The sequence below is a fragment of the Brenneria alni genome (assembly GCF_003666245.1).
In the GTDB taxonomy this organism is placed as follows: Bacteria; Pseudomonadota; Gammaproteobacteria; order Enterobacterales; family Enterobacteriaceae; genus Brenneria; species Brenneria alni.
In genome coordinates, this window is record NZ_MJLZ01000026.1 from 1 (window position 1) to 57,671 (window position 57,671).

At 51.6% G+C, this 57,671-nt stretch carries 58 protein-coding genes and 3 pseudogenes (1 of these 61 running past the window's edge); 8 read left to right on the top strand and 53 right to left on the bottom strand.

The genetic code is table 11. The features are described from left to right. The 3 genes and pseudogenes from tnpA to BIY29_RS12270 all read right to left on the bottom strand — a co-directional run. The coding region (tnpA, locus tag BIY29_RS21000; RefSeq protein ID WP_420808419.1) for an IS66 family insertion sequence element accessory protein TnpA at window positions 1-134 on the bottom strand (134 nt) is incomplete at its 3' end. Window positions 135-217: 83 nt separating this feature from the next. Next, a pseudogene (locus BIY29_RS12265) lies at window positions 218-316 on the bottom strand (helix-turn-helix transcriptional regulator); the annotation flags it as partial. A gap of 90 nt (window positions 317-406) precedes the next feature. Then, window positions 407-910 (bottom strand): annotated as a pseudogene (locus BIY29_RS12270) (DUF6387 family protein); the annotation flags it as partial. Between BIY29_RS12270 and BIY29_RS12275 the strand changes: the two are divergent. The 3 genes and pseudogenes from BIY29_RS12275 to BIY29_RS12285 form a co-directional block, all read left to right on the top strand. Beyond that, a pseudogene (locus tag BIY29_RS12275) lies at window positions 904-1,554 on the top strand (ATP-binding cassette domain-containing protein); the annotation flags it as partial. The pseudogenes BIY29_RS12270 and BIY29_RS12275 sit on opposite strands and share 7 nt — an antisense overlap. Before the next feature lie 125 nt (window positions 1,555-1,679). Beyond that, window positions 1,680-1,865, top strand: a complete 186-nt coding sequence (locus BIY29_RS12280) for a hypothetical protein (RefSeq protein ID WP_147437155.1) — start codon at window positions 1,680-1,682, stop codon at window positions 1,863-1,865. Continuing rightward, complete coding sequence (locus BIY29_RS12285) at window positions 1,862-2,251, top strand: beta-barrel domain-containing protein (protein WP_205680336.1); 390 nt, start codon at window positions 1,862-1,864, stop codon at window positions 2,249-2,251. Before BIY29_RS12280 ends, BIY29_RS12285 begins: the two co-directional genes overlap by 4 nt. A gap of 103 nt (window positions 2,252-2,354) precedes the next feature. On the opposite strand, the gene BIY29_RS12295 is transcribed toward BIY29_RS12285, so the two are convergent. From BIY29_RS12295 to BIY29_RS12305, 3 genes are all read right to left on the bottom strand, one after another. Next, the gene (locus BIY29_RS12295; RefSeq protein WP_121575410.1) at window positions 2,355-3,083 is read right to left on the bottom strand and encodes an amino acid ABC transporter permease; all 729 of its coding nucleotides are present in this window, start codon (window positions 3,081-3,083) and stop codon (window positions 2,355-2,357) included. A gap of 2 nt (window positions 3,084-3,085) precedes the next feature. After that, window positions 3,086-3,838 (bottom strand): amino acid ABC transporter permease, encoded by a 753-nt coding sequence (locus BIY29_RS12300; RefSeq protein WP_121575411.1) that lies wholly within the window; start codon window positions 3,836-3,838, stop codon window positions 3,086-3,088. A gap of 75 nt (window positions 3,839-3,913) precedes the next feature. Beyond that, window positions 3,914-4,750, bottom strand: a complete 837-nt coding sequence (locus tag BIY29_RS12305; RefSeq protein ID WP_121575412.1) for an ABC transporter substrate-binding protein — start codon at window positions 4,748-4,750, stop codon at window positions 3,914-3,916. Between the two features lie 360 nt (window positions 4,751-5,110). Here BIY29_RS12305 and BIY29_RS12310 point away from each other — a divergent pair, with 360 nt between their 5' ends. Then, window positions 5,111-5,620: an Lrp/AsnC family transcriptional regulator gene (locus tag BIY29_RS12310; protein WP_121575413.1), complete on the top strand. Its 510-nt coding sequence runs from the start codon at window positions 5,111-5,113 to the stop codon at window positions 5,618-5,620. A 224-nt stretch (window positions 5,621-5,844) separates the two neighbouring features. Here BIY29_RS12310 and BIY29_RS12315 read toward each other — a convergent pair whose 3' ends face one another. Together BIY29_RS12315 and BIY29_RS12320 are read right to left on the bottom strand one after the other, a co-directional pair. Further along, window positions 5,845-6,861, bottom strand: coding sequence for a 1-aminocyclopropane-1-carboxylate deaminase (locus BIY29_RS12315; RefSeq protein ID WP_121575414.1), 1,017 nt, complete (start codon window positions 6,859-6,861; stop codon window positions 5,845-5,847). 223 nt (window positions 6,862-7,084) lie between these two features. Beyond that, a complete protein-coding gene (locus BIY29_RS12320; protein WP_121575415.1) occupies window positions 7,085-7,570 on the bottom strand; it encodes an Lrp/AsnC family transcriptional regulator in 486 nt (161 codons plus the stop codon). A gap of 144 nt (window positions 7,571-7,714) precedes the next feature. Between BIY29_RS12320 and BIY29_RS12325 the strand changes: the two genes are divergently transcribed. Next, window positions 7,715-8,686 (top strand): DMT family transporter, encoded by a 972-nt coding sequence (locus tag BIY29_RS12325; protein ID WP_121575416.1) that lies wholly within the window; start codon window positions 7,715-7,717, stop codon window positions 8,684-8,686. A 44-nt stretch (window positions 8,687-8,730) separates the two neighbouring features. Here the strand turns inward: BIY29_RS12325 and BIY29_RS12330 are convergent, their stop codons facing one another. The 45 genes from BIY29_RS12330 to ravA form a co-directional block, all read right to left on the bottom strand. Beyond that, window positions 8,731-9,660 (bottom strand): LysR family transcriptional regulator, encoded by a 930-nt coding sequence (locus tag BIY29_RS12330; protein ID WP_121575417.1) that lies wholly within the window; start codon window positions 9,658-9,660, stop codon window positions 8,731-8,733. Window positions 9,661-9,677: 17 nt separating this feature from the next. Continuing rightward, entirely contained in the window at window positions 9,678-11,114 is a 1,437-nt protein-coding gene (locus BIY29_RS12335; RefSeq protein WP_121575418.1) for a M20 family metallopeptidase, read from the bottom strand. 98 nt (window positions 11,115-11,212) lie between these two features. Then, a complete protein-coding gene (locus tag BIY29_RS12340) occupies window positions 11,213-12,085 on the bottom strand; it encodes an ATP-binding cassette domain-containing protein (protein WP_121575419.1) in 873 nt (290 codons plus the stop codon). Next, complete coding sequence (locus tag BIY29_RS12345; protein WP_121575420.1) at window positions 12,082-13,077, bottom strand: ABC transporter ATP-binding protein; 996 nt, start codon at window positions 13,075-13,077, stop codon at window positions 12,082-12,084. Before BIY29_RS12345 ends, BIY29_RS12340 begins: the two co-directional genes overlap by 4 nt. A 10-nt stretch (window positions 13,078-13,087) precedes the next feature. Next, entirely contained in the window at window positions 13,088-14,020 is a 933-nt protein-coding gene (locus BIY29_RS12350; RefSeq protein ID WP_121575421.1) for an ABC transporter permease, read from the bottom strand. Between the two features lie 9 nt (window positions 14,021-14,029). Then, the gene (locus BIY29_RS12355) at window positions 14,030-14,947 is read right to left on the bottom strand and encodes an ABC transporter permease (protein ID WP_121575422.1); all 918 of its coding nucleotides are present in this window, start codon (window positions 14,945-14,947) and stop codon (window positions 14,030-14,032) included. A gap of 66 nt (window positions 14,948-15,013) precedes the next feature. Next, entirely contained in the window at window positions 15,014-16,546 is a 1,533-nt protein-coding gene (locus BIY29_RS12360; RefSeq protein WP_121575423.1) for an ABC transporter substrate-binding protein, read from the bottom strand. A 523-nt stretch (window positions 16,547-17,069) separates the two neighbouring features. Next, window positions 17,070-17,801: a phosphate signaling complex protein PhoU gene (phoU, locus tag BIY29_RS12365; RefSeq protein ID WP_121575424.1), complete on the bottom strand. Its 732-nt coding sequence runs from the start codon at window positions 17,799-17,801 to the stop codon at window positions 17,070-17,072. 14 nt (window positions 17,802-17,815) lie between these two features. Beyond that, complete coding sequence (pstB, locus tag BIY29_RS12370; RefSeq protein ID WP_121575425.1) at window positions 17,816-18,592, bottom strand: phosphate ABC transporter ATP-binding protein PstB; 777 nt, start codon at window positions 18,590-18,592, stop codon at window positions 17,816-17,818. A 49-nt stretch (window positions 18,593-18,641) separates the two neighbouring features. Then, window positions 18,642-19,529 (bottom strand): phosphate ABC transporter permease PstA, encoded by an 888-nt coding sequence (pstA, locus tag BIY29_RS12375; protein ID WP_121575426.1) that lies wholly within the window; start codon window positions 19,527-19,529, stop codon window positions 18,642-18,644. Continuing rightward, a complete protein-coding gene (gene pstC / locus BIY29_RS12380; RefSeq protein ID WP_121575427.1) occupies window positions 19,529-20,488 on the bottom strand; it encodes a phosphate ABC transporter permease PstC in 960 nt (319 codons plus the stop codon). Before pstC ends, pstA begins: the two co-directional genes overlap by 1 nt. A gap of 185 nt (window positions 20,489-20,673) precedes the next feature. Next, window positions 20,674-21,714 (bottom strand): phosphate ABC transporter substrate-binding protein PstS, encoded by a 1,041-nt coding sequence (pstS, locus tag BIY29_RS12385; RefSeq protein WP_121575428.1) that lies wholly within the window; start codon window positions 21,712-21,714, stop codon window positions 20,674-20,676. 274 nt (window positions 21,715-21,988) lie between these two features. Further along, window positions 21,989-23,215, bottom strand: a complete 1,227-nt coding sequence (locus BIY29_RS12390; RefSeq protein ID WP_121575429.1) for a beta-ketoacyl-ACP synthase — start codon at window positions 23,213-23,215, stop codon at window positions 21,989-21,991. Continuing rightward, entirely contained in the window at window positions 23,215-23,946 is a 732-nt protein-coding gene (locus BIY29_RS12395; RefSeq protein WP_121575430.1) for a 3-ketoacyl-ACP reductase FabG2, read from the bottom strand. The genes BIY29_RS12390 and BIY29_RS12395 overlap by 1 nt, the downstream gene beginning before the upstream one ends. After that, a complete protein-coding gene (locus BIY29_RS12400; protein ID WP_121575431.1) occupies window positions 23,946-24,434 on the bottom strand; it encodes a hotdog family protein in 489 nt (162 codons plus the stop codon). Before BIY29_RS12400 ends, BIY29_RS12395 begins: the two co-directional genes overlap by 1 nt. After that, the gene (locus tag BIY29_RS12405; protein ID WP_121575432.1) at window positions 24,427-25,584 is read right to left on the bottom strand and encodes a beta-ketoacyl-[acyl-carrier-protein] synthase family protein; all 1,158 of its coding nucleotides are present in this window, start codon (window positions 25,582-25,584) and stop codon (window positions 24,427-24,429) included. Before BIY29_RS12405 ends, BIY29_RS12400 begins: the two co-directional genes overlap by 8 nt. A gap of 1 nt (window position 25,585) precedes the next feature. Continuing rightward, entirely contained in the window at window positions 25,586-26,158 is a 573-nt protein-coding gene (locus BIY29_RS12410) for a DUF3261 domain-containing protein (protein ID WP_121575433.1), read from the bottom strand. Next, window positions 26,155-28,476, bottom strand: a complete 2,322-nt coding sequence (locus BIY29_RS12415; RefSeq protein WP_121575434.1) for an MMPL family transporter — start codon at window positions 28,474-28,476, stop codon at window positions 26,155-26,157. The genes BIY29_RS12410 and BIY29_RS12415 overlap by 4 nt, the downstream gene beginning before the upstream one ends. After that, window positions 28,448-29,053, bottom strand: coding sequence for a LolA family protein (locus tag BIY29_RS12420; protein ID WP_121575435.1), 606 nt, complete (start codon window positions 29,051-29,053; stop codon window positions 28,448-28,450). The genes BIY29_RS12415 and BIY29_RS12420 overlap by 29 nt, the downstream gene beginning before the upstream one ends. After that, complete coding sequence (locus BIY29_RS12425; RefSeq protein ID WP_121575436.1) at window positions 29,050-29,472, bottom strand: acyl-CoA thioesterase; 423 nt, start codon at window positions 29,470-29,472, stop codon at window positions 29,050-29,052. Before BIY29_RS12425 ends, BIY29_RS12420 begins: the two co-directional genes overlap by 4 nt. A gap of 2 nt (window positions 29,473-29,474) precedes the next feature. Next, on the bottom strand, window positions 29,475-31,199 hold the full coding sequence (locus BIY29_RS12430) for a glycosyltransferase family 2 protein (RefSeq protein WP_121575437.1): 1,725 nt from the start codon (window positions 31,197-31,199) through the stop codon (window positions 29,475-29,477). Continuing rightward, the gene (locus BIY29_RS12435) at window positions 31,190-31,540 is read right to left on the bottom strand and encodes a 3-hydroxyacyl-ACP dehydratase FabZ family protein (protein ID WP_121575438.1); all 351 of its coding nucleotides are present in this window, start codon (window positions 31,538-31,540) and stop codon (window positions 31,190-31,192) included. Before BIY29_RS12435 ends, BIY29_RS12430 begins: the two co-directional genes overlap by 10 nt. Then, window positions 31,527-32,912, bottom strand: a complete 1,386-nt coding sequence (locus BIY29_RS12440; protein WP_121575439.1) for an AMP-binding protein — start codon at window positions 32,910-32,912, stop codon at window positions 31,527-31,529. Before BIY29_RS12440 ends, BIY29_RS12435 begins: the two co-directional genes overlap by 14 nt. Continuing rightward, entirely contained in the window at window positions 32,876-33,436 is a 561-nt protein-coding gene (locus tag BIY29_RS12445; protein WP_121575440.1) for a COG4648 family protein, read from the bottom strand. The genes BIY29_RS12440 and BIY29_RS12445 overlap by 37 nt, the downstream gene beginning before the upstream one ends. Before the next feature lie 15 nt (window positions 33,437-33,451). After that, window positions 33,452-33,700: an acyl carrier protein gene (locus BIY29_RS12450; RefSeq protein WP_121575441.1), complete on the bottom strand. Its 249-nt coding sequence runs from the start codon at window positions 33,698-33,700 to the stop codon at window positions 33,452-33,454. 21 nt (window positions 33,701-33,721) lie between these two features. After that, window positions 33,722-33,988: a phosphopantetheine-binding protein gene (locus BIY29_RS12455; RefSeq protein WP_121575442.1), complete on the bottom strand. Its 267-nt coding sequence runs from the start codon at window positions 33,986-33,988 to the stop codon at window positions 33,722-33,724. A gap of 15 nt (window positions 33,989-34,003) precedes the next feature. Next, window positions 34,004-34,795 carry a lysophospholipid acyltransferase family protein gene (locus BIY29_RS12460; protein WP_121575443.1) on the bottom strand — a complete coding sequence of 264 codons (792 nt, stop codon included), beginning with the start codon at window positions 34,793-34,795 and terminating at the stop codon, window positions 34,004-34,006. Then, on the bottom strand, window positions 34,788-35,516 hold the full coding sequence (locus tag BIY29_RS12465; protein ID WP_121575444.1) for a beta-ketoacyl synthase chain length factor: 729 nt from the start codon (window positions 35,514-35,516) through the stop codon (window positions 34,788-34,790). Before BIY29_RS12465 ends, BIY29_RS12460 begins: the two co-directional genes overlap by 8 nt. Before the next feature lie 510 nt (window positions 35,517-36,026). Then, window positions 36,027-37,856 carry a glutamine--fructose-6-phosphate transaminase (isomerizing) gene (gene glmS, locus BIY29_RS12470; protein WP_121575445.1) on the bottom strand — a complete coding sequence of 610 codons (1,830 nt, stop codon included), beginning with the start codon at window positions 37,854-37,856 and terminating at the stop codon, window positions 36,027-36,029. Window positions 37,857-38,048: 192 nt separating this feature from the next. Next, window positions 38,049-39,419 (bottom strand): bifunctional UDP-N-acetylglucosamine diphosphorylase/glucosamine-1-phosphate N-acetyltransferase GlmU, encoded by a 1,371-nt coding sequence (glmU, locus tag BIY29_RS12475; protein ID WP_121575446.1) that lies wholly within the window; start codon window positions 39,417-39,419, stop codon window positions 38,049-38,051. A 293-nt stretch (window positions 39,420-39,712) separates the two neighbouring features. Further along, window positions 39,713-40,126 (bottom strand): F0F1 ATP synthase subunit epsilon, encoded by a 414-nt coding sequence (locus BIY29_RS12480; protein ID WP_170158932.1) that lies wholly within the window; start codon window positions 40,124-40,126, stop codon window positions 39,713-39,715. A 27-nt stretch (window positions 40,127-40,153) separates the two neighbouring features. After that, a complete protein-coding gene (atpD, locus tag BIY29_RS12485) occupies window positions 40,154-41,536 on the bottom strand; it encodes a F0F1 ATP synthase subunit beta (protein ID WP_121575448.1) in 1,383 nt (460 codons plus the stop codon). A gap of 47 nt (window positions 41,537-41,583) precedes the next feature. Next, window positions 41,584-42,447 (bottom strand): F0F1 ATP synthase subunit gamma, encoded by an 864-nt coding sequence (gene atpG, locus BIY29_RS12490; RefSeq protein WP_121575449.1) that lies wholly within the window; start codon window positions 42,445-42,447, stop codon window positions 41,584-41,586. A 52-nt stretch (window positions 42,448-42,499) separates the two neighbouring features. Next, window positions 42,500-44,041: a F0F1 ATP synthase subunit alpha gene (atpA, locus tag BIY29_RS12495; protein WP_121575450.1), complete on the bottom strand. Its 1,542-nt coding sequence runs from the start codon at window positions 44,039-44,041 to the stop codon at window positions 42,500-42,502. Between the two features lie 12 nt (window positions 44,042-44,053). Beyond that, entirely contained in the window at window positions 44,054-44,587 is a 534-nt protein-coding gene (atpH, locus tag BIY29_RS12500) for a F0F1 ATP synthase subunit delta (RefSeq protein ID WP_121575451.1), read from the bottom strand. A 14-nt stretch (window positions 44,588-44,601) separates the two neighbouring features. Beyond that, window positions 44,602-45,072 carry a F0F1 ATP synthase subunit B gene (gene atpF / locus BIY29_RS12505; RefSeq protein WP_121575452.1) on the bottom strand — a complete coding sequence of 157 codons (471 nt, stop codon included), beginning with the start codon at window positions 45,070-45,072 and terminating at the stop codon, window positions 44,602-44,604. 64 nt (window positions 45,073-45,136) lie between these two features. Then, a complete protein-coding gene (atpE, locus tag BIY29_RS12510) occupies window positions 45,137-45,376 on the bottom strand; it encodes a F0F1 ATP synthase subunit C (protein WP_005976545.1) in 240 nt (79 codons plus the stop codon). A 49-nt stretch (window positions 45,377-45,425) separates the two neighbouring features. Beyond that, window positions 45,426-46,229 carry a F0F1 ATP synthase subunit A gene (gene atpB, locus BIY29_RS12515; RefSeq protein WP_121575453.1) on the bottom strand — a complete coding sequence of 268 codons (804 nt, stop codon included), beginning with the start codon at window positions 46,227-46,229 and terminating at the stop codon, window positions 45,426-45,428. Window positions 46,230-46,251: 22 nt separating this feature from the next. After that, window positions 46,252-46,635 carry a F0F1 ATP synthase subunit I gene (gene atpI, locus BIY29_RS12520; protein ID WP_121575454.1) on the bottom strand — a complete coding sequence of 128 codons (384 nt, stop codon included), beginning with the start codon at window positions 46,633-46,635 and terminating at the stop codon, window positions 46,252-46,254. A gap of 625 nt (window positions 46,636-47,260) precedes the next feature. Then, window positions 47,261-47,881, bottom strand: coding sequence for a 16S rRNA (guanine(527)-N(7))-methyltransferase RsmG (gene rsmG, locus BIY29_RS12525; RefSeq protein WP_121575455.1), 621 nt, complete (start codon window positions 47,879-47,881; stop codon window positions 47,261-47,263). Between the two features lie 79 nt (window positions 47,882-47,960). Beyond that, the gene (gene mnmG, locus BIY29_RS12530) at window positions 47,961-49,850 is read right to left on the bottom strand and encodes a tRNA uridine-5-carboxymethylaminomethyl(34) synthesis enzyme MnmG (protein ID WP_121575456.1); all 1,890 of its coding nucleotides are present in this window, start codon (window positions 49,848-49,850) and stop codon (window positions 47,961-47,963) included. A gap of 388 nt (window positions 49,851-50,238) precedes the next feature. Beyond that, window positions 50,239-50,682 (bottom strand): FMN-binding protein MioC, encoded by a 444-nt coding sequence (gene mioC, locus BIY29_RS12535; protein ID WP_121575457.1) that lies wholly within the window; start codon window positions 50,680-50,682, stop codon window positions 50,239-50,241. Window positions 50,683-50,771: 89 nt separating this feature from the next. After that, a complete protein-coding gene (asnC, locus tag BIY29_RS12540; protein WP_205680337.1) occupies window positions 50,772-51,251 on the bottom strand; it encodes a transcriptional regulator AsnC in 480 nt (159 codons plus the stop codon). Window positions 51,252-51,282: 31 nt separating this feature from the next. After that, window positions 51,283-52,752 (bottom strand): ATPase RavA stimulator ViaA, encoded by a 1,470-nt coding sequence (gene viaA / locus BIY29_RS12545; protein WP_121575458.1) that lies wholly within the window; start codon window positions 52,750-52,752, stop codon window positions 51,283-51,285. 6 nt (window positions 52,753-52,758) lie between these two features. Further along, a complete protein-coding gene (gene ravA, locus BIY29_RS12550) occupies window positions 52,759-54,255 on the bottom strand; it encodes an ATPase RavA (RefSeq protein WP_121575459.1) in 1,497 nt (498 codons plus the stop codon). A gap of 258 nt (window positions 54,256-54,513) precedes the next feature. On the opposite strand from ravA, the gene kup reads away from it, so the two are divergent. The 3 genes from kup to rbsA all read left to right on the top strand — a co-directional run. Further along, complete coding sequence (gene kup / locus BIY29_RS12555) at window positions 54,514-56,382, top strand: low affinity potassium transporter Kup (RefSeq protein ID WP_121575460.1); 1,869 nt, start codon at window positions 54,514-54,516, stop codon at window positions 56,380-56,382. 301 nt (window positions 56,383-56,683) lie between these two features. Then, window positions 56,684-57,103, top strand: a complete 420-nt coding sequence (gene rbsD / locus BIY29_RS12560) for a D-ribose pyranase (protein ID WP_121575461.1) — start codon at window positions 56,684-56,686, stop codon at window positions 57,101-57,103. Between the two features lie 7 nt (window positions 57,104-57,110). After that, window positions 57,111-57,671, top strand: the start of a protein-coding gene (gene rbsA, locus BIY29_RS12565; protein WP_121575462.1) for a ribose ABC transporter ATP-binding protein RbsA. Its footprint extends 945 nt past the window's final position; the window shows 561 of its 1,506 coding nt (coding positions 1-561); it begins with the start codon at window positions 57,111-57,113; its stop codon lies beyond the right edge, outside the window.

The window sequence follows — 57,671 nt, forward strand, 5'->3', positions numbered from 1 at the left end:
TGATGTTTGAGCCAGTAATAAAAGGTGGCCGGGTTCAAATCGTGTTGCCGGCAATAGTGTTGTTTAGTTAACCCGCTCTGTTGCCAGGCGTCGAGATGCTGTTGCCGTTCACGGTGAGAATGCCGTTTTGCCATATTTTACCTCAGGTTCGTTTTATTGAGTGAGGGCAGCATGTGGCAGCAGAGTTTTGTTAACAATGTGAGTTTGCCGGACGCTTACGATTTTGGCTGATAAGACGGTAAATCCAGGCTTTACCGAATCCTGTTCTTTCTAAAACTTCCGACAGGCGAATAAGACGTGTACATGGCTGATTCATGGTATTTTCCTCATCTGCATTGACGGAAATGAATATACGATTGAATCACCAGCAAAAAGAGCGACCTTCAGATCGCCAAGTGTATGGATATCAGTCTTTATCAGAATCCGCGATTTTCATCACGTCTGAAACTCTGATGTTTTTGAGATGACTGTTTTTGTTGATGAACAGATGGAACTGACGGATGAAAGGTATACTGGCTGCTTTTATCGCCAGTGGTCTGTCTGTGTCCCGAATTTGGTGATTGAGGCGGGTCTGTTCTTCATCATCATCGTCGGTGTAAAGGAGGCGTGAAAGTCGATCTTCTGATATGCGAACCTTGTGCAGAGTTGACCATACAAGGATGTCGATCATGGGTATGAGTCTGTAGTTGATGATTTTCTTGATGGTTCCATAACCAAACCTGATCGAATCAGATGTATCGGCTTCAATGCCCCGTACTTTACGCCATTGAGGTAGCGCGGCTTTCAAAGATTCAGCTATTTCCTCATCAGTTCCATTCGCAAGGTCTATTTCGACCATGACAGTATCTCTAAACAGCTTAGGGAGAGCTTCGGATACAGGGCTATCGAGAAACTCCCTGTTAACTGGATATCCGACCGGGCGAAATCATCGGCATTGTCGGACGTTCAGGCTCCGGCAAAAGCACCCTGACCCGGCTATTGCAACGCCTCTATACGCCTGAGCAGGGGCGCGTACTTATCGATGGGCTGGACATCAGCCTGATTGACGCCGCCCAGTTGCGCCGCCAGACAGGCGTTGTCCTACAGGAAAATTTGCTGTTCAACCGCAGCGTACGCGAGAACATCGCCATTGCCGACCCCGCCGCGCCGCTGGAGAGAGTCATGCGCGCCGCGCAACTGGCTGGCGCGCATGAATTCATCAGCGAACTGGCCGAAGGCTACGACACGCGGGTCGCCGAACAGGGCAGCACCCTCTCTGGCGGCCAACGCCAGCGCATAGCGATTGCCAGAACGTTGTTCACCCAGCCGCGCATCCTTATTTTCGACGAAGCCACCAGCGCGTTGGATTATGAGAGCGAAGCCATTATCCAGCGCAACATGGCCGCCATTTGTCAGGGACGCACCGTGCTTATCATTGCACACCGCCTCACCGCGGTGCGACAGGCCGATCGCATTATCGTTATGGATAAAGGCCGTATCGTGGAAGCCGATCCGCACGATGTGCTGATCCGCAAGTCCGGAGGACTGTATGCCCATCTGTGGGCCATACAAAATGACCAGAGCGGTGGTGAAATACCTGCCCGGCATCCTCGTACCGTTACCCCATCAGCCCCCCACACACCAAACAGTCATTTATCAGAGAATCTACTATGACGTCCGGCGTATCCCATAAACCCCGGATGCGGTCTCAACGTCCGGCGAGTGAACAGCTTGCCCGGTATCGCGCCATCCTGACTGCAAGCTGGGCGATACGCCATAAACTGGCTGGCCCCGAACGTCTGACCGACGAAGCCGCCTTTCTGCCCGCTGCCATGAGCTTACAGGAAACCCCGGCGCACCCTGCACCGCTGCGGCTGGCGTGGTGACCGAAGCGCAACCACTGATGGTCATCGTACCTGAATCCGCCACGCTCACCGCGGAAGTGGCGCTGGAAAACAAAGACATCGGCTTCATCTATCCCGGCCAGCAGGCGGAGGTCAAACTGGAAACGTTCCCCTATACCCGCTACGGCACACTAAACGCCACGGTGGAAAAAATCACCCAAGATGCCGTTCAGGACGAAAAGAAGGGCGCAATCTTCATGGTGACGCTCCGGCTGCACGAAACGCGGATGAATATCGACGGCAAGACCATCCATCTCAGCCCTGGCATGAACCTCAGCGCTGAAATCAAGACTGGCAAGCGCCGCATCATCGAATTCATTACCAGTCCAGTCCAGCGTTTGGCAAGGGAAGGTTTGCGGGAAAGATAAATGTCACGCCGATTCACCATCCGCTGGTCACCCCATTTGATGACATGCGGGCATTAGCGCAGATATGGCGTGAAAAAGGCTGGGATATTGTAGCGTAACGTCATCAGGCTGGTTTCTTTAGCCACCATAACCATGCGCGTTTTCGCGGTTTTTCCCGCTGACTAAAACGCTTATTAAAGCCATTCGCCAACAGCTCCAGCGACAGGCAAAAAACAAAGTAGACCAGCGCGACAAACAGAAAAACTTCCATCGGATAAACCATGCTGCGATTGTTCACCTGGGTGGCTAAAAATGTCAGTTCGCCAACCCCGACGATGTACGCCAGCGAGGTGTCTTTAATCAGCGAAATCCACTGGTTGATAAAAGACGGCGCCATCATCCTCAGCGCCTGCGGCAAAACGATATGCCACAGCACCCGCCAGCGCCCGAACCCCAGCGATAACCCGGCCTGCCACTGGCCGCGGCCAATAGCCACGATCCCCGCCTTCACGCCATGCGCCAGATAAGCGGACGCAATCAGCGCCAGCGCACAGACCACCGTGGTAATTTCAGGGATCTCAACGCCGAAAAGAATCGGTAACAGGAAGTAGGTCCAGAAAATCAACATGATGACCGGGATCGCCCGGAAAAAGCCGAGGATCATCGCCAGCAGCGCCGCGCACCCGCCCCTGGACATCGCCAGCGCAACCCCCATCAGGGTTCCCAGCACGGCGGAAGCGACGCCCGCCAGCAGGCTAATCATCAGCGTCAACGCGGCCCCGCCCAGAGGGCCATCGGGAAAAGCGCCCCACATAAGATAACTGAAGTTATCGTAAATAATGGTGAAATCCATTTTCAGCGCTCCCCGGCCTGATTACGTTGCTGACGCCACATTCCCCAGCCTTCCATCAGCGCAATGACCGTGATGTACAGAACAGTCGCGACCCCAAACGCCTGAAAGGTGCGTAAGGTTTCGGTTTCCACCTGACGGGACGCATAAGAGAGTTCGGCCACGCCAATCGCCATAGTCAATGAGGAGTTCTTAATCACATTCATGTACTGACCCAGCAGGGGCGGGAGTGCAATTTTCAATGCCTGCGGCAATACCACATAGCGCATGGATTGCCACTCCGTTAACCCCAGCGCCAGCGCCGCGTACTTTTGCCCGCGCGCCACACCGCCAATACCGGCGCGAATTTCTTCCGCAATAAAGGCGCTGGAATAGAGCGTCAGCCCGAATAGCCCGGCCAGAAACTCAAATGAGGGCCATACCGCATTCATCCCCAGCAGAGTGAAATCATGTGGCGTATTAAGCCATTGCATCATGCCGGAGGGGAATAGCTGACCGGCGCCGAAGTACCAGAAAAAAAGCTGTATCAGCAGCGGCGTATTGCGAAATAGCGAGCTGTAAGCCATGACCGGCCAACGCAACACTCGCCGTTGACTGTCTCTCGCCGCCGCCAGCAAAAACCCCAGCGAGGTCGCCAGTATTACCGTGCAGAGGGAAATCCACAATGTGACCAGAAAACCCTGCCAGAGCCAACTGAGATAGTGGGGAGCCAGCAGCCACGCGTCAACATAGTGCAGTATCGTTTCGGTCAGTTTCATAGGTGACTAATTTTCATAAACAACAATGCCCCTTGCAAAGCAAAGGGCGGAAACCACCTGATCAGATAATTTACATCAGGCCTTTGGCTGCTGATCTAACGGGGCGAAAGTAAAATTGCCTCGCGGCTGGGATGATTTTGTCTCCGGCCCGAACCAGCGGTCATAAATGGTTTTTGCCTCACCCTGTTTTTCCAGATTCAGTAATGTTTCGTTTACTTTCTCAGTCAGACGTTCTTCACCTTTTGGAATACCAATCCCCTGATACTCCCTGGTTATGCTGAAAGGCGAGATTTCGAACTCGGCTTTCTGCGCATCCGGTACGTTAGCCAGCAGACCGACCAGTTTGGCATCATCCTGGGTGATGGCTTGCACGTTGCCATTACGCAGGGCGGCAAATGCCAGCGGCGTATCGTCATACGAGATCACTTTGGCGGTGGGATAATGCTCGCGCAGGGTGATTTCCTGTACCGTGCCTTTATCCGCGCCAATACGCAACGCGTTAATATCTTCCGGGGTTTTCAGCACGCCCTTGCGGGCAATGAATTTTTGTCCGGTAGCAAAATAAGGAATACTGAAGTTTACCTGCTTGGCGCGTTCATCAGTAATGGTGAAATTGGCGGCAATCAGGTCTACTTTCTTGGCGCTTAACAACGGAATACGGTTTGCCGGATTCGTCGCCCGCAGCTCTACCTTCACGCCCAGCGCTTTACCAATCGCTTCGGCGATATCAACATCGTAACCCACCAGCTTTTTGCTTTGCGGATCAACGTAACCAAACGGCGGATTACTGTCGAATACCGCGATTTTAACCACACCCGCTTTTTGAATATCATCCAGCTTATCAGCCTGTGCAACGCCAGAAACAGAAGCTAAACCTGCCAGCAACGTCAATGCCACGATACGATTCTTCATTCCCTGCCCCTAACCAGTTAATGTGTTGGTTGCAGGCTATCAGCGCAGTGAAAAAGCGGGAAATAACATAAACAGCTATAATATAACCTTATGTTACATAAGGTTTATGGCCGCCTATAGCGCCGGATAATTCGCCTGGCCAGCACGTGCTGTCCGTATCCACGGTGTTCCCGCCCAGCGCCGCCTAAAAATCGGGCAGCAAATCCGTCAGCGCTTAAATTCTATTAATTTCTCATCAGGATAAGTTTTTATAATTTTTCACTGGAATTAAATTATTTTTTTATCATTTAGTTGCAAGAAATAACGTAATGGCAGAATTATTGTCATAATGCGAAATCAGGCGCAATGAGGAAACCATCAATGAAAGCCAAATCACCTATCGTCACACCGCCCGCCGAGGACAAGAAAGCCTATGAGCTGGATCGCTTTGATACGGCCATCCTCCGTCTTTTGCAGGCAGATTCCTCCCTATCCAACGTGGCATTGGCCGAAAAGGTTAACCTCAGCCCACCAGCCTGTTTAAGACGAGTGGAACGTCTCAGGCAGGTAGGTTTGATAAAGCACTTTGTGGCGCTGCTTAACCCGCAGGCTCTCAACGCAGGGCTGGTGGTCATCATCGGGGTGGTGTTGGATCGTTCGACGCCAGGCTCGTTTGAAGATTTTGAAGCATCGGTACAGAAAATCAGCGGCTGCATGGAATGCCATGTGGTCACCGGTGAGTTTGATTATATTTTGATGATCAGAACCCGCGACAACCAGAGCTTCAACCGGCTACATGCAGAACAACTGCTTTTCCTGCCCGGTGTGCGCCAGATCCGTTCCTTTATCGGCCTGCGGGAAGTGCTTTCCACCACGCAGTTGACGTTCTGAACAGCTTCAGGCACTCACCCTTGCCAGGGCTGGCTGGAAGTCATGTTTTTATGCAGACGTAGAGGCACTGGCTCTCGCCGCATCCTTGCGGCTCACTCGGCGGTCAAACCCACCGCTGCATAATTTTTTACGCCGGATAACGACAAAATCCGCCATAATTCCCTGCATTTTTGTAAAGAAGCCGTTGTTACATAGTGGGTCAACCCACTGAAACAGATAGCAACTCAACCGTTACGGAAAATATAGCTATAAGCACTTAGCGCCGGGGCGCCGCCCAAATGCGCATAAAGCACTTTCGAGCCTTTCGGGAATTCACCGTTGCGGATCATACCGATCATACCCTGCATGGATTTACCCTCATACACCGGATCGGTCATCACCCCTTCCATACGTGCGCACAGACGGATGGCTTCCAGCGTACCCTCACTTGGCAGACCATATTCCGGCCCGCCGTAACGGGTATCCAGCACCACGTCTTCTTCGGTGATTTCCCGACCCAACTCAACCAGATTCGCCGTGTTCTGCGCAATCCGCAGGATCTGCGCCCTGGTTTTTTCCGGTTTTGCCGACGCATCAATACCGATGACATTCCGGGAGCGGCCATCAGCAGCAAACCCAACCACCATACCGGCCTGAGTACTGCCGGTGACGGAGCACACGACAATGTAGTCAAACTTGAAGCCCAGCTCTTTTTCCTGCTGACGGACTTCCTCGGCAAAACCAACAAAACCCAGGCCGCCATAAGGATGTTCGGAACAACCGGCAGGAATAGGGAAAGGCTTGCCGCCATTCTGCGACGCTTCTTCCATCGCGTTTTTCCAGCTTTCCCGAATGCCGATATCAAAACCGGCGGCATCGAGACGAACATCAGCGCCCATAATGCGCGACAGTTCGATATTGCCCACCCGGTCATACACCGCATCGGCATAATTTACCCAGTTTTCCTGCACCAGAATACATTTCATACCCAGGTGAGCAGCCACCGCAGCGACCTGACGCGTCTGGTTCGACTGAATGCCGCCGATGGAAACCAGCGTATCGCACCCCTGTTCCAAAGCCTCAGGAATGAGATATTCCAGCTTACGGATTTTATTGCCGCCAAATGCCAGGCCACTATTACAATCTTCACGCTTGGCATATATTTCCACATCCCCACCCAAATATTCACTGAGCCTTTTCATTGGCGTGATGGGGGAAGGGCCAAACGTTAATGGATAACGTGGGAATTTCTCCAGATTCATAATAATGCTCCGGTAAATAATGAGGTAAAGTCGCCATAGGTCGTCAATATTCCATAAGGAAATACCGTCATCCCATAGCCACAATACTACCCATAAACAGATGAATTTAAATTGCTAAATTTAGTAAAATTTATCCTAAAAATTCCCCCATAAACCCATTTAACACCCTTTAGTTTCAAAATAAAACAACATATCGAAATAAAATTAAAGCACCAATGAATGCTTACGGCAGCACCATTCCCTCCGGCGGTAAAGGCAGGGTGGTCTTATAGCGCACCTGCTTAAGCGCAAAGCTGGATCGGATGTTGGCAACGCCAGGGATTCGGGTCAGATGGTGCAGGATAAAATGCTCTATCTCATTGATATTCTTAACCAGAACACGAAGAAGATAATCGGCGTCCCCGGTCATCAGATAGCACTCCATCACTTCCGGGCGCTCAGAGATAGCCTGTTCAAAACGTTGCAGTACCTCTTCCACCTGTCGGTCAAGACTGACGTGGATAAACACGTTCACGTGCAACCCAAGGCGTTCCGGCGAAAGCAGCGTGACCTGCTGACGGATAAGCCCCAGTTCCTCCAGCGCTTTCACCCGGTTAAAACAAGGCGTGGTTGAAAGATTAACCGCCTTCGCCAATTCAACATGCGTGACTTTGGCATTTTCCTGTAATTTATTGAGGATACTGATATCGGTTTTATCCAGTTTACGCATAAAAGAAAACCTTTACTGTTAATAACAAATCGGCGGGAAAAATTACCCTGCAAACCAAAATATCATCATTAATAAGGGAAAAAATTTCCGCCAGAAAAATAATAAACTGGATTTATCCAGTAATTGGCGACAAGAAAATATAAAATGATTTCTCCCTCACTAAGAAATAAGAAAATAATCTGGCTGAAAGAAAAATCCGCCAGCGCATTACCTACCGTATTGCCGCTGCGTCAGGTTGGAGGCGTCATTCTGCTCTTACTGGCGATCCTGATTTGGGGCGCTAACTGGCCGGTCATGAAACTCGGACTGGAGCACATTACCCCGCTCTGGTTCTCCGCTTTGCGTTTCGCGCTCGGCGGGCTGTGCCTGTTCTTTATCCAGATTGTCACCGGTACGCTGAAACTGCCTCAACGCCGCGATATTCCCCTGCTGTTCAGCGTCGGCTTGCTACAGATGCTGACGTTCACTGCGCTGGGCGCCATCGCCATGATGGCGATCCCCGCCGGTCGTTCCGCCATTCTGGCTTATACCACGCCATTGTGGGTTCTGCCGGGCGCCATTCTATTCTTCAGACAACGCGTGACCCGTCAGGAGCTGATCGGCACGCTGATGGGTATTGCCGGCGTCGCCATTCTGTTTAATCCGCTGACGCTGGACTGGACGGACAGCAACGCGCTGCACGCCAATACCTTGCTGCTGATCGCATCATTCTGCTGGGCCATTTGCATCCTGCACCTGCGTCATTACCGGGGAGCCTCCAGCGCCTATCATCTGGCGCCCTGGCAAATGCTGATTGCCACCCTCCCGCTGATTATCATCGCCTGGTATAAAGAAGGGCCTTATACCGGCGATAATTCGCTGCGTTTCTGGGAGATCTCCCTGTTTGTCGGGCCGCTCGCCACCGCTTTCTGTTTCTGTGCCGTGAACACAGCCAGCCAATGGATCTCCAGTACCAGTATGGCGTCCTCCATGCTGGGCGTCCCGGTTATCGGGTTGATTATCTCTATTCTGTTTCTGAATGAGTCTTTAACGCTGGGGCTGATTATTGGCGTCGTCGCCATTATTGCCGGTATGCTGGTCGTCACCCTGAACAGGCCTTGTCCTTCGCAACACTGAACCATGCCATTATTTCCGCACCGCATGGCGGTGCGTTTTCACCATCAGCCCAAAACCGCATACTGCTGGCGAAAAAGCGCATCCTGTACCGCCAGCTCATCACGTAAAAAATCAACAAAGCCTTTCAGCGCCGCCGTTGTCGGCTTGCTGACTTCGGCCTGGATCTGGAGTGTCCGCTGGCTCAATTGCTCCATATTGATAGACTTCACCTGTAAACCATCACGCCGGGCGCTATACAACACAGAAAAATGGCTGCATATGGCGATAGCATCCGGCGTATTGAGCAAAAAGGCATACAGGGTTGAGAAATGATTGCAGGTGAAGACGGGATCGATGAAAACACCGTTCATCCGGCATGAAAGATCAAACAATTGACGGATGGTCGCCGCCTGATCGGGGAGCACCACCGGAAAAGCATTCAGGTCGGCTATCTGGAAATCTCTTGTTGCCAGTGGGTGATCCTCTTTCATCACCGCCATAAAAGGGGCCGCGAAAGAGGCAATAACCTGAACACCGTGTTCCGGCGCCAGGCTGAACTTCAGCGCCACATCACATTCCCCGTTGCGCACCAGATCGGGCACCTGTCTGGCGCTGCCCACCGTCAGCACAAAGTTGACCGCCGCATGTTGCTGGCGGAATTTCGCCAGCAAGGTCGGCAGAAGGTTAAAGCCGATACCGTCTGTACAAACCACCCGGATGGTAGTCTGACGCGCTGATTTCAGTCCCTCGATTTCGGCAATCGCCAGCTCCATATCCGTGATACTGCGCCGCACATGATTCTCCAGAATATGTCCGGCATCATTCAGTATCATCCCTCTGGCATGTCGCTCGAATAAAGGGACGCCCAGGCGGGTTTCCAGCAGTTGGATCTGCCTGCTGATGGCTGAAACCGCAACAAATAACTGCTTGCTGGCCGCACTCAGCGAACCGGTATTCGCCACAGCCATGAAGTAACGCATTTCGTTGCTATGCATCAGCTCTCCCGCCTATTTTATGCCGTTTCCACTGATTGAGGTTTCCTTATCTGTGAACGCATCCGCACAATGTCGGCCCCTTGTTCAGCCAGATCCCAGAACAGACCGGTCATGATTTTTAGTCCTTCCAGCGTCATATCAGCCAGAATATGCTCGTTCGGCGCATGTTGTGAACAAGCCGGATAGGAATGCGGCACCCACAGCGTCGGCAATCCCAGTGTTTCAGAGAAGCAGGCATTGGGCAATCCACCGCCAAAATTCGGCAATACCGCCGCTTTGGCGCCTGTCGAGCGCACAATCGACGTCGTCCCCCATTCGACCCACGGATCATCGGGATCGAGCCGGGTTGCCTTGTAGCAACTGGCATCGTTAACAATCTCTACGTCGTCAAAACCATTGGCATCCAGATGGCGGCGGATATGTTGGGTAAAATGCGCGACATCACAGCCCACCACATAGCGCATATGGCAATTGGCTTTGGCCTGCGGCGGAATAGCATGTGCGGGTTTGTCCGGATCGCCGGTCACAAATGCCAGCACATCCAGCGTGTTCCAGCCATAGACTTTCTCGGCGGCGGTCAGGCCGACCTCTCCCCAGCGGGGATCGATAACCGGATCGGTAGGCCCGCCCCCCAGCTCAATATCGGCCAGGATACGGCGCATGGTATCCGAAATAGCCGGAGGCCGCAGTCCCGGCACCAGAATACGGCCATGAGCATCCACCATGCTGGAAATAGCGTGCGCCAGACGGATGCCCGGATTGCTCAACAGGCCGCCCCAGTTGCCGGAATGGTGAGCGCCTTCACGCAAATTCAGCCTCAGCTCAAAATTGAATACCCCGCGTGAACCCAGAAACAGAGTCGGACGGGAAGCGGAAATCCGTGGGCCGTCTGAGGCAATAAACAGATCGGCGGCCAGCCAGTCGCGGTATTGCCCGCAGACAGCGTCCAGCCCCGGCGAACCGGCTTCTTCCCCCATCTCCAGAATGATTTTCACGTTATAACCCAACTGGCCGTTGCGTGCTTTCAGCACCTGCTCCAGCGCCGCCAGGTTAATGGTATGCTGCCCTTTGTTATCCGCGGTTCCGCGCCCGTACCAGACGTTGCCGTCCTGCACCACTTGCCAGGGCGATAATCCCTGACGCCATTTTTCATCGTATCCCCGCACCACATCACCATGACCATAGGTCAGCAGCGTCAGCTTCGCCTGTGGCTCCATCCGTCGCGCCAGTAAAAACGGGCTTCTCTCGCTGACCGGGTTTTCCACAATCAGGCATTCGAACCCCAATGCCTGCAACGCGGGAACCATCTCATCCGTCAGATAGGACATCAGAACAGGCCCGCTGCCGGCATCCTGGCTTTCCGTCCGATAGGCCACTCTGCGCGCCAGCGTTTCCGTGAATTTTCCTGAGTCAAAATAATCAACCGTTGCCTGGATAGTCTCTTCACGCGTCATCGTCAGTCCGTCCTCTTCTTATCCGATATTGATTGGTAAACAGCACGGCTCCAGTGGAGCGGTTGCGTGTCTGTCTGTGCGTTAGGGGTTCGTTCGGGTTAATACTGTTCGATATCAGGAATACCCAATCCCGGCTCCGGCGTGAGTACGGAAGCTAACAGCGATCGGGTATAAGGGTGGCGCGGCGAGTGAAAAATCTGTTCACGCGTTCCCTGTTCGACAATCGATCCTTTCTGCATCACCGCCACGTGATCGACCAGATGCTCCACCACCGACAGGTTGTGGCTGATAAGCAGATAGGTCAGACCAAACTCCTGTTTCAGCGCCAGCAGCAGGTTCAGGATCTGCGCCTGAACGGAAACATCCAGCGCGGACGTCGGCTCGTCACAGATCAGAATATCAGGCCGCATAATCAATGCTCTGGCGATCGCCACCCGCTGACGCTGGCCGCCGGAAAGCTGACCGGGATACTGACTGTGCGTCCTGGCGGGCATCCCCACCACATCCAGCATCTCGGTGACCCGTTGTTTACGTTCCTCCGGCGTACCAATACCGTGCAGGCGCAGGGCGACTTCGACGATATCCGCCACGGTTCGGCGCGGATTCAGCGACGAATAGGGATCCTGAAAAATAGGCTGAATATGGGACGCCATTTCCTTACGGTTGCCGGCATCGATCTCACGGCCTTCGATCAGAACGTTGCCGGAAGTGGGCGGCAACAGGCCCAGCAGCATTTTTGCCAGCGTACTTTTTCCGCATCCTGACTCTCCCACCAGCCCCAGGGTTTCTCCCCGCCGGATACGCAGGGAAACATTATTCACCGCCCGGATCTCACCGGCGCGGGTGAACAAACCGCGATTGAGGCGGAAAACCCGCGATAAGGAGCACAGCTCCAGCGCAATATCATCATTGCCCGGAATGTGCGTCGGCAGCGCGGAAGGCGCGACATCATGGTTTAGGCTATGGTTCATGCGACCTCCGCATCCCGTACCGGTAAGGCCCGAATGCAGCGAACCCTATGCTGGGCCGTCACATTGACATAAGGCGTTTCCTGGTGGCAGGCATCCGTACAGTAAGAACAACGATTGCTGAACGCACAGCCCCGCTGTATGCCAATCAGACCAGGCACCACGCCGGGGATCGACTTTAGCGGCTGCCCCGGAACGGTTTTACCCTGAATCGGAATACAGTCGAGCAGCGCCTGAGTATAGGGATGCTGTGGCTGGTTAAACAACGTCATCACCGGGGCGGTTTCCACAATCTGCCCGGCGTACATCACCGCCACCCGATCGGCAATACGCGCCACCACCCCCAAATCATGAGTGATGAAAATCACCGCCATGCCAAACTCCCGTTGCAGCTCGCGCAACATGCGCAGGATCTGCGCCTGAATGGTGACATCCAGCGCGGTAGTCGGCTCGTCAGCGATAATCAATTCTGGTTCACACATCAGCGCCATGGCGATCATGATGCGCTGCCGCAGGCCGCCGGAAAGTTGATGGGGATACTGATTCAGGCGATCGGCGGCCATGGGGATACCTACCCGCTCCATCAGATACACCGCCCGCTCCCTGGCTTGCGATAAAGAGACCTTGCGGTGGGCCTGAAGCGTTTCGCACAGTTGATTTCCCAGCGTGAAAGCGGGGTTCAGCGAGGTCATTGGCTCCTGAAAAATCATCGACATTTGATCGCCGCGCAGGGCCGTTATGTCGCGTTTTTTCAACGACTGCAATTCTATGCCCTTGAAGCGAAGATGATCCGCCGTGCGCACGGCCTTGCGTGGCAGCAGATCCATCAGCGCCAGCGACGTCATGGATTTACCGCAGCCGGACTCACCCACCAGACACAGCATTTCCCCGCGTCGTACCGTAAAATCCAGTCCGCGAACCGCATGTAGCGTGCCCCTTGAGGTAGGCAGATCAACCCGCAGGTTTTTTACATCCAGCAAAATGTCGTTATTCATGGCTTGTTCCTCAGTTACGTCCGTCCAGCGCGGTAATATCACGCAGGCCGTCTCCTACCAGATTGATCCCCAGCACGAGGATAGCCAGCACAATGCCGGGGATCAGGATGACCCACGGTTGAAAGAACATGTATGCCTTACCTTCCGCCACCATCAGCCCCCACGACGGCATAGGAGGCTGTACGCCCAGCCCGAGGAAAGAGAGCGTGGCTTCCAGCAAAATGGCATGGGCAATTTCCAGCGTGGCTACCACCGTTAACGGGCCAAGCAGATTGGGCAGGATCTCCCGCAGCATGATGAACAATGAGGACGCGCCCAGCGTTTTGGCGGCGGCGATAAATTCCGCCTCACGCAACTGCCGGGTGACCGAACGGGAAACAATCAGGAAGCGATCCCACAGCAGCAATCCCAGCAGCAGGATCACCACTTTTACCGAGCCGCCCACCAGCGAAGCCGTGGCCAGCGCCACCAGAATGATCGGCATAGACAGACGAACCGTCAGGATATAGCTGACCACCGCATCCACCCTTCCGCCGAAATAGCCAGCCAGCACGCCCAACGTGATGCCGATAAACCCGGCAACCAATATGGAAACCAGACCGATGGTTAACGATACCCTGGCCCCGAACAGCAGCCGGCTCAGGTAGTCACGCCCCAGCTTGTCGGTGCCCAGAATATGTTCCCAACTGCCTTTCTCATGCCATACCGGCGGTATCAGACGCCGGCTCACATCCTGCGCATAGGGATCATGCGGGCTGATTAACGGCGCGAGAATCGCGGCCAGCACAATAACCGCCAGAATAATCAGGCCAAGCGTCATGCTGTGATGACCAAGAATGCTGCCAAGCCACCGCCGCCAGGGCGCAGGTTCTGGAATAAGCCCCGGTTCCGGCACCGGCGTCTTGGCGACCAGTGGGGAAGAGAGTAATGAAGACGTTTTCATGGCAGTTCCCTATGAGGTACGCAGACGTGGATCGAGTGCCGCATTAAGGACATCAGCCAGAAATGTCAGCCCAATATAAAACACAGAGATAATCAGTACGATGGCCTGCACCACAGGAAAATCGTTGCGGGAAATGGAATCCCATGCCAGTTGTCCCAATCCCTGTAGGGCGAACACCGACTCAATCACCACCGAACCGCCCAACATAAAGCCCAGTTCGACCGTCGCCAGCGCCACCACCGGAATGATGGCATTACGCAGACCATGTTTGACGATAACCCTGAAAGCACTCAGTCCCTTGGCCCGTGCGGTACGGATATAGTCCGATCCCAGCACGTCCAGCATACCGGAGCGCGTCAGACGCATCAGTGACGGCATGGCGTAATAGCCGAGGGCGATTGCCGGTAACACAAAGTTCTGCCAACTGCTGTTCCCCGCCACCGGCAGCCATTTCAGCCCCACGGCAAAGATGACAATCAGCAGCAGGGCAAACCAGAAATTCGGCATCGCCTGACCGATAACGGAAATAAAAATGGAACATCTGTCGATCCAGGTATCACGAAACACCGCGGCCAATACGCCGAGAGGGATCGCCACCACCAGCGCCAGCGACAGGGAAACCACGCCCAGCTTCAGGGTAATGGGCATTCTCTGGCCGACCAGTTCCATGACCGTGCTTTCGAAATAGAACGAGCGACCGAAATCGAGATGCAATGCCGCCCAAAACCAGTGCAGAAACTGCGTGGTCAACGGCTGGTCCAGCCCATACTGCACCCGGATACGTTCCACCACTTCTGCGGTGGCGTCCGGCCCGGCAATCGCCGCCGCCAGATCGCCGGAAAGATGCAACAGAGAAAAACTGACTACCGCCACGGTAAACAGCACGGCCAGCGCGACCAGGAGCCGTTGCAAGATATAGATAATCATGAGCTGTTCCTCATTGTCACCCGATGTCAGTGGGAATCGGTATCGCTACCGATCCCCGACAATCTGTTACTTCCAACTCGCCAGAGCAAAACGCGGCAACTCATCCGGCCAACTATCAAAGTTCAGATCGGAGGTAAAGGCATAATTGGTTGAATAGGTAAACAGCGGCGCCAGATACGCCTGGGAAGAAATACGGCCCAGCACATCCGCATACATGGCGCTACGTTGTTTGGTATCGATGGTTTCATCAGCCCTGGTCAACATGCTGGTGACTTCCGCATCTTTCCAGATGTCATCACCCTTGCCGCCGAAATAAGGCGTGACGAAAGCGGAAGCATCGTTGATGGAATAAGAGCCCCAGGTACGTACCGCCATCGGCGCCTTACCGGAAATCAGATCAGCCGCCAGCACCGAGTGCTGCACATAATGCAACCGGGCATTAATGCCGATTTTGCGCAAATCGCCAATAATCGCCTCGGCGTAGTCCCGTTCGCGATAAGCCCAGATATCGGTATCAAAACCGTTGGGATAACCGGCTTGCGCCAGTAACTGTTTGGCTTTTTCCGGGTTGTACTCATACTTAATCACTTTGCTGGTGTTACAGGCGGCCTGAGCGGAGAAACAGGCGGAATACACCGGCTTACTGCCGCCACGCACCAGATTATCAACCATCCCCTGGCGGTTAATCGCATAGTTCACCGCCTGGCGGACACGCAGGTCTTTAAACGGTTCCCCGCCCGGCCCGCTGGCATGGGTATTCAGCGCCAGAAAACCGATTCTCATGGTTTCGCCGCTTTTCACTGAAAGATTCGGCATGGTTTCCAGCGAGGTCATCTGATCGGCGGGTACCCGCCAGATCCAGTCAACCTGACCTGTCATCAACTGCGCCAGCCGGGTTTCCGGGTCGCGGATCACCACAAACTGCAATTTGCCGATTTTTGGCTGACCAATCGGGCTGTCTTTAAAGTAATCGGGGTTTTTTTCCATAGTGACCCCCTGCGCCGGGGTCACGCTGGTAACTTTATAAGGGCCGGTGCCAATCGGGGCTTTGCTGAAACCAGCCAGCTTAACCTGTTGATAGTATTTGGCAGGATAAATCGGCGTCGGGCCGGACAAATATTCCAGCGCCGCCGGGAAAGGTTTTTTCAGTTGCAGTTTTACCGTGTAGTCATCAACTTTTTCGGCTTGCTTAATCCAGTTAACGCTCTGAGGCATAACTGAATCGGTATTATCACCGGCAATATCATTGAAAGTATAAACCACGTCATCAGCGGTAAAATCATCACCATTATGAAATTTAACGCCTTTACGCAAATGCAAAACTAATGTTTCCGGCGAATCCCACTCCCACGATGTAGCCAACTGGGGCTCATATTCACCGGTTTTTGGATCGCGGTAGACCAGCCTGTCCCACACCAGGTTGGAAATAATCACCCCTTCACGCAAGGTATTATGGTAAGGGCTAATATTTTCCACCTCGTTATCCGAGGCATAAACCAAAGTATCATTCTGTTTTCCCGCATAACTGTATGAAGTACATCCAATCAGTAATGCGGATACAGCATATTGTTGTATTTGTCTTGCCAGGGAACGAGTCATGCTATTTCTCCATACCATTAATGAATAAATTAAATAGCCACCAGGAATATTCACACCATGCCCAATAGATTTCGAGGTGCAGCCAACACACATGCAACTTGAAAGATGACGGGTATGTATTTGCAAGACTGAAGCCAACAGGGGATTAATGTCCTTACAGATTTTAGGTAAGAGGTTTCTAAAAATAAGAAACCGCCGTGATGGCATACACTTTTTTTGAATACTGCTTATCAGAAATTGAATTCCGTTTTTTGATATAAGAAATTCCTTTTAATTCTGGATATGCTGCAAGGGAAATGACGCGCCTACTTGCACCATTTAAAAGCAGTAAATCATCAAAATGGTGCTAATCGATAAGTGTGATTTATTGCGGAAATATAAATAACGGGGGAGTTATTTGATAAGGATTTTGTATAGCTATGATTAATTAAATTACTTTATTTGGGGTTAAACACACTTTCTGGCACATATATAAAAAAACGCCCTGCATACAGGACGTTTTAATATAAGGCTCGGGATAAGGTTATTCCGTCTTTTTACTGTCTTTCTCAACCAGCAGTTTTTCCAGCGCATCACCGCCCAGGTGGCGGAAATCCTGCCCTTTGACGAAGTAGAAGATAAATTCGCAGATATTCTGACAACGGTCGCCAATGCGCTCTATGGAGCGGGCGCAGAACAATGCCGTCAGTACGCTCGGAATAGTGCGGGAGTCTTCCATCATGTAAGTCATTAGCTGACGCACAATGCCTTCGTACTCCTTATCCACCTTTTTATCTTCACGGTAGATACGAATAGCCTCATCCAGATCCATGCGGGCAAACGCATCCAGCACGTCATGCAGCATTTGCACCGTGTGGCGCCCCAACGATTCCAGACTGACCAGCAGCGGCTGATGCTGATGGGAGAATTTCTCCAGCGCAGTGCGGCAGATCTTATCCGCCACGTCACCCATGCGTTCCAGTTCAGAAATAGTTTTAATGATGGCCATGACCAGACGCAAATCGCTGGCGGTTGGCTGCCGTTTAGCGATGATTCGCACACAGGCTTCATCAATCGTCACTTCCATCATGTTAACTTTAGCATCCCCTTCCACCACACGCTGCGCCAGCTCGGCATCCTGTTTGTGCATCGCGGTGATGGCATCCGTCAGTTGCTGCTCCACCAACCCGCCCATGGTTAACACCTGGGTACGGATGTGTTCCAACTCAGCATTGAACTGCCCGGAAATGTGTTTATTCAGATTCAAATTTTCCATGATGCTTCCCGTAATCAACCGTAGCGACCGGTAATGTAATCTTCGGTCTGTTTCTGCCGTGGCGCAGTAAACAGGGTGTCAGTATCGCTGAATTCAATCAGCTCCCCCAGATACATAAACGCCGTGTGGTCTGAGCAACGTGCAGCCTGCTGCATATTGTGGGTAACGATCACCACGGTGTAGTCTTTTTTCAGCTCAGAAATCAGCTCTTCGATTCTGCCGGTGGAAATAGGGTCAAGGGCGGAACAGGGTTCATCCAGCAGCAGCACATCAGGACGGATCGCAATACCCCGTGCAATACACAAACGCTGCTGCTGACCACCCGACAGGCTGTAGCCGCTCTGGTGCAGCTTATCTTTGGTTTCATGCCACAGCGCCGCTTTGGTTAATGCCCACTGCACCCGCTCATCCATATCCGTGCGTGATAATTTTTCAAACAGTCGCACGCCGAAAGCAATATTATCGTAAATGGACATCGGAAACGGTGTCGGTTTCTGAAAAACCATCCCCACCTTGGCCCTCAGCAGCGAGATATCCTGTTTATCGGTCAGAATGTTATTGCCATCAAGCAGAATATCGCCCTCGGCACGCTGCTCAGGATAGAGCTGATACATTTTGTTCATGGTACGCAATAGCGTGGATTTGCCACAGCCCGAAGGGCCGATAAAGGCCGTAACCTGATTGGCGGCAATGTCCAGCGTAATGTCTTTTAACGCATGGAATTTCCCATAATAGAAATTCAGATTACGTACCTGGATTTTACTGGTGGATGTCTCAGTAGCCATACTCATCAAGACTTCTCTCTTTTACACGGGCGCTGTCAGGCAACACCTTAATTTATTAGTGTTTCTTGGCGGAAAAAATAACTCGCGCCAGAATATTCAGCAGCAGAACACATAGGGTAATCAGTAATACCCCCGCCCAGGCCAGTTGCTGCCACTCAACAAACGGACTCATAGCAAACTTGAATATGGTGACCGGCAGGTTGGCGATCGGGTGCATCAGATCCGTGCTCCAGAACTGATTGGACAGCGACGTAAACAACAACGGCGCGGTCTCCCCTGCAATACGTGCTATCGCCAGTAAAATCCCGGTCATGATGCCGGATATCGATGCTTTCAACGTGATGGCGGAAATCATTTTCCATTTCGGCGTACCCAACGCATACGCCGCTTCACGCAGGCTGTCCGGCACCAGCTTGAGCATATTTTCCGTGGTGCGAATAACGATTGGCACTTGCAACAGCGCCAGCGCAATCACCCCGGCCCAGCCAGAGAAGTGCTGCATTTTCGCCACCACCAGCGTATAGACGAAAAGCCCGACCACAATGGATGGCGCTGACAACAGGATGTCGTTAATAAAGCGAATCACCTCGGCGATCCACGATTTACGGCCATATTCAGCCAGATAGATACCCGCCATGATCCCCAGCGGCGTGCCTAACACTGTCGCCCACAGGATCAGCAGGCCGCTGCCGACAATGGCGTTGGCCAGCCCGCCACCCGCGGTATTCGGCGGCGGCGTCATTTCGGTAAATAACGCCAGCGACATCCCGTCAACCCCTTTGGTGATGGTTGAAAACAGGATCCAGACCAGCCAGAAAAGACCAAAAGCCATGGTAGCCATTGATAAACAGAGTGCAATGCGGTTTTTCTGACGCCGCCAGGCCTGCATTTTACGTCGTGAACGCACCAGCGTCTCGTCTTGTTCCATGTCTAACGCAGCCATCAAAGCGTCCCCTCATTCTTTGTCAGTCGCATAATCATCAACTTTGAACACGCAAGAACAATAAAGGTAATCACAAACAGGATCAGACCCAGTTCCATCAATGCAGCGGTATGCAGACCTGATTCCGCCTCGGCAAACTCATTTGCCAGAGCCGATGTAATACTGTTGCCGGGCATATACAGCGATATGCTGTCCAGCTGGTAGGTATTACCGATAATAAAGGTCACCGCCATGGTTTCACCCAGAGCGCGCCCCAGCCCCAGCATAATGCCGCCAATCACCCCGTTTTTGGTAAAAGGCAGAACGATACGCCAGATAACTTCCCAGGTGGTACAGCCAATTCCGTAGGCTGACTCTTTCATCATCACCGGCGTTTGTTCAAAGACATCACGCATCACTGCGGCAATGTACGGAATAATCATGATGGCCAGAATCACACCCGCGGCAAGGATGCCGATACCAAATGCCGGGCCTGAGAACAACGCGCCGACAATCGGAAAACCGGACAGCACATTGCCTATCGGCTGCTGAAAGTATTTCGCGAACAGCGGCGCGAAAACAAACAGCCCCCACATGCCATAGACAATGCTGGGGATCGCGGCCAGCAGCTCAATGGCAACGCCCAAAGGGCGTCTGAGCCAGCCCGGCGCCAGTTCGGTCAAAAACAACGCAATACCGAAACTGATCGGTATCGCGATAATCAGAGCAATCAGCGAGGTAACAATCGTGCCGTAGATCGGAACCAGGGCGCCAAACTGTTCGGCAGGCGCATCCCAATCCTTGTTCCACAGAAAGGAAAAGCCAAATTTTTCGATGCTAGGCCAGGAAGCCACAATCAGGGAAACAATAATGCCCCCTAACAACAATAGCGTCACCAGCGCAGCCAGTTTTACCAGCGTACCAAAAATGATATCGCCATGTTTCCCAGGGGCTTTGATAGTTGGCTTGTACTCAGCCATACAGGTCTCTTCTCAATTTAATGGTGTTTGATAACAAAAGTGCTGTTGGGGCGAAGAGATGATGAACACCTCTTCGCCCCACTATATCCTACAACATCTCAGCTAATGACCTTGCTACCAAATACAAGGAGCGTAGTACGATTTTAGTACAATTACTCTTAATTCAATTAGTTTTAGATTATTTTTTAATACAAGGCTTTACCGCTGCTGTCCTTCACATTTGTCTTCCAGGCAGCACGAATCTGTTCAACCACTTCATTTGGCAGAATGGCGTAGTCCAGTGCCGTTGCCTGATCGCCGCCTTTGGTATAAGCCCAGTCAAAGAACTTCAGCACTTCAGCACCCTGCTCGGCTTTCGGCTGCGCTTTTTGGATCAGGATGAAAGTCGTAGAGGTGATCGGCCAGGCATCTTCACCTTTCTGGTTAGTCAGATCCTGAGCGAAAGATGTGCTCCAGTCTGCGCCCTTCGCCGCATTACTGAAACTGGCGCCGGTCGGACTGACCACTTTACCGTCAGCGGACAGCAGTTTGGTGTAAGCCAGGTTATTCTGCTTGGCGTAAGCGTATTCAACATAGCCAATGGAACCCGGCAGACGCTGAACAAACGCGGCGATTCCATCATTACCTTTACCGCCCAGACCCGTCGGCCAGTTAACCGTAGAGCCTGAACCAATTTTTTCTTTCCACTCTGGATTTACTTTCGCCAGGTAGCTGGTGAAGACGAAAGACGTACCAGACCCATCAGCACGACGCACTACCGCAATATCCTGATCCGGCAGTTTGGCATTCGGGTTCAGTTTGGTGATAGCAGGATCGTTCCATTTCTTGATTTTACCCAAGTAGATATCACCCAGCGTTTTACCATCCAGCGTCAGATCGCCGGATTTGATGCCAGGGATGTTCACCGCCAGCACCACGCCGCCGATAACCGTCGGGAACTGGAACAGGCCGTCCTGCGCCAGTTTATCGTCAGACAACGGCGCATCAGTTGCACCAAAGTCCACGGTTTTAGCGATAATTTGTTTTACGCCGCCTGAAGATCCGATGCCTTGATAGTTAACTTTATTACCGGTTTCTTTTTGATAGGAATCAGCCCATTTGGAATAGACCGGCGCGGGAAAAGTCGCACCAGCGCCAGTGAGATTGACAGCGGCAAAAGCGGAAACCGCTGTCATCGAAAATGTTGCGGCAGCGATACTGGCAATAGTAGTACGCATAAATTTCATAATCCCTCCTGTGGGATACCAAAAGTATTGTCGACCCGGAGTCGTGATTTATCAGAGTGTAGTTTGCAGGAGGAAAAATAGGACAGTTGAGTGACAGTAAAATGTACGAAATATTACAGTTTTATGACAAACAATAAAAAGCGCCGTTTCTGACTCATTCCTCAATGTGTCATTCCCAGCGTAGTGGGTGATCGCCCGCATCGTGCGTCTGTGGCGGCGGCTCCCCGCCTGAGCAGCCACGACAGGGAATATACTCTCGCCCCGTCAGCCCTTTTTATTTCCAGCGGCGGAAAATCAGTGATGTATTGATGCCGCCAAAAGCAAAGTTATTGGACTGAACATAGTCGGTATTGATATAACGCGGCTCCCCCATAATATAATCCAGTTTGCCGCAATCTTCCGCCGGTTGCCGAAGATTAAGAGTAGGGGCAAACCAGCCTTCACGCATCATTTCAATGCTTATCCAGGCTTCCAGCGCGCCGCAGGCGCCCAACGTGTGGCCGAAATAGCTTTTCAGGGAAGAAATGGGGGTTGAGTGACCAAAAACTGCGGCGGTCGCCTGACTTTCCGCTATATCTCCCCGATCCGTCGCCGTACCATGCGCATTAATATATCCAATATCGGCAGCGTGCAAACCGGCGCAGCGCAGTGAGCCTTCAATACAAATTTGCATGGTTTCACGCTGAGGCTGAGTAATGTGAGCTGCATCGCAATTAGTGTAGAAACCCACAATCTCAGCATAAATCGTCGCACCGCGCGCCTGTGCATGATCCAATTCTTCCAGCACCAGCGTACCCGCGCCTTCTCCAATCACCAGCCCGTCACGTCCGGCATCAAAGGGGGACGGCGTAGTCTCCGGCGCGTCATTGCGCTGGCTGGTGGCAAAAAGCGTATCAAACACCGCCGCTTCCGAAGGGCAAAGTTCTTCTGCCCCGCCGGCCACCATAACCGTTTGATAACCATGACGAATCGCTTCCCAGGCATAGCCAATCGCCTGACTACCGGAGGTGCAGGCGCTGGAGGTGGGAATCACGCGACCGCGCAGGCCAAAGAACAGCCCGGCATTGACTGCCGTGGTATGCGGCATCATCTGTACATAAGTGGTGCCGGTAATATTATTGGTATGTTTTTCCGTCAGCATGGTGGCAAAATCACTGACCGGGCCGGTACTTCCCGTCGAAGATCCGTATGCTATCCCGGTTTCCCCATTGGTCAACACCGGATGCTCAAGCAGCCCTGCCTGCGCCAGCGCCAGTTCGGTGGCCCGAGTCGCCATCAGCGAGACGCGCCCCATAGAGCGAATGCGTTTGCGCGTGTAGTGCTCTGGCAGACTGAAATTATCAATGGGCGATCCCAACTGCGTATTCAGTCCATCGTAAACCCGCCATTCCGGCATCTTGCGTATCGCATTGCGCCCGGCGCGCAATCCCATTGAAACGCTTTCCCAGGCGTCGCCAAATGCGGTTACGCCGCCCATTCCCGTTATCACGACACGACGCATCACAGCATCCCTCCATTAATGGAAATAACCTGACGCGTCACGTAACCCGCAATATCGGACATCAGATAGCTCGCCAGCCCCGCCACTTCATCCGCCTGCCCCATACGCTTCATGGGGATCATTTTCATTGCTTCTTCAATCGCCACCGGCTCCATGTGGATCATTCCTGTGTCAATCAGCCCCGGCGCAATGCAGTTAACGGTAATTTTTCGCTTGGCCAGTTCGATAGCCAGCGCTTTGGAGGCGCCAATAATACCCGCTTTCGCGGCGCTGTAGTTGACCTGCCCGCGATTACCCATAATGCCGGAAACCGAGGACAACGTAATGATACGGCCACCTTTACGCAGGCCAATCATCGGCATGACACAAGGATGAATAACGTTATAGAAGCTATCGAGATTAGTGTGGATCACACTATCCCAGGCGTCGTCATCCAACGCGGGAAAAGCGCCGTCGCAGGTAATTCCAGCATTGCTGACCACGCCATAATAGGCACCGTGAGCGGTGATATCCTGTTCGATACACTCGCGGCACATTTCCCGATTAGCGATATCAAACCCGACAACACGGCCTGTGCCTTTGGCGTCAATAATCCGGCCTAACGTATCGTCAGCGCCGTCTTTGTCCCGGTGGTAATGCACCACGACGGTAAATCCATCCGCCGCCAGGCGCAGTGCGATGGCTCGACCGATCCCTTTACTGGCACCGGTCACTAACACGGAACGCGTCATCACTCTTTTCCCTGTTGTAAAAGTTGTTTTAATTCGTTGTCGTCAGGCTGATAGGTGGTTAACCTGCCAGTGGCGTATTTTTCACCGTTAACCCTGATTTCGCCGTCAAAGCTGCCGATCTTCTCATCACGTATCAATAACGTCACATTGACATCAAGCAGCGACGCCGCTGGGAAAAACGCCTGTTTACAGTGATAACCCCGTCCACCCAACAACATGCCGGGACGCGGTTGTTGATCGTGGTTGTGATAATCACGGTTCTGACGCCCATGCCAACCGGACCAGACGCCTATCGTCTGAGCGATAATTTCAATCCCAAACCAGGCGGGCAGATTTCCTTCGGCATTCAGGAACGGCGCCAATACGCTTTCGCGGCTGACAAGCACCTGACAATGGGCGTGTTCATCATCAATCCGTATCACGCTATCAACCAATACCATCGGCGGCTGATGAGGCAGGTAGTACCTGGCGGGAAAATAGTCAGTCATGCGCTTTCCCCAATATCAGGCAGGTATTATTACCGCCAAAAGCAAAGGAATTAGACAGGATGACCGGCTGCCGAAGCTGACCTGGCTCAATGAGCAAACCACAGGGCGGCAGCGTCTCATCCCTGGCGCTGAGTGAAAAATCCTGCGGCGGTAACGGCAGCCCGCGCATCAGCAGCAGCCAGCAAATCACCGCTTCACAAACGCCTGCCGCACCGAGCGTATGGCCGGTAAGGTATTTGGTCGAGCTACAGGGCGTGGCGTCACCAAATATAGCATGAATGACTTTCGCTTCAATTTGGTCGTTCAGGCGGGTTGCCGTGCCGTGCAGATTGATGTAGCCGATATCCGCAGGCTGAAGGTTGGCCTGCTGTAACGCCATCTCGATCGCCCGGACAGCGCCGTTTCCCTCCGGGTGAGGCGCTGACATATGATGCGCATCGGACGATTCGCCTACGCCCAGCAGCGCCACACCGTCAGGCTCGCGACCGATCAGCATCAAGGCGGCGCCTTCGCCAATCGTAATACCGTCGCGCTGCTGACTGAAAGGCATACAGCGCTGCGATGAGAGGGACTCCAGGCTATCAAAACCGTTCAGCGGCATACGGCTCAACGTATCCGCGCCACCGACGATCGCTACATCCGCCAGTCCGGCTTCAATCAGGCGCTGCCCGCTGATTAACGCCCTGGCGCTGGAAGAACAGGCGGTCGAAATGGTGTAGGCCGGCCCATTTAACTCCAGATAAGCCGCCAGAAAACGGGAAGGATCGCCAAGCTCCTGCTGCGCATAGCAATAGGCTGGCAAATTAGCGCTGACGTAGCGATCGGCTTCGTCCAGACCGGAAGTGCTGGTGCCGAGGATTACGGCAACGCGATCGGCGCCAAAGCGGGCGATAACCTCATCCACCTGCGGGCGGATTTGCGCCAGCGCGGCCAGCAACAGTTGGTTATTACGGCTGTTATGTTCAGCCAGCCCATGAGGTATCGCAGGCAAATCCGCATCGACATTTCCGGTCCAGCATGGTTTTCCCTGCAACAGCCAGCCGCTGTCCGGGCGCATTCCCGGAGCGGTAACGTCCGTCAGATTCCTGGCAATCTCATCCAGGTCGTTACCCAATGCATTGAGCGCACCCACCGCATTAATATAAATCATGCTAGCCGTCCAAATATTGAATAACGATATGGTAACCAAACACCAACTGTCGAATGCTGATCGGTTCACGCCGGTCGTGACGTGTCATATAACGAATTTCGGTAATCAAATTGCCGTGATTATCACGTAGCTGCCTGCTGTCGCCCTTATCCCGTAGCGTCCAGCCTGTCGGAAGCCGCGTTTGCCAGACGGCTATCGGCCAGTGGCTCAACATAATATCCGCCAGCACCTGGCTGGCGGGCGGCATCTGCGGCAGTACGATGGACTGCTCGGTGTGGATCCCCTGATCGTCATAGGTAACGCGAAACAGACGAATACCGATTGAGGACAAGCCCACCAAAGAGAGCTGTTTGTCATCCGCACTCAACATCACCAGCAGCGACTGCTGTTTGCCTTTAAATGTCCCGGTTAACAACTGTTGCTCATTCACCGCCGGGGTAATGCCCGGCGCCGGTAGCGTCACTTTCACCCCCGGTTTGAGCCACGCCTGCGGGCGGTCGTCATCATGCTTGCTGGCGCAACTGCTCAGTAACAGCGCACACGTGAGCAGCATCACGCCCCGTAGTGATTTCATTTTCGTTTCCCTTTCGAATCGGGCAACGCCAAAGGCGCCAGCAGGAAAGCGGTAAAAATACCGCTGCAAAGCACAATACCAAAACTGCTGATCGCCTGAGTGGCGCTGAACACCAGCATCCCCAACGTGAGTAACGCCGTACACATCGCCAGCGTGACTGCCAGCAGCGAGGTCATCGGCGTACCGTGCGGGTTACTGAAAAACAGCGTGTAGTTAATGCCAATCCCTAATACCAGCATCAGAGCCAGCAATGAGAACAGATTCAGAGAATATCCGCTCAGGGCCAGCGCCGCCAGACCACCGCCTAACGACAGAACCGAAGGCACCACGCTTCGCAACCCGTGGCGCAGCCCCATGCGAACCACATAACTCAGGGCGATCACCGCCAGAGCGGCGGCCAACAGCCAGCCTAACATTACGCGATAGAAACCGAACAACTCATCAAAGGTGCTTTTTCGGTCAATCCACTCAACGCCGGGCACCGTTTTTGTCAGTTGAGCCAACTCAGCGCTGTGAGTAACACCGCTTACCGGCACCAACGCTCCGCTTTTTCCTTCAGGCAGGGTCAGCCACAGTAGCCGCCACCCTTCGCTTATCGGGCTGTTAAACCAGATTTCCGGCGTCACCGGCATGGGCTGCACGTTCGGGCTTGCCACATCCACCCCCGCCTGGTTAAGACGCCCCATCACCACAGGCGCCGCCGACGCGATAAGTTGCAGGTCGCTCTGCTGCTGCGTCAAAGATGAGAGCGGTAACAAACGGTAGGTTTTTAACCACGCGTTCTGTTGCGCTTCATTCAATTTTGGCGCCAGTTGCTCCAGCCGCTGCAACGTTTGTTCAGCACTGTCACCGTAGACCACAAACCAGGTTTGATCGGCGCTCTGCCCGGTCAGCGCGGTTATTTGCCGCTCCTGCTGCATTAACGTGGCCGGCAGCGCCTGAAGCTGGGAAATGTCATCATTCACTTCTAAGCGCAGCAGCCCAGTCACGGAGATAACCAGCAGCGCCGACGGTAGCCCCCAACGCACCTTGCGGTTATATCGCCAGGCGGCCAGCCAGCGCCCCATCAGCATCATAGCGGGAACAGGCCGTACCGGCAGCCCCTTGACCAGAAAAGGATACCAGCACACCACCGTCAGGCAGGATGCCGTCAGCCCTGTCGCCGCAAATACCGCAAGCTGTTGTAAACCGGGGAACGGCGCCAGCACCATAATCAGATAAGCTATCGCCGCGGTTCCCAGTGCAAGCAATAAGGCGGGAAGCACTTTTCTCAGGCTCTCAAGCGCGGAAACATGGCCGCCATGCACCATGCGCTCGGTAAGATAATAAAGCGTATAGTCCGCCGAAATTCCGACAATGCTGATGCTCATCACCAGCGTCATCAGATGCAGCTCACCAAACAACAACAACGTAAACACCGTACCGGCCAGCGCGCCAATGCCAACCGACAGGGCGCACAGCAACAAAGGCCGCGGGGAGCGGAAAACGGAAAAAATCAGCAGCAATACCCCCGCCACCGTCGCCACCCCAAGAGTGGACACATCATGCTTCGCCTGTTGGCTGGCGTAGTTGCTGAACAGCACCGTACCCCGCGTTAACACCTGCGCCTCAGGAAACTGTGCTTTAAGCGACGCCTGCAACGCATTAAGTTTATCGACCAGTTGCTGATTATGCGCCATATCAAACGAATTGCCGCTCAGTTCACCGTGCAGGAAATACCAGCTTCGGCCCTGCGGATCTTTAGCGGTAAGCCAGCCCTGCGACAACCCCAACTGGCTGGCGTTTTGTTGCAATGCCAATTGCGACCCGCGTACCAGCATCAGCGGGTCGTGATTCAACTCCTGACCGCTGACGCCGGCAAATGCGGAATAAAGCTGCGCCAATACCCAGTCGGCCTGTGCGGCCCCCCCTTTTTCCAGGCGCGCACGCGTGGCGCTGTCCACCAGACCATTACGATGTTCAAAAACAAACTTTCCCCACAGCCGTTGCTGTTCGGCATCAATCGGGCCTTTCACATTTTGCAGATCAGGAAGCGTTTGCAACTGTTGCCACCACCGGTAGGCGACAGCAGGATCCGCCTGCTCACCGGGCGTCACCAGCCATACCATCTGTCGGTCAAGGCGCTGCATAAAGCCTTGCTGCAACGCAGGAGGGATCGCTCCCATCGACTGCTTCGGCAGCAGTGCAAGCACGCTGCTGTTGATCTGCGCTTTCGGCAACAGACAGATCAGCGCCCCGATCAGTGCAATACAGCACAGCCCCCAGAAAAAGGCCGCACGGCGTACCCGCTTAGAAAACGAAACGCTGCTGCTCGTCATCACTTAACGTCCTGGGCGTTATTTGTTGATTACTTAGGGTAATTTTAGTCAGATCGCCCTGACGGTCATCCAACTCGATCCCCTCAAGAAATGCCCGGCCATTAAGCGTGATGGCGTTAAACAACTTATCCAACGGTGAAGTTGTCGGCGTCAGCACCAGCCGCCATTGCTGTTCGCCAAGATCGGTAAAGTCGATGGCAAAGTTTTGTTCCAGTACCTGACGATCAGCCTGAAACAACGCACGCAATAAATGATTGAATTGAAACATCTGCGGATTATTTTCCGCGGTAACGATCTGCGGCGGTTGCCCGTTCATCACCTGAACCATACGCTTATCATCCAGTACCATGGTCAGGGAGAAAGGCATTGCCTGATGCCACCACAGCCCTTTATCCTGCGCAATGAGCAGTTGTCCGCTGGACTTGAGCGGTTTCGCCATTCCTTTGATTGTTCGCAGTTGAGTAAAGTCCGCCCGCACCACCGGTTGGCTGCTGAAACGCTGTTGCAAATCATCCAGCGTGACGGCCTGCGCCACGCCGCTCAACAGCACCAAAACCGCAACTATCATCCGTATCATGGCGTCACTCCCAGGCGCTCAAACAAAATCTGTGGAGAAACAAAACTTAGCTCACGGCTTCCCTCTTCCACCGCCACCTGAATGGTGTACCCGGTGGTGGCGCGCTGCCCGTTGCCGGCATCGAAAATCTGGTAGGCAATACGCAGGCGATTCTCAACCTCTTCAACCGTGGCTCGCACACGGATCCGCTGCTCATAGGTCAGCGCAGCGCGGTATTTAACACGCGTATCCACTACCGGCCAAGCATAGCCGGAGGCTTTCATCTCGCGGTAGCCGTAGTTAAATTTATTGAGCAGCGCCTCGCGGGCCACTTCAAAAAAGCGAAAATAGTTGCCATGCCAGACAACACCCATAGGATCGCAGTCATGAAAGGAGACGGTCAGCTCCACGTCATGACTTAAACGGGGATCGTTTAACACTATTACTCCTTTTTCCCAGCGGCCTGATCCTCATTCGGCAGGCTCCAGAAATCAAAAAAATTAAACCAGTCGAGGGGAGACTTCAGCGCATAATGCGCCAGACGTTCGGCATAGCGATCGACCACCTGCTGCAACGCTTCCTTACGGGTGGCTCGCGGCAACACGATAGGATCGGCAAACGGCTCACAGTAAACGCGCAGCGTTTTGCGTTCACGGAGCACGAACATCAGCAATACCGGGCAGCGCAACGCCGCCGCCAGCACAAATGGCCCCTGAGGAAAAGGGGCGTCACGGCCCAGAAACCGACTCCAGATAACACGACGTACTCCGCCGCGCTGGCGATTCACCGCTGTGCGGTCGCCAACGATCGCCACCCATTCACCGGCTTCCAGCTTTTGTTGCAACAGCATAGCGGTATCCGGGCCAATATTGCTGACCGGGATTAAATTCACCCCCGCCTGCGGGGCAATTTCTTCCAGCACCTGCTTAAAACGCTGTGAATTCTCGGTAAATACCAGTGCATTAATCACCAACCCGCTAACCTGTTGCGCCAGCGCCCGGCAAACCTCGATATCACCAAGGTGAGACGCCAGGATCAACTGACCGCGCTGTCGTCCCTGCTCAATAGCCTCGCGGGCGCCGGGGGCGAAATCAATGTCTTTGCCCCAAAGTAAATCACCTCGCCAACTGGCAATTTTATCCAGCATTGACTGACCAAAACGCAAAAAATGGTGATAACTGCTTAACGGCCCCGGCAACGATAGGTGATGTTGCCGCGCGTAATCAATTATCTGGCGCAGCCACGCCTGAGAGGCCCTACGCTGCACGTTGCCGGTAAGCCAGTAAAAGGCGATAACCGGCCACAGAAGCAGCGTAAACATCCCGCGCCCCAGCCGTCGATAAACCGCCAGCATAAAACGCATACCGAGCATCCCTTTTCGCTCGCCAACGCCTGACCAGTGCGCCTGACCGCGCTGCCTGAGCAATAAAGGAATACGCGGTAACATGCCGAAAAACAACCGGGTGTGCATCCAGGAAATACGCAGGTTATCGTGCAGGGCATCAAAGTGGGACAAACCATCCTGCGGGTAGATTACCTCGGTATCGACAAAGCGGCTTGGCGTGCCCGCCCAGTAAAGCCGCACCATAATTTCCGTATCGAAATCCATGCGTCGGCCAACCGTATGCCGGGCGGTCAACGCGAGCGTGGCATTTAGCGGATAAACCCGAAAGCCGCACATGCTGTCCTTCAGGGAAAACGAAAGCGTTTCAATCCATACCCAGACATGGGTGACATAGCGTCCATAGAGGCGCGATTTAGGCGCCGACTCATCGTAAATCGGTCGGCCAGAAATCAGACAATCAGGGTAATGCCTCGCTTCTGTCAGCAAGCGAGGCGCATCCTCAATCTGGTGCTGCCCGTCGGCATCCACCTGCAACGCATGGCTATACCCGGCTTTCGCCGCCGCCTCAAGGCCACAGATTACCGCCGCACCTTTCCCGCTGTTTTGTGCCAGACGGATCAGGGTGATGCGATCATTTCCCCCGGCCAACTGCGCCAGAACCCTTTGCGTTGGCGTATCACTTCCATCGTCAACGATGAAAATCGGCAGGGAAAGCGGTGCCAGGCGCGCCATAACAGCGTGCATCATGGCGCCATGGTTATAGCAGGGGATCACCACACAGGGCGAAAAACCACCATTTATCGATAGGTTTTTTATCGACATAGTTTGATTTTCCCGCTGCTGGCGATTCGTTCCGCCTCATGATCCAGAATATGGTAGCTAAAGGTAAGCCACTGCTTTTCGGCATTCCACGCCAACACCAGACGGAGTGTTTTACCGGGCAGAATCGGCTGTTGAAATTTAACATTTTCGACCGCCGAAAACTGCCAGCCCGGAGCCAACAGTTCAACACCGTAATGCAGCACCCAGTCAAGCTGTGCCACCCCCGGTAACAGCGGCTGGGCGGGAAAATGGCCCTTAAACCAGAACAGATCCTCCGTCGCCAGCAGGGTAAGTTCGGCCTGCTGTTGCGTACTCTGCCGAAAAAGCTCAACGGGCAGCATGAAACAACGCCTGTATTTGCGGCCAGGCGCGTTTGCTCTGGCTATTATGGGGAATAATATCAACGATGCGCCAGAAACGCGGCATTGCCAGCGGCTCCAGCCACTTGTGCAGCTCATTCCGCCACTGACGCTTTAACCGTGGCAAGTCAGCGGCCAAATTCGGCGAGGTCAGTACCAGCACCACACCAATGCCACTGCGCTCTGTGCGCGTTATCGGTAAAGCGACCACATCGACAATTTCAGGCAGATCAAGCAAACGCCGCTCGATCTCGCTGAGGGAAATACGTTTATCTTCTATTTTAACCACGCGATCGTGCCGCCCACTAAGCTGAAAGTTCCCTGCATCGTCAAATTCCAGTTTATCGTCAAGCTTTTGCCCCGCCGGATGCGGGATCAGCGCCGAACGCGCCCACCAGTGACCCTGCTCATCAGCCAACAACGACACCCCGGCGAAAAGTCGCCACGGCGTGTTTTCGGCGCCACGGGCACGCCAGGCAAGCACACCGGTTTCGGTGCTACCGTAAATTTCATCAACTGGCGTAGTAAACCAGCATTTCGCTGCCTCAGCGCTGGCCCAGGGTAAGGCGCCGCCAGCGGAAACAATCAACGGACAGAATGGCGCTTTGAGAGAATGGTCGATACGACGTAAAAAAGCCGGGCTGCTGATAAATGCATAGCGCCGTTGCGGATCCTGGGAAGTTAGCTGTTCGGTATAAAGCAACTGACGGCTGTCAAAGCATAACCCCAGCGCCATCGGCAACCAGATGCGAAACGTCAGCCCATACAAGTGCTGGTGGGTAACGGAAGCGATAACGCAACAACCCCGTAAACGCGCTCCCCAGTATTGCGCCAGCCAGCGTGATTCCTCATCCAGACAGCGCACCGGTTTAACCACCTGTCGAGGCTTGCCGGTAGATCCTGAGGTAAAAAGCACAATGCAAGCATCATCCGCTATCTCAGGCAGAGCGGTATCAACCCGTTGTTCGCTTTCGGTTACCTTAAAAGAGGGGCAGTTCAGGTTGAGTGACGTATCCGTCAGCAACCCATCAAATTCATCAGCCTGCTCTTGTAGAAGAGACTGTCGGCAGTGTCCGGGAATGACCGGGATTTTTCCCGCATGTAGCGCAGCCAGTAACCCGATGGTAAAACGGTAACTGTCTTCAAAGCACAGCGCCCAGCGCAGCGCTTTGTGGTCAAGTAACTGCTGGCAAAGTACGGCAACCTGCCGTTTCAACATACCCAACGTGAACGTATGCACATCATTGCTGGCAACAATTCGCCACGGGTCATCCTCACCGTTCAGCCAGTCACCAATCGCCAGAGGGGTAACACGGCTTATACTTGTCTTCGCAGGCGCTGACGTACTATCCATTCGCCCCCCATCAATAGTCCCATCAGCAGATAGCTGATTATGCCGTTCCATAACGTCCACCAATGAACATTGCCTGCGAGGCAAGTCAGCACGGCAGCACTGCCGTTAAAAATGAAAAACAGGCACCAGATTTGTGTTACCCGGCGCGTATAGGCAATCGCCCGCGCCGAGAGTTCCTGTTCCCGCATTCGTGCAAGACGTTCCACCAGCGGCACGCCGCTATAAAGCGATCCGCCAAACAACAACAACATCACCGCGTTTACCGCCACCGGATACCACAGTAGCCAGTCCCCCTCGCGTAGAAATAAGCTGGCGAGGGACAACGCCGCGCCAACCGCCGCCAACAGCAGCCCGGCTCCCTTAAAAACATTTTTCTCACCGTTCAGCGTGGCAAAGCGCAGAATAAACATCAGCACCAGCATCGGTAGCAGCCAACGGTGTTCCGGGTGGGTAACGCTAAACCAGACCAGAAAAGGCCAGGCCAACGTCATCAGCCAGCTCAGGCTATTTATCAACGCACGCATCGCTTGCTCAGGCCGTCAGCCTTCATCAATCAGGTTTTCTACCGCATCAACCACATCCTGCACGGTACGCACCGATTTAAACGTCTCCGGGGAAATTTTCTGGCCGATGCGCTTTTGCAGATGAACCACCATATCCACCGCGTCGATACTGTCCAGTTCAAGATCTTCATAAAGGCGGGACTCTGGCTTGATATCCTCTGCATCCAACTCGAACAGTTTGACCAATAGAGTGGTAATTTCCTGATAAATTTCGTTTTTATCCATTATTGACTCGTTATTTTATTATCAGGCACTCACTGCGCGCTGAGTGTTAATGAAAGCAGCCAGCGTCGCAACGGAAAAAAAATGCTGACGCATCTCTTCGCTTTCAGCCGAAAGTACCACGCCATAGCGATTTTTTACCGCCAACCCCAGTTCAAGAGCATCGATAGAATCCAAACCAAGACCATCGCCAAAAAGCGGCGCATCGGTTTCGATTTCATCGACGCTAACGTCCTCAAGATTCAGAGATTCAATAATCATCTCTTTAATTTCAATGAATATATTTTCCATGCTTTTCCCGGATAATTATAAATTTTCTGGTGTTAAAGATTGTTGTAAAAGGCGATTCAGCCGACGTGCAGCCAGAGGGAGCACGTCTTCTGTCGCCATAAAGGTTTTATTGCTGATCCGTTCGCGAACACTAACCGTGAAATAAGGTTTCTCCGGCGGAATATGATACCAGCGACTTTGCTTATCCAACATCCTCTGACTACAGCGAATATGCACTATGCGCAAATCACAGCCACAGCGCACGGCGATATTGGCGGCGCCGCGTTGCAACACCAGCGGTTCGCCATAACGCGTTCGCGTGCCTTCAGGGAAAATAACGATCACATCCCCGTTGTCCAGCCTCTGCCGACAATCGGGCAGCAGCGTCTCGGACTGGCTGTTGAGCAGGTAATTTGCCGAGCGGATAACGCCCCGAATAAACAGATTATGCTGCAACTCGGCTTTAACCAGACAATCCACATCCGGCATCACCGAGGCCAGCAATACGTAGTCAATTAACGACGGGTGGTTGGCGACTACCAGACAACCACTATCGGTTTGCAAGGTTTCAATGCCTTCAATGTGATAATCAAGCACCCCCAGCGTACGCAAGATCCGTAAAAAGAAGCGAAAACAGGCCGATATGCTGCGGCGAGCCAACTGACGACGACGAGTGGCGTCGCGCTGAATCAGCAGCAGATTGAACCACACCAGCGATAGCAGTAAACCACCAAGACCAAACATCACAAAACAGCAGCCAGTCATCGCCAGCCGCCATAAACGATTTAAACGTGATGATGATCGTAATACCAAGGAAGATTCAGACATCGCGCCTATCCCACTGCCAGTTGAGTCGTTCACCACGGATATGAAATGCCGGTTGCCGGGCCAGAAACGCGTGCAAAAATTGCAGGCTTTGCGGTAATTCTGGCTCTTCGCACTCCGCCATCGGCGTCGAGATACAGCTTATCTCCTCACCGCTGCCCAATAGCACAGCAACGGCATAAGGATAACGGGGCATCCATGCGGGAATATGCTGATGATAAAATTCAGGGATTACACCGTCGAAATCGACCAGCAGAACATTTCTGTAACCCGCGCTCTGTAATGCTTTTACCTCGACCAGTCCTTGCTGGAAAGAATCAACGCCAGCCGCAATGGATGTCGATACCAACGGCGCTTGCGCTGCTATGGTCAGGCTACCTGCGGCGGCATTGTGCACAGACATGGCGAAATCGGTAGGGGAAATATTTTCATTGCGTGATAACGCCAGCAAAATACGCAGGTTACGTTCCAGTTCACCGTGACGAGAGGTAAAAACAATCGCATCAACAGATTGACGGCGAAGCAGCGTTAATCCGCAATCCACCGCTAGGCGACTGCCGCTGTTTAAACGGCGGGCCATCATCATTGGCAGCTGGCGACATTTTTCCAACGGCTGGTCTGCATGTATTACTGCTGTTCGCATCGCCCAATGCAGCCAGTCATCAAAATTGCCAAGCCCTGGCGCACTGGCCTGCCAATCAAGGATTGAAAAAGCGAGTTTCATACTATCGTTCTTCTTCCGGTGTTACATAAACCACAAGCACACATGCCATACCGCATCACTTTTTATTTTTTTTTAGAGATAAAAAGCTGATGACTGATACCAAGACCATCAACTTGCTGTTCCACGATTATGCTGGGCTTCGGTAATAGCATCCAGCACGCTAACATTTTCTTTGTCATATCCGTAAGACTCAATGGTTTCCTTGATACGTCAAATGTGACTGAATAAAAAGCAAAAAGGGCCGAATAGCCTGTATTCGGCCCTTGAAATTATTTAATTGCCAGCCTGTGAAATATGGAAATCAATACACCGTTTAAACTATCTTACACAAAATGAATATAGGTTGACAAAAAGCATCGACGTTATGCGCTATAAACGCAGGATGATGGCTGTAAAAGCGAGAGTGGGATAGCCAGATAACCGGGGAATACGGGTTAAATAAACAAAAAAATCCGCCCTATGGATTCAGTCACCACAAGACGGATTTAATCTTAACGATACTGCCGCGGTTTATTCCACCGTCACCGACTTGGCCAGGTTACGCGGCTGGTCGACATCCGTGCCTTTGATCAACGCAACATGATAAGCCAGTAATTGCAGCGGCACCGTATAGAAAATCGGCGCTATCACTTCTTCAATATGCGGCAGCGGAATAATTTTCATATTTTCGCTACTGGTGAAACCGGCATCTTCGTCGGCAAAGACATATAGCTCGCCGCCGCGCGCCCGGACTTCTTCAATATTGGATTTCAGTTTTTCCAGCAGCTCATTATTGGGCGCCACTACCACTACCGGCATATCCGCATCAATCAATGCCAGTGGACCGTGTTTCAGCTCACCGGCGGCATAGGCTTCCGCATGAATATAGGAGATTTCTTTCAGCTTCAGCGCCCCTTCCATCGCAATGGGGTACTGATCGCCACGGCCCAGGAACAACGCATGATGCTTATCTGAAAATCCCTCAGCCAGCGACTCGATAAGCCTATCTTGCGACAGCATTTGCTCAATACGGGCCGGCAACGCCTGCAAACCGTGTACGATATCACGCTCAACCTGCGCATCCATACCGCGCAGGCGACCAATGCGCGCCACCAGCATCAGCAGCACCGCTAACTGAGTAGTGAACGCTTTGGTTGAAGCCACACCGATTTCAACGCCAGCTTTGGTCATCAGCGACAGATCGGACTCGCGTACCAGCGAAGAACCGGCAACGTTACAAATAGCCAGCGACCCCAGATACCCCAGATCTTTGGACAAACGCAGCGCCGCCAGCGTATCCGCCGTTTCACCTGATTGAGACAACGTAATCATTAGGCTGTTTTGACGAATTGCCGGTTTGCGATAGCGAAACTCGGAGGCGATTTCCACATCACACGGAATACCCGCCAACGCTTCAAACCAGTAGCGGGAAACCATACCCGAGTTGTAAGACGTGCCACAGGCAATGATCTGGACATGCTGCACTTTCGCCAGCAGTTCATCCGCTTTCGGGCCTAACTCAGAGAGATTGACCTCTCCGTGGCTGAAACGCCCTTCAAGCGTGTTCTTAATCGCCATCGGCTGTTCATAGATCTCTTTTTGCATGTAATGACGGTAAGCGCCTTTGTCACCGGCATCATAATTTACTTTTGATTCAATCTCTTCACGTTCGGCAATGTTACCGGTTTTATCAAATATGCGAACGTTACGGCGTGTGACTTCAGCCACATCACCTTCTTCCAGAAACATAAAGCGGCGGGTAACCGGCAGCAACGCCAACTGGTCAGAAGCAATGAAGTTTTCCCCCACACCAAGACCAATAACCAGCGGACTACCTGAACGTGCGGCAACCAGCACGCTCGGATCGCGGCTATCCAGCACCACCATGCCATAGGCGCCGCGCAGTTGTGGAATAACACGCTTGACCACATCAAGTAGCGAACCACCCTGTTTCTGTTCGAAATGAACCAGATGGGCGACCACTTCCGTATCCGTTTCCGATACAAAATGATAACCACGTTCAATCATCAGCTCACGCAAGGGTTCGTGGTTTTCGATAATACCGTTATGTACGATGATAATATTTTCAGAAACATGAGGGTGCGCATTGGCCTCTGAAGGTTCGCCATGCGTGGCCCAACGGGTATGGGCAATCCCGGTGCCGCCATGCAATGCACATTCTTCAGCCGCCTGGGCCAGAATCTGAACTTTTCCCAAACGCCGCAAACGGGCAACCTGCCCTTCATTATCCACCACAGCCAGACCCGCAGAGTCATAACCACGGTACTCAAGACGTCGCAAACCTTCCAACAGGATTTCCGCGATATCACGTTGCGCAACAGCGCCTACAATTCCACACATCGGTTGTATTCCTATAAAAGTGACATATTGTGTCACCAGAGATGTCTTAGACCTGATTATTCCGGATTTTCCGGGTTCCCCGAGCCTTGTAGAGAGTTGGGGATTATTATGTTTTGCCCTGCACTTTTTATGACAACGAATGAAAACACAGGGCAAAACAGCCTCCGCTACTGGCGAAGGCCAATAACTCAATTATTTTTTCTTCACCGGTCGCTGCCAACCCTCAATGTGTTGCTGCTTTACACGACTGATTACCAGCTCATTTTCCGCCACATCCTGAGTGACGGTAGTACCAGCACCAATTGTTGCGCCGCTGGCAACCGTAACAGGCGCCACCAGTTGGGTATCCGACCCAACAAAAACATCATCACCGATGGTCGTTTTATGCTTATTGGCGCCATCATAATTGCAGGTAATGGTTCCCGCCCCAATATTCACACCGGCGCCGATATCGGCATCACCCAAATAGCTCAGATGACCGGCTTTTGATCCTTTACCCAGGCGAGCTTTTTTCAGTTCCACAAAGTTACCGACATGAGCGCCTTCCGCCAGTTCAGCACCCGGACGCAAACGGGCGAACGGCCCAATGGTGCAGCGCGCGTCAAGTACGGCGTCCTCCAGCACTGAGTATGGACTGATTTCACAATCATCACCAATAATCACGTTCCTGATGATGCAGCCCGCGCCGATTTTAACCCGGTCGCCAAGCTGAACGTGACCTTCCATCACTACATTGACGTCAATGATAACATCACGACCATAGGTCAATTCACCACGCAGATCAAAACGATGCGGATCAAGCAGCATAACGCCCGCCAACAGGAGTTGCTGCGCCTGTTCATATTGATACACGCACTCCAGTGCCGACAACTGCAAGCGGTTATTCACTCCTTCAACTTCACTTAAACGCTCGGGATGCACCGCTACCACACTGCGGCCTTCTGCCGCCGCCATAGCAATGATGTCGGTGATGTAATATTCACCTTGCGCATTATCATTATTCAACTGGCTTAACCAGCGCTTCAAATCTTTGCCGTTGGCAACCAGAATCCCAGTATTAATTTCATTAATCCGACGTTGTTCATCACTGGCATCTTTGTGTTCGACGATCCCGACAACAGCACCATTTTCACGCACAATACGCCCATAGCCAGCAGGATCATCCAGCTTCACGGTAAGCAACCCAATTCCACCCTGTGGCTTCGCCTGCAACAACTTGCGTAGCGTTATAGGTGAAATCAACGGCACATCGCCGTACAACATCAGAATATCTTCATCATCAGCAAAATACGGCGCCGCCTGCTGCATAGCATGCCCCGTTCCCAGTTGATCCGCCTGTAACACCCAGTTCAATGCCGGATCGGACAGTTCGCGCTTCAACAAATCCCCCCCATGCCCATAAACCAAATGGATATGCTGCGCACCGGTTGTCAGTGCTGCATCAATCACATGCTGGACCATCGGCTTACCTGCCAGAGGGTGCAAAACTTTAGGAAGATCGGAGTACATGCGGGTTCCTTTTCCTGCGGCAAGGATAACCACACTCATAGCGCTGTTCGACATAAGCATCCTGACAAAAACTGATTGGCAGACAATCAAAATGGATGAATAAAAGTAAACCTGTTATGGCACAGAATTACTACACATTTTTATAGCAGACTCCCCGGAGGAACCTGCCGTCTGAGGACTGGTTCATTATCATCATAATGATAGTAAGAGTTTATCGAAACTTGTGCTGAACACAGACAGTTTTTTCTGAAAAAGTGAGGCAGGAAGGAGGATCGCGCTTAATCCATAGGCGTAAAAAAGCCAGTCAGCTCTGGCTGACTGGCTTCTATTTATCAAACGGTTATCTGTTACATCGCTTTTTTGGTCAGTTCGATAACGCGCAGCTTGGCAATCGCTTTACTCAGCTCTGCGGAAGCCTGAGCATAATCCACATCGCCATGCGAGTTACGGATATGTTCTTCAGCTTTACGTTTCGCTTCCAACGCACGCGCTTCATCCAGATCCTGCCCACGAATAGCGGTATCGGACAGTACGGTAACCATATTTGGCTGCACCTCAAGGATGCCGCCAGACAGGTAGATATATTCTTCTTCACCGTGCTGTTTAACAATACGAACCATACCAGGCTTAATGGCAGTGAGCAGAGGGGCATGTCCCGGATAAATACCCAGTTCGCCTTCACTCCCCGTCACCTGGATTTTCTCTACCAGACCGGAGAACATTTCCTGCTCCGCACTAACGACATCCAGATGGTAAGTCATAGCAGCCATATCCCCTCCTACAAGGCGTTACAGTTTCTTGGCTTTTTCCACTGCTTCTTCAATGGAACCAACCATGAAGAACGCCTGCTCTGGCAGATGATCGTATTCGCCGTCCATAATACCTTTAAAACCACGAATGGTATCTTTCAGGGATACGTACTTACCCGGAGAGCCGGTGAATACTTCCGCCACGAAGAACGGCTGTGACAGGAAGCGCTGGATTTTACGAGCGCGGGATACAACCAACTTGTCTTCTTCTGACAACTCGTCCATACCCAGGATCGCGATGATATCCTTCAGTTCCTGGTAGCGTTGCAGAATAGACTGCACGCCACGCGCAACATCGTAGTGTTCCTGACCGACAACCAACGGATCCAACTGACGGCTGGTGGAATCCAGCGGGTCAACAGCCGGGTAGATACCCAGAGACGCGATCTGACGGCTCAATACCACGGTAGCATCCAGGTGGGCAAAGGTGGTGGCTGGCGACGGGTCAGTCAAGTCATCCGCAGGAACGTAAACGGCCTGAACCGATGTGATAGAACCGGTTTTCGTAGAAGTAATACGTTCTTGCAACACGCCCATCTCTTCCGCCAGCGTCGGCTGGTAGCCTACTGCTGAAGGCATACGCCCTAACAAGGCAGATACTTCTGTACCGGCCAGAGTGTAACGATAAATGTTATCGATAAACAGCAGGACGTCACGGCCTTCATCACGGAATTTTTCCGCCATGGTCAGACCGGTCAATGCCACACGCAGACGGTTACCCGGCGGTTCGTTCATCTGACCATAGACAAGTGAAACTTTATCGATAACGTTGGAATCGGTCATTTCGTGGTAGAAGTCATTACCTTCACGGGTACGTTCGCCCACGCCCGCAAACACGGAGTAACCAGAGTGCTCGATCGCGATGTTACGGATAAGCTCCATCATGTTTACCGTTTTACCAACACCGGCACCGCCAAACAGACCAACTTTACCGCCCTTGGCAAACGGACACATCAGGTCGATAACCTTGATACCGGTTTCCAGCAGTTCCTGCGAGTTGGACAATTCTTCGTAGCTTGGCGCCGGGCGGTGAATCGCCCAGCGTTCTTCTTCGCCGATATCGCCTTTCATGTCGACCGGATCACCCAGTACGTTCATGATACGACCCAATGTTGCTTTACCAACCGGCACTTCAATCGCGTGTCCCAGGTTCGTTACGTTCAACCCGCGACGCAGGCCGTCGGAAGAGCCCATTGCGATACAGCGAACAACGCCACCGCCTAATTGCTGCTGCACTTCCAGCACCAGTTTTTCAGTATCATTATCTACCTCAAGCGCATCGTACACTTTTGGTACGGCATCTTGCGGGAACTCGACGTCCACCACGGCGCCGATTACCTGGATCATCTTTCCAGTAGCCATCTTGAATCCTCTACGTAATTCGACAATACGTAATTCGTAAACCTGGTTTAAATCGCGGAGGCTCCCCCGACGATTTCGGTGAGTTCCTGAGTGATGCTGGCCTGACGAGCCTTGTTGTATACCAACTGCAACTCTTTAATCAGACTGCCGCCGTTATCGGTCGCGGCTTTCATCGCCACCATTCGTGCGGCCTGTTCACTGGCCAGATTCTCTACTACCCCCTGATAAACCTGAGACTCCACATAACGTCGCAACAGGGTATCCAGCAGCGACTTGGGATCGGGTTCATACAGGTAATCCCAGGACTTTTTCTTCAACTCGCCGTCATCCGCAGGCGGTAACGGTAACAGTTGAGCAACAAGCGGTTCCTGAGACATGGTATTGATGAACCTGTTGCACACAATATACAGCTTGTCCAGGCGACCTTCGTCATAGGCTTGCAGCATAACTTTCACCGGCCCGATCAATTCCGACACGGAAGGATTATCACCCATGCCAGTGACCTGAGCGACAATATTTCCACCCACCGAACTGAAAAAAGAGACCGCTTTAGAGCCAATCAGCGCCAAATCGGTTTCAACGCCTTTCTCGTTCCAGGATTTCATATCAGCCAGCAGTTTTTTGAACAGGTTGATGTTCAAACCACCGCACAGACCACGGTCGGTAGACACCACCAAATACCCGACGCGTTTAACGTCCCGCTCTTCCAGGTATGGGTGCTTATATTCCAGATTTCCCAATGCAAGGTGACCAATCACTTTGCGTATGGTTTTTGCATAAGGACGGCTGGCCGCCATACGATCCTGCGATTTACGCATTTTGGAGGCGGCGACCATTTCCATCGCTTTGGTGATCTTCTGCGTGTTCTGGACGCTTGCAATCTTACTACGTATCTCTTTTGCGCCGGCCATCTTTGCTTCTCCTCAAAGCCTTGCGGCCCGCTTAACAGCAGGCCACAGGACGTTACCAGGACTGGGTTGCCTTAAAGGTTTCGAGGATGCCTTTTAACTTACCCTCGATCTCATCGTTATAAGCGCCAGACTGGTCGATTTGTTGCAAAAGTTCGCCATACTCGCGGTCAGCATACGCCAGCAATGCCGCTTCAAAGCCACCGACTTTCGCTAGTTCAACGTCTTCCAGGTAACCGCGTTCCGCAGCAAACAGAACCAGAGACTGCTGCGCAACCGACATCGGCGCATACTGTTTCTGCTTGAGCAACTCGGTCACTTTCTGACCGTGGTTTAACTGCTTGCGTGTTGCATCATCCAGATCGGATGCAAACTGGGAGAACGCCGCCAGTTCACGATACTGCGCCAGCGCGGTACGAATGCCACCGGACAGTTTTTTCATGATCTTGGTCTGTGCGGCACCCCCTACGCGGGATACGGAAATCCCTGGGTTAACCGCAGGACGGATACCGGCATTGAACAGGTTGGATTCCAGGAAGATCTGACCATCGGTAATAGAGATTACGTTGGTCGGAACGAACGCAGAAACGTCCCCCGCCTGAGTTTCGATAATCGGCAGCGCAGTCAGTGAACCGGTTTTTCCTTTTACTTCACCCTTGGTGAATGCTTCAACGTAGTCAACGTTTACACGCGCAGCACGTTCCAGCAGACGGGAATGGAGATAGAAAACGTCACCCGGATAGGCTTCACGACCTGGTGGACGACGAAGCAACAGAGAAATCTGACGATAAGCAACGGCCTGTTTAGACAGATCATCATAAATAATCAGCGCATCTTCACCACGGTCACGGAAATATTCCCCCATGGCACATCCGGCATAGGGCGCCAGATATTGTAGTGCGGCAGATTCAGACGCGGTAGCCACCACCACAATGGTGTTTTCCAGCGCGCCATGCTCTTCCAGTTTCCGCACCACGTTGGAAATGGTGGACGCTTTCTGACCGATTGCGACATAAACGCACTTAATGCCGGAATTACGCTGGTTGATGATGGCATCGATGGCCAGTGCCGTTTTACCGGTCTGACGGTCGCCGATGATCAGTTCACGCTGACCACGACCGATGGGGATCATGGCATCGACAGATTTATAACCGGTCTGAACCGGTTCATCGACGGATTGACGCTCGATAACGCCTGGCGCAATCGCTTCAACAGCGGAAAAACCATCGTGATCCAGCGGGCCTTTACCGTCAATCGGGGCGCCCAGCGTGTTAACAACACGACCCAGCAGGCCGCGGCCAACGGGTACTTCAAGAATACGACCGGTGCATTTTACTTTCATGCCCTCGGCCAGATCCGTATACGGCCCCATCACTACCGCACCAACGGAGTCACGCTCCAGGTTCAATGCAATCGCGTAACGGTTGCCTGGCAGGGAAATCATCTCCCCCTGCATAACATCGGCAAGACCATGAACACGGATGATCCCGTCGCTGACGGAAACAATAGTACCTTCATTGTGAGCTTCGCTCACCACATTGAACTGAGCAATGCGCTGCTTGATCAGTTCGCTGATTTCGGTGGAATTCAGTTGCATGCTCCAGTCCCCTTAAGACTGCAAGACGTCTGCCAGACGTTCCAGACGACCGCGAATGCTGCCATCTATCACCATATCGCCCGCGCGTATTACCACGCCAGCCATGACAGACTTATCAATTTTGCAATTCAGCTTCACTTTGCGTGACAGACGTTGTTCCATTGCAGCAGCTATCTTCGATAACTGCTGCTCACTCAACGTACTGGCAGAAACAACATCGACATCAACTGTCGATTCCTGCGCTGCCCGTAGTTGAATAAATTGTTCCAGTACTTCAGGAAGCACCAGTAAACGTCCGTTTTCAGCCATGACCTTAATCAGGTTCTGACCGGCTTCATCAAGTTGATCACCACAAACGGCAATAAACGTTTTCGCCAGTTCAATCGGTGCAATAGCACCAGAAAGCAGCTCGGCAATCTGTTCGTTACGCGTTACTTCAGCCGTAAATGCCAACATGTTCTGCCAGCGTTCAACGGCCTGATTCTCAACCGCAAAGTCAAAAGCTGCTTTGGCGTAGGGGCGAGCTACCGTGACAAATTCAGACATCAGCCCCTCCCTCCTTACAGTTCAGCGACCAGTTTATCAACGATGTCGCTGTTAGCAGCTTCATCCACGGAACGTTCAATAATTTTCTCGGCACCGGCAATAGCCAACATAGCGACTTGCTTACGCAACTCTTCACGAGCGCGTTTACGTTCAGCGTCAATTTCAGCCTGCGCCTGCGCCACAATTTTGTTACGTTCAGCTTCCGCTTCCACTTTAGCTTCGTCCAGGATTTGAGTACGACGTTTGTTCGCCTGCTCAATAATGACCTGTGCATCCGCTTTAGCTTTCTTCAGTTGATCCGTCGCATTGGCCTGCGCCAAGTTCAAATCTTTTTTGGCACGTTCAGCAGAAGCCAGACCGTCAGCAATTTCTTTCTGACGCTTCTCAATGGCAGCCATAATCGGCGGCCATACATACTTCATACAGAACCAGACAAACAGGACGAACGCAATGGCCTGGCCGAGGATTGTTGCATTAATATTCACAGCACAATACCTCTTTCAAAGTTAAATAAGTTGATGTTTCAACCCCAGCAGAAAACATTTCCGCTTAGGCCACCGCAAACATCACATACAGCCCCAGACCAACAGCAATCATCGGGATGGCGTCAACCAGACCCATTACGATAAAGAACTGTGTACGCAGCAGAGGAATCAGGTCAGGCTGACGAGCAGCGCCTTCCAAGAATTTACCACCCAGAATGCCGATACCGATCGCAGCACCGATTGCCGCCAAACCCATCATTAACGCGGCAGCCATGTACAGCAGATCCACACTCAGGTTTTCCATGACAGTCTCCAGTTTGTTTCAGTTAAAACGTTATTGTGTTGAAAGAAAATCAATGCTCTTCAGATGCCATCGAGAGATAAACAACCGTCAGAACCATGAAAATAAAAGCCTGAAGCGTAATGATCAAAATATGAAAAATGGCCCAGGGCACATTTAACAACCATTGTGACCACCACGGCAGCAAGCCGGCAATCAGGATGAAGATCAACTCACCCGCATACATGTTGCCAAACAGTCGCAAACCAAGAGAGATCGGTTTAGACAGCAGGCTGACACCTTCAAGAATCAGGTTGATAGGAATAAATACTGGATGGTTAAACGGCTGCATGGTCAGTTCTTTAACAAAACCACCCACACCTTTCATTTTAATGCTGTAGAACAGGACAAGAGCAAAAACGCCTAACGCCATGGACAACGTAATATTCACATCGGCAGATGGCACCACGCGTAGGTAAGCATGTGTCGGATCGTAACCCAAAATACTATAGATGCCCGCCCAGACTTGCGGCAGAAAATCGATTGGCAGCAGATCCATCAGGTTCATCAGAAACACCCAGACGAAAATGGTCAGAGCCAGGGGAGCGATCAGCTTGCTTTTGCCATGAAACATATCGCGTACGTTAGTATCAACAAAGCCGACTATCAGTTCGACAGCCGTTTGCAATTTACCCGGTACGCCGCTGGTCGCATTTTTGGCAACTCGACGGAAGATGAGCAGAAAGAGGATCCCAAGAGCGACAGAGAAAAACATCGAATCGATGTTGATCGACCAGAACCCCGTACCCACCTGTAAGTGTGTCAGGTGATGACCGATGTACTCTTGAGGAGTAGAGATTTCTCCTGATGCAGACATGATGTCTCTTACCCTTTTGTTGTTAATTACGGTAACGATTAATTACAGCCGGTGCCACTATCTGCGTAACCAGCACCGATAAATAAGTCAGACCAAGCGGAAAAAAAGCCGCATTGAACATCCCTAACGCCACCACCAACAGTCCAATGGTGATCAATACCTTAAGTGCCTCACCGATAGCAAATGACCAGGCAACACGCCCACCCGCAGGTTTGTGCGACTGGTGACGCAAGGCAAACAGCACAAACAAGACATTCGGCAACCAGGCTGCCAACCCTCCACCTAACGCGGAAACCCCGGCGTCAACGCTGTGAGCAGTGAAAACCACGCTCAACAGGGTAAAAGTGGCTAACTGCAACAACAATAACCGCAAAGCCGTTTTTCCGCTGTAAAGGGATACCGACATAACGCTTGCGCTCTCCGTACCTTCCCAGAGGTATGCTGAATGACGTATAAAACTGTCTTTATACCGTTGAGTCAAGCAGCAAAAAACGAGCAAATTATACGGCTCATGCCTGCGAATTCAATCGATAAGTAGAGAAAAGGTGAACAATTATTTAAATTTCATTCAGGACCTTCATTTTTGCTAACAAGCATAATTGCACCGAAGCGATGTAATTAATTTCTAAAGGTATCCAATGTGTGAGATGTCTCACATAAACGATTTCTTAACATCTTATAACGGATAAGGTTATTTTGTGTCTTTAGCAAAGAAAGCTATTTATATTATTTAAATTCAATTAGTTAAAAAGGAACATAGCAAAAACACCTGATATACACCTTTTAAACCATCTATTGACATTATTGATAGTATTTTTTCACTCAATTAACACAAAAAAGCGCCGAATTTTGGCGGTACGCATTTATTTTCGTCAGTGACTATTAATCATGAAAGCAAATCAACCACAAGAAAAACACGCCATATGTGAAATTTTAGTGATCATTAATCGCTAAACGACAAACGGTACGCCTGGAATGTGAAGAACCGTTAGCAAGATAATTAGTTATAATTTTTTTGATAAAACTCAAAATTAATTTGGTTTAAGCACAATCAAATGGCGCTCGGCTTCCAATTTCGGCACCGACAAACGAATAACCTGCTCCAACCCGACACCTTGTGGCAACGCAACAAATTCTTCTTCGGGCACGCCCCCCTTCAGGGCATAGAAACGACCATCAGGTCTGGCAGGAAGATGATGACACCAAGTAACCATATCCTGTAGCGAAGCAAAAGCGCGACTGATTACACCGTCAAAAGGTGGTTCAGCATCAAAATCTTCCACCCGACTTTGGACAGGAGTGACATTTTCAAGCTGTAATTCATGCTGAACCTGACGCAGAAAGCGAACGCGTTTTCCCAGGCTGTCAAGCAGTGTGAAATGCGATGCAGGACGCACTATCGCCAGCGGGATCCCCGGTAATCCCGGCCCGGTTCCCACATCAATGAAGCGTTGTCCCTGCAAATGAGATTCGACCACGATACTGTCCATAACATGTCTGATCAGCATCTGCTCAGGTTGGCGAACGGATGTCAGATTATAGGCTTTATTCCACTTATTCAGCATTTCAACATACTGTATTAATAAGTTTTTTTGCCCATCTGAAATCACAATACCGGCAGTTTTCAGCAGATTATCGAGAGCATTGTGCACAATAAGATCCTGGAATTATTGATTAAATCAAAAAATAGTCGGCCTTAAATATCCCTATAGCAGCCACTCCCACTTTGGCTCAGGCGCTGCGGCGCAGCAGGCCTTGCTTTTTCAGCCATACCAGAAGAATTGAAATCGCCGCTGGGGTAATGCCGGAAATACGTGAGGCCTGGCCGATCGAACCGGGTTTGTGATCGTTAAGTTTGGCAATCACTTCATTGGACAGACCGTTGACATGACGATAATCAAGATCAGCGGGCAACAGCGTATTCTCGTTACGCAGTTGCTTCTCAATTTCATCCTGTTGACGGGCGATGTAACCTTCGTATTTGACCTGAATTTCAACCTGTTCTGCAGCCTGTTCGTTGGTTAGCGCTGGCGCAAATAACGGCAGAGCGGTGAGCTTGACATAATCCACCTCGGGGCGACGCAGCAGCTCCTCGCCGTTTGCTTCACGGGAGAGCGGTGTTTTCAGCAAGGCATTGACCTGCTCCAGCTGATCCGACTGCGGATGAACCCGGATATCACGTAAACGCTGACGTTCTTTCTCGATGCTTTCCAGCTTCTCATTAAAGCAAGCCCAGCGATGATCATCCACCATGCCCAGCTCACGGCCAATTTCAGTCAGGCGCAGGTCGGCATTATCTTCCCGTAGCATCAGGCGGTATTCGGCACGGGAAGTAAACATGCGGTAGGGTTCTTTGGTTCCCAGCGTACAGAGGTCATCCACCAGCACGCCCAGATAAGCCTGATCGCGGCGTGGCGCCCAACCTTCCTGTTCAAATGCCAGACGCGCCGCATTCAAACCAGCCAGCATTCCCTGAGCAGCGGCTTCTTCATAGCCAGTGGTGCCGTTAATCTGACCGGCAAAAAACAGTCCGTGGATAAACTTGTTCTCCAGCGTGATTTTCAGATCCCGTGGATCAAAGAAATCATACTCAATGGCATAGCCAGGACGGACAATACGAGCATTTTCCATCCCGGTCATAGAGCGCACAATTTGCCACTGCACGTCAAACGGCAGACTGGTTGAAATACCGTTGGGGTAAATTTCGTTACTGGTTAGCCCTTCAGGCTCCAGGAAGATCTGGTGCGAATTCCGATCGGCAAAACGCATTACCTTATCTTCGATCGAAGGACAATAGCGAGGGCCGATCCCTTCAATGATCCCGGCATACATCGGGCTGCGATCCAGATTATTGCGGATCACTTCATGTGTTTTTTCATTGGTATGAGTGATATAGCACGGCATTTGGGCCGGATGCTGGCTTGCCTGTCCCAGGAATGAAAATACCGGCATGGGAGTGTCGCCATGCTGCTGAGTCAATAGGCTGAAATCAATGGTTCTGGCGTCGATGCGCGGTGGAGTACCGGTTTTAAGACGATTAACGCGCAACGGCAATTCACGCAGTCGCCGCGCCAGAGGAATGGAAGGCGGATCGCCAGCACGTCCGCCGCTGTAATTATCCAGACCAATATGAATTTTTCCATCGAGAAAAGTCCCGACGGTCAACACCACAGCTTTCGCACGGAATGTCAACCCCATTTGGGTAACCGCACCCACGACACGATCGTTTTCAACGATAAGATCGTCAACAGCCTGTTGAAAGATCATCAGGTTAGGCTGGTTTTCCAGTGCGATACGAATAGCCTGACGATAAAGCACACGATCCGCCTGTGCTCGTGTAGCACGTACCGCAGGGCCTTTACTGATGTTTAGTATCCTAAACTGAATGCCTGCCTGATCGACCGCACGGGCCATTAACCCACCCATAGCATCGATCTCTTTAACCAGATGGCCTTTTCCAATACCACCAATCGCCGGGTTACAAGACATTTGTCCCAGCGTATCAATATTGTGCGTCAGCAAAAGGGTTTGTCGTCCCATACGGGCTGAAGCCATTGCCGCTTCTGTACCGGCATGACCTCCACCGATCACGATGACGTCAAAAGGATCTGGATAAAACATGGTACTGCTCCTCGCATTGTTGCGAATGAATTGCGAACGATCGTTATTTGCCCTGGGGTGGGGGATTCTACTCAACTTTAGGCAAACGACCAAGCGCGTTGGATCGTGGCTAATTAAAGAAAGATCTTTTTATTTAAAGATCTCTTTATTAGATCTCTTATTAGGATCGTTCATTTGTGTGGATAAGTGATTATTCGTATTAAGGATCAAAGGGTTAATGACGATCATTAGCTGTGAATGATCAGTGATCCTGCATCGTATAAGCTGGGATCTTAATGGCTAGTTATACACAGGCGGAAAAACAATCAGTGGTTGTTATTGGGATAACTACTGCTTTTACACCTGAATTAAGCCTACTTATACACATTCAACAGCTGATTATTTCACCTTATTTGAGTAAATATATCCAAGATCCTAGCCATTCCTCCGCCGGATCTTCCGGAATTTCGTGCTGGGTGATGTCGATCTGCAGAATGTCGCCGATCCTTTTTGCACCGCATTGGCTTAACACCTGATCCACTGTAATGATCGCACCACAAAAGGTATCGTATTCTTTACTGCCAATGCCTACCGCGCCGAAACGCACTTGAGAAAGATCGGGTTTGCGCTCTTTAAGCTGTTCAAACAAAGGTTGCAGGTTGCCTGGAAGTTCACCGGCGCCATGAGTTGATGTGATCACCAGCCATAAACCGCTACCCGGCAGTTCATCCAACTCAGGGCCGTGCAGCATCTCTGTGGAGAAGTTTTCCTTTTCCAGCAGTTCGGCTAAATGTTCCGCTACGTATTCTGCGCTGCCCAAGGTACTGCCGCTGATTAGCGTAATGTCTGCCATACACCATTCCACCAGATAAAAGACAGGCCATTGTACGCTGTGATCAGCCTGGGATCTACCTGTGGATAATAGGGGTATAGGAAAAAAGACTAAGGTGCGATCGTCCGCATGATGGGGTTTTGCAGCGAGATCAGTGTTTCTGTGGACTGAATTTCATCAATTGTTTGGATCTTGTTGATAAGTACATGTTGCAGGGCGTCGATTGAGCGGCACATGACCTTAATGAAAATGCTGTAATGCCCGGTCGTGTAATAGGCTTCCACTACTTCTTCCAGGCTATTTAGTTTTTCCAGTGCAGAGGGATAGTCTTTAGCGCTTTTCAAAATGATGCCGATAAAGCAACAGACGTCATACCCCAGTTGTTTCGGACTTACATCCAGACGCGTGCCGATGATGATCCCCGCCTGTTTCATTTTTTCTACCCGCACATGAATGGTTCCCGGGCTGACGGAAAATTGTTTTGCCAGTTCGGCATAGGGGGTGCGGGCATTTTCCATTAACGCTGAAAGGATGCCGCGATCGAGATTATCGATCTGATAGGTTTCCGCCACGTTTTCTCCCTTTTTCATTTACCGTCGTTAATAAGATGATGGGCTAAGATTATCCATGTTGCCAGCGCCGCATTAAGCGGCTTTTTAATCCGGTATCAAAGCGCCAGATATGGTCGAAAATGCGCATAATACCGGGTTTGCCGTGATCGGACATCGCTACGGCATGAAAACGCTGCTGTAGCTGCTTCTGGCGCTGTTTGACTTTGTTGATCAACTCATCGGGCAGGCGTTGGGCGATAAAATCTGAAATGACGACAGCATCGGCATCATGCCATAGCCTGTCATCCATTTTATCCAGCAGCGCGGATAAGCAAGCGCTCAGATCGGTTCCGCCGCGAAATGCCTGGCTGAGAAAGCGCACGGCCTGTTCTAGCCCGTCAGCCGTGGTTAGTTCATATCTAACAATGCCGGTTGAAAAAAGCATGATGTAACAACGGCGATTATCCGCCAGGGCAATACGCAATAGCGCCAGACAGAAAGCCTTGGCGCAGCGCTCGTTAAACCCGCCCATTGATCCTGATGTATCAACGCAGACAATGAACGGCCCGCGCGGCAGTTGCTCATTCTGTTGGTGGATAACCGGCCGCTCGGTAGTTTTTTCGCGCCAGTTTTCCCCTTGTAAACGGTAGGTCAGCAGACGGCGTTCCAATAGCCGGCGATAGAATTCGTATTCCAGCTCAGTTATGCTCATCGCCGCCAGTTCTGCTGGCAATAAGCGCAGTATATCGTCACTCTGGTGTATACCACTGACCTGTTCAGGAACGGTTGCGGGTTCATGAACCATTACGCTGAATGCTTCTTTTGGCGCATCCTGGCTGGGGATGGATCTTGTCTCTCGACTGCGTCCTAAACGCTCGGCCAATCGTTGCAATGCTGGCTGGCGTTGCAGGAAAGCGCCAAAATCCAGCAGGATTTGGTGGTCAGTTTGAATGCATTTCCCGGCACTGAGATCCCACAATCGCCCCGCAGCATTGTCATTTTCAGCCAGAATGGGTTCCAGCTTGCCGCTCAGTTTAAGGCGCTGCTGTAATTCATCCAGCAGGATCTCCCTTTCCTGTTCCATTATCTGATGGTGCAGGGAAACCGTTTGCAGCGTCAGACTTAACCGCCAGCGTTGTAGAAACAGTGAGTGTAATCCACTGCTGATTTTTTGCCCTAAAGTGCGCTCAGGTTGATGTATAAGCTGGTAGGCTTGCGTCAGGAATGGCGATTCAACGGTGTTTAGCATCTCCATTATTCGTGGCAGGCGAGTATGAAACGCCTGATTGTCCACCACCTGAGAGCGTTGATAACAGTTGAATTCCGTTTCCAGTTCTGGCGGTGCCTGAGTATTGCGTAAGCGCTGTTTTAAGGTTTCTTTCCAGTCGGGAAGATCATTAAGCAGCGCTGATTTGAGGTTGGGGTATTTTTCAAAAAAAATAGCCAACTGCGGCGTAGCCAAAAGTGTTACCACCAGATCGTCCAGTAGTTCGTTTTCGTCTATCGACAACAGCACTTCCAGTGACTCCAGCGTGATCATAGGCGTTTAATCCTGCTCTGATAGCTGAATCTGTTCTGCAACGTGTTGCAGACTGGCTTCAATTTTCGCCAGCCATGCTCCGGGAACGAACAGGCAAGGCTGGTGCTGACTGAATAACCGTCGTTGTTCACGCAGTTGAATACTCAGATTGTCATATTCATCAGTGAGTTCGGCCGGTAGCGTGCAGTCACGTTTTTCAGGCAGAGAAAGAATCGAAGATTGCAGGCTGATATCACGGATAGTCAGGCGATGCCGATCATCCACCACCAGATCCAGACGCTGGGTAAAGCCGATACTATTCAGTTTTCCACGTATTTCGCCACCTTTTCGTAACCAGCTTTGTAGCGCATTTTTATCAATAGTCAGGTGAGTGACTTCAATATCGTTGAGGATTAGCGAACGTTGCAGTACCAGGTTAAGTGAATCCGCAGTTAGCGATTCCGGTAAGGAGTAATGGAATTTACGGCCTAAAAATGTCCCGTGCTTTTCCACGCAAAATGCCTGTAGCTCGCTTTGTTGTATTTGATATTGCTGACGTTTTACGTTCAGATGTTGTAGGCGAAACAGCAGGTTCTGTTGCTGATAGGCTTGCTCTGTTATCAGTTGTTCAAGCTGCTGCTCTATCAGTATTAGTGTGTCTGCGTCGTGCCAGAGGCAGTCTTTCAGCAAAATGATATCTACCGGGGTGATGGTTTCCCGCCCGCTGAAAAAAGCACAGGCCTGAAGTAAACGTAGGGCTTTTTTCCAGCGTCTGTCGGAAACATAAGGCGCCTGTTCCTGGGTATCCAACCGCTGGCGTAGTTGAAAAATCAATTCAAAACAATTTTCCGGTAGTGAAACCCGATCAATCTCGCCTTGCCATTGTTGGTATTCTTCATCACTGACGCTGATGGAAGGGCTGACAGGGTTGTCGCGATCGCCGCCGTTATTTATCAGTAAGGCGCGGAAATTCTGTTTTTCCTGAACCCGATCGAGCCACAAACGAATGAGCATTCGGTCATAAAGGGCTTCCAGACTGCTGTCTGCTTCGGGTAATTCATTGGATGCAGTGACCAGAAGGCGCATTGGTATGGGGTCTTCGCTGTTGCCGTTGCGAAAACGACGTTCATTAATGGCTGTCAGTAAGGTATTTAAAATGGCGGGGCCCGCTTTCCAGATTTCATCCAGAAAGACAATCTCCGCTTCCGGCAGGTAACCCTCGGTTAATCGCTGATAACGGCCTTCATCCTTTAATGCCTGAATAGACAACGGACCGAATACTTCTTCGGGGGTGGAAAAGCGAGTCATCAGGTATTCAAACGCATTCGCATGGCGAAAGGCGAATTTAAGACGCCTGGCGATCATGCTTTTTGCAATACCCGGCGGGCCCAGCAGAAAAACGCTTTCTCCACTTAATGCGGCCAATAAACACAATCGGATGGCATGTTGTCGTTCATAAAGGCCATGCTCAAGCGCGTTACTGAGGCGCGAAATTCTGTCAGCCAAAGCGGCGGATTGGAGCATAATTAATCAATCATTCCCGTGGTTTCGTTTGCAAAAAACAATAGTAATAATAAACGGCAGATCACAGATTTTTATTAGTGCGGAAGAACGGATTATTGGCACTTCCGGGCTGGTTAATCAATAAACGACTTTTTACAGGATGTTTCTTACCCGATATAAAAATAGTTTTTTACCCTTAATTGTCATACTGTGCTTCTTTGGGCGAGCAGTAGCGGAAAACCGCGATTCGCTAATAGATTGATAAAAGAAGATAAGTTTATGATTTCAGAGCATAAACGTTCGCTTTCGGCCACCACGCTGGCAGCGATAGGGGTGGTTTATGGGGATATAGGAACCAGCCCGCTTTATACCCTAAGAGAGTGTTTATCCGGGCAGTTTGGTTTTGGTGTTGAACCCGACTCGGTATTTGGTTTTCTTTCTTTGATCTTTTGGTTATTGGTTCTTGTTGTGTCGCTTAAGTACCTTACCTATGTCATGCGAGCCGATAATGCCGGAGAAGGCGGGATACTCACGCTTATGTCGCTGGCCGGGCGAAATACCTCTGACCGGATGACTTCGGCGTTAGTCATTATGGGATTGATTGGCGGCAGTTTCTTTTATGGTGAAGTGGTGATCACACCAGCCATATCGGTGATGTCGGCGATGGAAGGGATGGAAATCGCCGCGCCGTCCATGGATAACTATGTTGTCCCCCTGTCCATTATTGTTCTGACGTTACTGTTTATGATCCAAAAACGTGGCACCGGCAGCGTGGGGAAATTGTTTGCACCGGTTATGCTGGCTTGGTTTGTTACACTGGCGATATTGGGGGCCCGTAGCATTATGGCTTACCCACAGGTGCTGCAGGCACTGAATCCCATATGGGCCATCCACTTTTTTGCCGAATATAAAATGGTGTCGTTTTTTGCGCTGGGTGCGGTTGTACTGGCCATTACCGGCGTAGAGGCGCTGTATGCGGATATGGGGCATTTCGGCAAGTTTCCTATTCGTCTTGCCTGGTTTATCGTGGTGCTCCCGTCGCTGGTGCTGAACTATTTTGGTCAGGGCGCCCTATTGCTTAAAAATCCCGAGGCGATTAAAAATCCTTTCTTTCTGCTGGCGCCCGGTTGGGCGCTGATACCGTTAATGGTACTGGCCACACTGGCGACGATTATTGCTTCACAGGCGGTAATTTCCGGTGTGTTTTCACTCACTCGTCAGGCTGTTCGTCTTGGCTATCTTCCCCCCATGCGCATTGTGCACACCTCGGATATGGAGTCGGGCCAGATTTATATCCCGGTAATTAACTGGCTGTTATATATCGCAGTGGTGATCGTGATCGTCAGCTTTGAACATTCGAGTAATCTAGCGGCTGCGTATGGTATTGCCGTAACGGGAACGATGGTGTTAACCAGTATTCTGTTCTGCACCGTGGCAATGAAAAACTGGCATTGGCCCCGTTATCTGGTGTGGGTATTGCTTACGGGACTGCTGCTTATTGATGTGCCGATGTTTTTAGCCAATATGGTTAAAATTTTTTCCGGTGGCTGGTTACCGCTGGCGTTGGGGATGGTGATGTTTATCATCATGACCACCTGGAAAAGCGAACGTTTCAGATTATTACGTCGGCTGAATGAACATGGTAATTCACTGGATGCCATGATTGTTTCGCTGGAAAAATCGCCTCCGCTGAGAGTGCCTGGCACGGCGGTTTACCTGTCACGTGTGACGCACGTTATCCCCTTTGCCCTGTTGCATAACCTAAAACATAACAAGATATTGCATGAACGGGTGGTGCTGTTAACCATGCGAAATGAAGATGCGCCTTACGTGCTCAATGCCCGCCGGGTGACAGTTGAGCAACTCTCGCCAACGTTCTGGCGGGTCATTGCCAACTATGGCTGGCGTGAAACTCCTAACGTAGAAGAAGTATTTCACCGCTGCTGGCAGGATGGGTTGGCCTGTCAAATGATGGAAACCTCATTTTTTATGTCCAACGAATCGCTGACGATGGGCAAACGCCCCTGGTATCTGCGACTACGCGGCAAGCTGTTTATGATGCTTAGTCGTAATGCTCTGCGGGCGGCCGATCAGTTTGAAATTCCACCCAACAGGCTGATTGAACTTGGCATTCAGGTGGAAATTTAATTCGTTTAGGGCCAGATTTTCCAGGCCTTTATCAACTCACTGAAACTTTCAATCCACCAGCTTGCTGGTATGCAAGTATTACTTGCATACCAGACTTAATCTGTCGTTATTCTCTCTATAACAGAAGATCCCCAGTTTCTATTCGTTATGGAATTTATCTCGCCATACGCTGGCAGGTTTTACCACCGGCTAACGAAACGTTTCGATAACGATCACATTTTCATCGCGTCCTCTTTGCTCTTTCACGTTGTCTTTTTCTAAAATGATTATCAGCGAAACGTTTCGCTGGCGGAGTAAAGAGATGAAAAAAGCGGTATTACTGAATTCTGAGATTTCTTGCGTTATTTCCCGGTTGGGGCATACCGACCAGATAGTAATTTGTGATGCGGGCTTGCCTATTGCTGACACCACAACCCGAGTCGATCTGGCATTGACGCACAATGTACCTGCTTTTTTGCAGGTAGTGGATGTGGTAACCAGTGAGATGCAGGTAGAAGCCGCCATTCTGGCGCAAGAGATGGTGGAAAAAAATCCAATACTCCATGGCGCGTTACTCGATCAATTAAAACAACTTGAGCTACAACAGGGAAACTCAATTGAATTGCATTATGTCAGCCACGAAGATTTTAAGATCCAAAGCGGAAAAAGCCGGGCCATCATTCGCAGCGGAGAGTGTTCCCCGTATGCCAATGTCATCCTTTGTGCGGGTGTAACGTTCTGAGGCATCAATGCAACCTTTACTGCAACTGCAAGGTATTAATAAGGCTTTTCCCGGCGTTAAGGCGCTTTCCGGTGCGGCATTAAATGTTTATCCGGGCAAAGTCATGGCGCTGGTGGGCGAGAATGGCGCAGGTAAATCCACCATGATGAAAGTGTTGACCGGTATTTACAATAAAGACGCCGGCAGCATGCATTTCCTGGGACATGAAGTGGACTTCAACGGCCCTAAAGCCTCACAGGAAGCGGGGATTGGCATTATTCATCAAGAGCTTAATCTGATCCCCCAACTGACGATTGCGGAAAATATTTTCCTCGGTCGTGAATTTACCCATCGTTTTGGTCGCATTGACTGGAAAAAGATGTATGAGGAATCGGACAAGCTGTTGAAACGTCTGAACTTGCGTTATGAAAGCCGACGTACGGTGGGTGAACTGTCGATTGGCGATCAGCAGATGGTGGAGATTGCCAAAGTACTGAGCTTTGAATCGAAAGTCATCATCATGGATGAGCCTACTGATGCCCTGACCGATACCGAAACCGCATCATTATTCAGCGTGATTAAAGAGCTG

Bases quoted from the DNA above. Each gene is read 5' to 3' on its own strand.
- atpA (WP_121575450.1), bottom strand. From the start codon at position 44,041: ATGCAACTGAATTCCACCGAAATCAGCGAACTGATCAAGCAGCGCATT.
- atpB (WP_121575453.1), bottom strand. From the start codon at position 46,229: ATGTCTGCATCAGGAGAAATCTCTACTCCTCAAGAGTACATCGGTCAT.
- BIY29_RS12325 (WP_121575416.1), top strand. From the start codon at position 7,715: ATGATTTCTCCCTCACTAAGAAATAAGAAAATAATCTGGCTGAAAGAA.
- BIY29_RS12445 (WP_121575440.1), bottom strand. From the start codon at position 33,436: ATGCGTGCGTTGATAAATAGCCTGAGCTGGCTGATGACGTTGGCCTGG.
- BIY29_RS12340 (WP_121575419.1), bottom strand. From the start codon at position 12,085: ATGAACCATAGCCTAAACCATGATGTCGCGCCTTCCGCGCTGCCGACG.
- glmS (WP_121575445.1), bottom strand. From the start codon at position 37,856: ATGTGTGGAATTGTAGGCGCTGTTGCGCAACGTGATATCGCGGAAATC.
- BIY29_RS12450 (WP_121575441.1), bottom strand. From the start codon at position 33,700: ATGGATAAAAACGAAATTTATCAGGAAATTACCACTCTATTGGTCAAA.
- BIY29_RS12480 (WP_170158932.1), bottom strand. From the start codon at position 40,126: ATGACTTACCATCTGGATGTCGTTAGTGCGGAGCAGGAAATGTTCTCC.
- BIY29_RS12415 (WP_121575434.1), bottom strand. From the start codon at position 28,476: ATGACGAGCAGCAGCGTTTCGTTTTCTAAGCGGGTACGCCGTGCGGCC.
- BIY29_RS12355 (WP_121575422.1), bottom strand. From the start codon at position 14,947: ATGATTATCTATATCTTGCAACGGCTCCTGGTCGCGCTGGCCGTGCTG.
- pstS (WP_121575428.1), bottom strand. From the start codon at position 21,714: ATGAAATTTATGCGTACTACTATTGCCAGTATCGCTGCCGCAACATTT.
- BIY29_RS12330 (WP_121575417.1), bottom strand. From the start codon at position 9,660: ATGCATAGCAACGAAATGCGTTACTTCATGGCTGTGGCGAATACCGGT.
- BIY29_RS12435 (WP_121575438.1), bottom strand. From the start codon at position 31,540: ATGCTGCCCGTTGAGCTTTTTCGGCAGAGTACGCAACAGCAGGCCGAA.
- BIY29_RS12350 (WP_121575421.1), bottom strand. From the start codon at position 14,020: ATGAAAACGTCTTCATTACTCTCTTCCCCACTGGTCGCCAAGACGCCG.
- BIY29_RS12420 (WP_121575435.1), bottom strand. From the start codon at position 29,053: ATGATACGGATGATAGTTGCGGTTTTGGTGCTGTTGAGCGGCGTGGCG.
- mioC (WP_121575457.1), bottom strand. From the start codon at position 50,682: ATGGCAGACATTACGCTAATCAGCGGCAGTACCTTGGGCAGCGCAGAA.
- ravA (WP_121575459.1), bottom strand. From the start codon at position 54,255: ATGCTCCAATCCGCCGCTTTGGCTGACAGAATTTCGCGCCTCAGTAAC.
- BIY29_RS12320 (WP_121575415.1), bottom strand. From the start codon at position 7,570: ATGCGTAAACTGGATAAAACCGATATCAGTATCCTCAATAAATTACAG.
- atpE (WP_005976545.1), bottom strand. From the start codon at position 45,376: ATGGAAAACCTGAGTGTGGATCTGCTGTACATGGCTGCCGCGTTAATG.
- BIY29_RS12280 (WP_147437155.1), top strand. From the start codon at position 1,680: ATGCGGTCTCAACGTCCGGCGAGTGAACAGCTTGCCCGGTATCGCGCC.
- atpI (WP_121575454.1), bottom strand. From the start codon at position 46,635: ATGTCGGTATCCCTTTACAGCGGAAAAACGGCTTTGCGGTTATTGTTG.
- BIY29_RS12345 (WP_121575420.1), bottom strand. From the start codon at position 13,077: ATGAATAACGACATTTTGCTGGATGTAAAAAACCTGCGGGTTGATCTG.
- kup (WP_121575460.1), top strand. From the start codon at position 54,514: ATGATTTCAGAGCATAAACGTTCGCTTTCGGCCACCACGCTGGCAGCG.
- BIY29_RS12430 (WP_121575437.1), bottom strand. From the start codon at position 31,199: ATGTCGATAAAAAACCTATCGATAAATGGTGGTTTTTCGCCCTGTGTG.
- rbsD (WP_121575461.1), top strand. From the start codon at position 56,684: ATGAAAAAAGCGGTATTACTGAATTCTGAGATTTCTTGCGTTATTTCC.
- BIY29_RS12305 (WP_121575412.1), bottom strand. From the start codon at position 4,750: ATGAAGAATCGTATCGTGGCATTGACGTTGCTGGCAGGTTTAGCTTCT.
- atpD (WP_121575448.1), bottom strand. From the start codon at position 41,536: ATGGCTACTGGAAAGATGATCCAGGTAATCGGCGCCGTGGTGGACGTC.
- BIY29_RS12405 (WP_121575432.1), bottom strand. From the start codon at position 25,584: ATGATTTATATTAATGCGGTGGGTGCGCTCAATGCATTGGGTAACGAC.
- BIY29_RS12455 (WP_121575442.1), bottom strand. From the start codon at position 33,988: ATGGAAAATATATTCATTGAAATTAAAGAGATGATTATTGAATCTCTG.
- BIY29_RS12410 (WP_121575433.1), bottom strand. From the start codon at position 26,158: ATGAAATCACTACGGGGCGTGATGCTGCTCACGTGTGCGCTGTTACTG.
- BIY29_RS12400 (WP_121575431.1), bottom strand. From the start codon at position 24,434: ATGACTGACTATTTTCCCGCCAGGTACTACCTGCCTCATCAGCCGCCG.
- BIY29_RS12295 (WP_121575410.1), bottom strand. From the start codon at position 3,083: ATGGATTTCACCATTATTTACGATAACTTCAGTTATCTTATGTGGGGC.
- pstB (WP_121575425.1), bottom strand. From the start codon at position 18,592: ATGAGTATGGCTACTGAGACATCCACCAGTAAAATCCAGGTACGTAAT.
- atpG (WP_121575449.1), bottom strand. From the start codon at position 42,447: ATGGCCGGCGCAAAAGAGATACGTAGTAAGATTGCAAGCGTCCAGAAC.
- BIY29_RS12395 (WP_121575430.1), bottom strand. From the start codon at position 23,946: ATGACGCGTTCCGTGTTAGTGACCGGTGCCAGTAAAGGGATCGGTCGA.
- atpH (WP_121575451.1), bottom strand. From the start codon at position 44,587: ATGTCTGAATTTGTCACGGTAGCTCGCCCCTACGCCAAAGCAGCTTTT.
- BIY29_RS12315 (WP_121575414.1), bottom strand. From the start codon at position 6,861: ATGAATCTGGAGAAATTCCCACGTTATCCATTAACGTTTGGCCCTTCC.
- pstA (WP_121575426.1), bottom strand. From the start codon at position 19,529: ATGGCTGCGTTAGACATGGAACAAGACGAGACGCTGGTGCGTTCACGA.
- asnC (WP_205680337.1), bottom strand. From the start codon at position 51,251: ATGAAAAAGGGAGAAAACGTGGCGGAAACCTATCAGATCGATAATCTC.
- BIY29_RS12360 (WP_121575423.1), bottom strand. From the start codon at position 16,546: ATGACTCGTTCCCTGGCAAGACAAATACAACAATATGCTGTATCCGCA.
- viaA (WP_121575458.1), bottom strand. From the start codon at position 52,752: ATGATCACGCTGGAGTCACTGGAAGTGCTGTTGTCGATAGACGAAAAC.
- BIY29_RS12460 (WP_121575443.1), bottom strand. From the start codon at position 34,795: ATGTCTGAATCTTCCTTGGTATTACGATCATCATCACGTTTAAATCGT.
- BIY29_RS12310 (WP_121575413.1), top strand. From the start codon at position 5,111: ATGAAAGCCAAATCACCTATCGTCACACCGCCCGCCGAGGACAAGAAA.
- glmU (WP_121575446.1), bottom strand. From the start codon at position 39,419: ATGTCGAACAGCGCTATGAGTGTGGTTATCCTTGCCGCAGGAAAAGGA.
- BIY29_RS12440 (WP_121575439.1), bottom strand. From the start codon at position 32,912: ATGGATAGTACGTCAGCGCCTGCGAAGACAAGTATAAGCCGTGTTACC.
- BIY29_RS12465 (WP_121575444.1), bottom strand. From the start codon at position 35,516: ATGAAACTCGCTTTTTCAATCCTTGATTGGCAGGCCAGTGCGCCAGGG.
- pstC (WP_121575427.1), bottom strand. From the start codon at position 20,488: ATGGCTGAGTACAAGCCAACTATCAAAGCCCCTGGGAAACATGGCGAT.
- phoU (WP_121575424.1), bottom strand. From the start codon at position 17,801: ATGGAAAATTTGAATCTGAATAAACACATTTCCGGGCAGTTCAATGCT.
- mnmG (WP_121575456.1), bottom strand. From the start codon at position 49,850: ATGTTTTATCCAGATCCTTTTGACGTCATCGTGATCGGTGGAGGTCAT.
- BIY29_RS12300 (WP_121575411.1), bottom strand. From the start codon at position 3,838: ATGAAACTGACCGAAACGATACTGCACTATGTTGACGCGTGGCTGCTG.
- BIY29_RS12335 (WP_121575418.1), bottom strand. From the start codon at position 11,114: ATGACGCGTGAAGAGACTATCCAGGCAACGGTTGATTATTTTGACTCA.
- BIY29_RS12390 (WP_121575429.1), bottom strand. From the start codon at position 23,215: ATGCGTCGTGTCGTGATAACGGGAATGGGCGGCGTAACCGCATTTGGC.